This window comes from Streptomyces sp. NPDC054866 (assembly GCF_053610745.1).
This window is the reverse complement of the sequence record NZ_JBSGZA010000008.1, coordinates 171,486-228,060: the sequence shown is the minus strand read 5'-3', so window position 1 is coordinate 228,060 and position 56,575 is coordinate 171,486. Positions and strand designations below refer to the sequence as shown.

At 70.7% G+C, this 56,575-nt stretch carries 52 protein-coding genes (2 of these 52 only partly in view); 21 read left to right on the top strand and 31 right to left on the bottom strand.

The features are described from left to right. Positions 1 to 365: the 3' portion of an RNA 2',3'-cyclic phosphodiesterase gene (gene thpR / locus ACWGI2_RS34110; protein WP_453398418.1), read on the top strand. Its footprint begins 253 nt before the window's first position; the window shows 365 of its 618 coding nt (coding positions 254-618); the start codon falls outside the window, past its left edge; the stop codon is at positions 363 to 365. Positions 366 to 471: 106 nt separating this feature from the next. Here the strand turns inward: thpR and ACWGI2_RS34105 are convergent, their stop codons facing one another. The 3 genes from ACWGI2_RS34105 to ACWGI2_RS34095 form a co-directional block, all read right to left on the bottom strand. Further along, a complete protein-coding gene (locus ACWGI2_RS34105) occupies positions 472 to 660 on the bottom strand; it encodes an antitoxin (RefSeq protein ID WP_453398419.1) in 189 nt (62 codons plus the stop codon). 105 nt (positions 661 to 765) lie between these two features. Next, the gene (locus ACWGI2_RS34100) at positions 766 to 1,119 is read right to left on the bottom strand and encodes a hypothetical protein (protein ID WP_453398420.1); all 354 of its coding nucleotides are present in this window, start codon (positions 1,117 to 1,119) and stop codon (positions 766 to 768) included. Positions 1,120 to 1,266: 147 nt separating this feature from the next. Beyond that, positions 1,267 to 1,515, bottom strand: coding sequence for a hypothetical protein (locus ACWGI2_RS34095; protein ID WP_453398421.1), 249 nt, complete (start codon positions 1,513 to 1,515; stop codon positions 1,267 to 1,269). 114 nt (positions 1,516 to 1,629) lie between these two features. On the opposite strand from ACWGI2_RS34095, the gene ACWGI2_RS34090 reads away from it, so the two are divergent. Then, positions 1,630 to 2,646, top strand: a complete 1,017-nt coding sequence (locus ACWGI2_RS34090) for a YdcF family protein (RefSeq protein ID WP_453699664.1) — start codon at positions 1,630 to 1,632, stop codon at positions 2,644 to 2,646. A gap of 45 nt (positions 2,647 to 2,691) precedes the next feature. Here ACWGI2_RS34090 and ACWGI2_RS34085 read toward each other — a convergent pair whose 3' ends face one another. After that, complete coding sequence (locus tag ACWGI2_RS34085) at positions 2,692 to 3,522, bottom strand: LysR family substrate-binding domain-containing protein (protein WP_453699662.1); 831 nt, start codon at positions 3,520 to 3,522, stop codon at positions 2,692 to 2,694. 58 nt (positions 3,523 to 3,580) lie between these two features. Between ACWGI2_RS34085 and ACWGI2_RS34080 the strand changes: the two genes are divergently transcribed. Next, positions 3,581 to 3,979: a DUF5997 family protein gene (locus ACWGI2_RS34080; protein ID WP_453398424.1), complete on the top strand. Its 399-nt coding sequence runs from the start codon at positions 3,581 to 3,583 to the stop codon at positions 3,977 to 3,979. A 135-nt stretch (positions 3,980 to 4,114) separates the two neighbouring features. Beyond that, on the top strand, positions 4,115 to 4,879 hold the full coding sequence (locus ACWGI2_RS34075) for a YqjF family protein (RefSeq protein WP_453699660.1): 765 nt from the start codon (positions 4,115 to 4,117) through the stop codon (positions 4,877 to 4,879). A gap of 40 nt (positions 4,880 to 4,919) precedes the next feature. On the opposite strand, the gene ACWGI2_RS34070 is transcribed toward ACWGI2_RS34075, so the two are convergent. After that, complete coding sequence (locus tag ACWGI2_RS34070) at positions 4,920 to 6,308, bottom strand: SLC13 family permease (RefSeq protein ID WP_453699658.1); 1,389 nt, start codon at positions 6,306 to 6,308, stop codon at positions 4,920 to 4,922. Between the two features lie 249 nt (positions 6,309 to 6,557). Next, positions 6,558 to 7,337 carry an IclR family transcriptional regulator gene (locus tag ACWGI2_RS34065; protein WP_453699656.1) on the bottom strand — a complete coding sequence of 260 codons (780 nt, stop codon included), beginning with the start codon at positions 7,335 to 7,337 and terminating at the stop codon, positions 6,558 to 6,560. Between the two features lie 96 nt (positions 7,338 to 7,433). Here ACWGI2_RS34065 and ACWGI2_RS34060 point away from each other — a divergent pair, with 96 nt between their 5' ends. Continuing rightward, positions 7,434 to 8,600 carry a pyridoxal-phosphate-dependent aminotransferase family protein gene (locus ACWGI2_RS34060; RefSeq protein WP_453699655.1) on the top strand — a complete coding sequence of 389 codons (1,167 nt, stop codon included), beginning with the start codon at positions 7,434 to 7,436 and terminating at the stop codon, positions 8,598 to 8,600. 52 nt (positions 8,601 to 8,652) lie between these two features. After that, positions 8,653 to 11,613 carry an FAD-binding and (Fe-S)-binding domain-containing protein gene (locus tag ACWGI2_RS34055; protein WP_453699654.1) on the top strand — a complete coding sequence of 987 codons (2,961 nt, stop codon included), beginning with the start codon at positions 8,653 to 8,655 and terminating at the stop codon, positions 11,611 to 11,613. An 84-nt stretch (positions 11,614 to 11,697) separates the two neighbouring features. Here ACWGI2_RS34055 and ACWGI2_RS34050 read toward each other — a convergent pair whose 3' ends face one another. From ACWGI2_RS34050 to ACWGI2_RS34035, 4 genes are read right to left on the bottom strand one after another with little or no spacing between them, the layout of a single operon-like run. Continuing rightward, entirely contained in the window at positions 11,698 to 12,849 is a 1,152-nt protein-coding gene (locus tag ACWGI2_RS34050) for an XdhC family protein (RefSeq protein WP_453699653.1), read from the bottom strand. Further along, positions 12,842 to 14,977, bottom strand: a complete 2,136-nt coding sequence (locus ACWGI2_RS34045) for a xanthine dehydrogenase family protein molybdopterin-binding subunit (RefSeq protein ID WP_453699651.1) — start codon at positions 14,975 to 14,977, stop codon at positions 12,842 to 12,844. Before ACWGI2_RS34045 ends, ACWGI2_RS34050 begins: the two co-directional genes overlap by 8 nt. Then, positions 14,974 to 15,966: an FAD binding domain-containing protein gene (locus tag ACWGI2_RS34040; RefSeq protein WP_453699650.1), complete on the bottom strand. Its 993-nt coding sequence runs from the start codon at positions 15,964 to 15,966 to the stop codon at positions 14,974 to 14,976. The genes ACWGI2_RS34045 and ACWGI2_RS34040 overlap by 4 nt, the downstream gene beginning before the upstream one ends. Beyond that, positions 15,963 to 16,517, bottom strand: coding sequence for a 2Fe-2S iron-sulfur cluster-binding protein (locus tag ACWGI2_RS34035; protein ID WP_160502651.1), 555 nt, complete (start codon positions 16,515 to 16,517; stop codon positions 15,963 to 15,965). The genes ACWGI2_RS34040 and ACWGI2_RS34035 overlap by 4 nt, the downstream gene beginning before the upstream one ends. 241 nt (positions 16,518 to 16,758) lie before the next feature. On the opposite strand from ACWGI2_RS34035, the gene ACWGI2_RS34030 reads away from it, so the two are divergent. Next, positions 16,759 to 17,331, top strand: coding sequence for a TetR/AcrR family transcriptional regulator (locus ACWGI2_RS34030; RefSeq protein WP_453398434.1), 573 nt, complete (start codon positions 16,759 to 16,761; stop codon positions 17,329 to 17,331). On the opposite strand, the gene ACWGI2_RS34025 is transcribed toward ACWGI2_RS34030, so the two are convergent. Next, the gene (locus tag ACWGI2_RS34025; RefSeq protein ID WP_453699649.1) at positions 17,297 to 18,802 is read right to left on the bottom strand and encodes an MFS transporter; all 1,506 of its coding nucleotides are present in this window, start codon (positions 18,800 to 18,802) and stop codon (positions 17,297 to 17,299) included. The genes ACWGI2_RS34030 and ACWGI2_RS34025 overlap by 35 nt on opposite strands. A gap of 220 nt (positions 18,803 to 19,022) precedes the next feature. Here ACWGI2_RS34025 and ACWGI2_RS34020 point away from each other — a divergent pair, with 220 nt between their 5' ends. Beyond that, positions 19,023 to 21,245, top strand: a complete 2,223-nt coding sequence (locus ACWGI2_RS34020; protein ID WP_453699813.1) for an FUSC family protein — start codon at positions 19,023 to 19,025, stop codon at positions 21,243 to 21,245. 30 nt (positions 21,246 to 21,275) lie between these two features. Here ACWGI2_RS34020 and ACWGI2_RS34015 read toward each other — a convergent pair whose 3' ends face one another. From ACWGI2_RS34015 to ACWGI2_RS33965, 11 genes are all read right to left on the bottom strand, one after another. Beyond that, positions 21,276 to 22,001: a tyrosine-protein phosphatase gene (locus tag ACWGI2_RS34015; protein WP_453699647.1), complete on the bottom strand. Its 726-nt coding sequence runs from the start codon at positions 21,999 to 22,001 to the stop codon at positions 21,276 to 21,278. Continuing rightward, positions 21,998 to 22,912 (bottom strand): DNA-binding protein, encoded by a 915-nt coding sequence (locus ACWGI2_RS34010; protein ID WP_453699645.1) that lies wholly within the window; start codon positions 22,910 to 22,912, stop codon positions 21,998 to 22,000. Before ACWGI2_RS34010 ends, ACWGI2_RS34015 begins: the two co-directional genes overlap by 4 nt. 79 nt (positions 22,913 to 22,991) lie before the next feature. Then, the gene (locus ACWGI2_RS34005; protein ID WP_453699644.1) at positions 22,992 to 23,723 is read right to left on the bottom strand and encodes a response regulator transcription factor; all 732 of its coding nucleotides are present in this window, start codon (positions 23,721 to 23,723) and stop codon (positions 22,992 to 22,994) included. 12 nt (positions 23,724 to 23,735) lie between these two features. Then, positions 23,736 to 24,653: a phosphate ABC transporter ATP-binding protein PstB gene (pstB, locus tag ACWGI2_RS34000; protein WP_453699643.1), complete on the bottom strand. Its 918-nt coding sequence runs from the start codon at positions 24,651 to 24,653 to the stop codon at positions 23,736 to 23,738. A gap of 4 nt (positions 24,654 to 24,657) precedes the next feature. Then, on the bottom strand, positions 24,658 to 25,563 hold the full coding sequence (gene pstA, locus ACWGI2_RS33995; RefSeq protein ID WP_453398441.1) for a phosphate ABC transporter permease PstA: 906 nt from the start codon (positions 25,561 to 25,563) through the stop codon (positions 24,658 to 24,660). Continuing rightward, entirely contained in the window at positions 25,560 to 26,510 is a 951-nt protein-coding gene (gene pstC, locus ACWGI2_RS33990) for a phosphate ABC transporter permease subunit PstC (RefSeq protein ID WP_453398442.1), read from the bottom strand. The genes pstA and pstC overlap by 4 nt, the downstream gene beginning before the upstream one ends. Continuing rightward, positions 26,507 to 27,481, bottom strand: a complete 975-nt coding sequence (locus tag ACWGI2_RS33985) for a PstS family phosphate ABC transporter substrate-binding protein (protein ID WP_453699642.1) — start codon at positions 27,479 to 27,481, stop codon at positions 26,507 to 26,509. The genes pstC and ACWGI2_RS33985 overlap by 4 nt, the downstream gene beginning before the upstream one ends. 282 nt (positions 27,482 to 27,763) lie before the next feature. Then, a complete protein-coding gene (locus ACWGI2_RS33980; protein ID WP_453699641.1) occupies positions 27,764 to 28,513 on the bottom strand; it encodes a hypothetical protein in 750 nt (249 codons plus the stop codon). A gap of 100 nt (positions 28,514 to 28,613) precedes the next feature. Next, positions 28,614 to 29,282 (bottom strand): DUF3105 domain-containing protein, encoded by a 669-nt coding sequence (locus ACWGI2_RS33975; RefSeq protein ID WP_453699640.1) that lies wholly within the window; start codon positions 29,280 to 29,282, stop codon positions 28,614 to 28,616. 92 nt (positions 29,283 to 29,374) lie between these two features. Beyond that, the gene (locus ACWGI2_RS33970) at positions 29,375 to 29,773 is read right to left on the bottom strand and encodes a hypothetical protein (protein ID WP_453699639.1); all 399 of its coding nucleotides are present in this window, start codon (positions 29,771 to 29,773) and stop codon (positions 29,375 to 29,377) included. A gap of 694 nt (positions 29,774 to 30,467) precedes the next feature. Further along, positions 30,468 to 31,532: a cation diffusion facilitator family transporter gene (locus ACWGI2_RS33965; RefSeq protein WP_453699638.1), complete on the bottom strand. Its 1,065-nt coding sequence runs from the start codon at positions 31,530 to 31,532 to the stop codon at positions 30,468 to 30,470. 78 nt (positions 31,533 to 31,610) lie between these two features. Here ACWGI2_RS33965 and ACWGI2_RS33960 point away from each other — a divergent pair, with 78 nt between their 5' ends. Further along, positions 31,611 to 31,958 carry an ArsR/SmtB family transcription factor gene (locus tag ACWGI2_RS33960; RefSeq protein WP_453699636.1) on the top strand — a complete coding sequence of 116 codons (348 nt, stop codon included), beginning with the start codon at positions 31,611 to 31,613 and terminating at the stop codon, positions 31,956 to 31,958. 8 nt (positions 31,959 to 31,966) lie between these two features. Here ACWGI2_RS33960 and ACWGI2_RS33955 read toward each other — a convergent pair whose 3' ends face one another. Next, positions 31,967 to 33,373 (bottom strand): PepSY-associated TM helix domain-containing protein, encoded by a 1,407-nt coding sequence (locus ACWGI2_RS33955; RefSeq protein ID WP_453699635.1) that lies wholly within the window; start codon positions 33,371 to 33,373, stop codon positions 31,967 to 31,969. 321 nt (positions 33,374 to 33,694) lie between these two features. Here ACWGI2_RS33955 and ACWGI2_RS33950 point away from each other — a divergent pair, with 321 nt between their 5' ends. From ACWGI2_RS33950 to ACWGI2_RS33940, 3 genes are all read left to right on the top strand, one after another. After that, a complete protein-coding gene (locus ACWGI2_RS33950) occupies positions 33,695 to 34,105 on the top strand; it encodes a hypothetical protein (protein ID WP_453699634.1) in 411 nt (136 codons plus the stop codon). Positions 34,106 to 34,175: 70 nt separating this feature from the next. Then, on the top strand, positions 34,176 to 34,466 hold the full coding sequence (locus ACWGI2_RS33945) for a hypothetical protein (protein ID WP_453699632.1): 291 nt from the start codon (positions 34,176 to 34,178) through the stop codon (positions 34,464 to 34,466). Between the two features lie 237 nt (positions 34,467 to 34,703). Further along, positions 34,704 to 35,594 carry an SAM-dependent methyltransferase gene (locus ACWGI2_RS33940; RefSeq protein ID WP_453699631.1) on the top strand — a complete coding sequence of 297 codons (891 nt, stop codon included), beginning with the start codon at positions 34,704 to 34,706 and terminating at the stop codon, positions 35,592 to 35,594. Between the two features lie 64 nt (positions 35,595 to 35,658). On the opposite strand, the gene ACWGI2_RS33935 is transcribed toward ACWGI2_RS33940, so the two are convergent. From ACWGI2_RS33935 to ACWGI2_RS33920, 4 genes are all read right to left on the bottom strand, one after another. Further along, a complete protein-coding gene (locus tag ACWGI2_RS33935; RefSeq protein ID WP_453398452.1) occupies positions 35,659 to 36,081 on the bottom strand; it encodes a hypothetical protein in 423 nt (140 codons plus the stop codon). Positions 36,082 to 36,269: 188 nt separating this feature from the next. Next, positions 36,270 to 37,646 (bottom strand): magnesium transporter, encoded by a 1,377-nt coding sequence (mgtE, locus tag ACWGI2_RS33930; RefSeq protein WP_453398453.1) that lies wholly within the window; start codon positions 37,644 to 37,646, stop codon positions 36,270 to 36,272. Between the two features lie 122 nt (positions 37,647 to 37,768). Further along, positions 37,769 to 38,170 (bottom strand): DUF6010 family protein, encoded by a 402-nt coding sequence (locus ACWGI2_RS33925; RefSeq protein WP_453398454.1) that lies wholly within the window; start codon positions 38,168 to 38,170, stop codon positions 37,769 to 37,771. Between the two features lie 154 nt (positions 38,171 to 38,324). Further along, on the bottom strand, positions 38,325 to 39,434 hold the full coding sequence (locus tag ACWGI2_RS33920) for an NAD(P)/FAD-dependent oxidoreductase (RefSeq protein WP_453699812.1): 1,110 nt from the start codon (positions 39,432 to 39,434) through the stop codon (positions 38,325 to 38,327). Positions 39,435 to 39,662: 228 nt separating this feature from the next. On the opposite strand from ACWGI2_RS33920, the gene ACWGI2_RS33915 reads away from it, so the two are divergent. The 4 genes from ACWGI2_RS33915 to fxsT are packed head-to-tail and all read left to right on the top strand — an operon-like array spanning position 39,663 to position 47,226. Next, positions 39,663 to 40,010, top strand: a complete 348-nt coding sequence (locus tag ACWGI2_RS33915) for a trypco2 family protein (RefSeq protein WP_160502670.1) — start codon at positions 39,663 to 39,665, stop codon at positions 40,008 to 40,010. A gap of 3 nt (positions 40,011 to 40,013) precedes the next feature. Then, positions 40,014 to 42,308 (top strand): VMAP-C domain-containing protein, encoded by a 2,295-nt coding sequence (locus ACWGI2_RS33910; protein WP_453699629.1) that lies wholly within the window; start codon positions 40,014 to 40,016, stop codon positions 42,306 to 42,308. Then, positions 42,305 to 43,321 (top strand): MoxR family ATPase, encoded by a 1,017-nt coding sequence (locus ACWGI2_RS33905; RefSeq protein ID WP_453699627.1) that lies wholly within the window; start codon positions 42,305 to 42,307, stop codon positions 43,319 to 43,321. Before ACWGI2_RS33910 ends, ACWGI2_RS33905 begins: the two co-directional genes overlap by 4 nt. Beyond that, positions 43,318 to 47,226: an FxSxx-COOH system tetratricopeptide repeat protein gene (gene fxsT, locus ACWGI2_RS33900; RefSeq protein ID WP_453699625.1), complete on the top strand. Its 3,909-nt coding sequence runs from the start codon at positions 43,318 to 43,320 to the stop codon at positions 47,224 to 47,226. Before ACWGI2_RS33905 ends, fxsT begins: the two co-directional genes overlap by 4 nt. On the opposite strand, the gene ACWGI2_RS33895 is transcribed toward fxsT, so the two are convergent. Both ACWGI2_RS33895 and ACWGI2_RS33890 read right to left on the bottom strand, forming a co-directional pair. Then, positions 47,215 to 49,002, bottom strand: a complete 1,788-nt coding sequence (locus ACWGI2_RS33895) for an HEXXH motif domain-containing protein (RefSeq protein ID WP_453699624.1) — start codon at positions 49,000 to 49,002, stop codon at positions 47,215 to 47,217. The genes fxsT and ACWGI2_RS33895 overlap by 12 nt on opposite strands. 53 nt (positions 49,003 to 49,055) lie before the next feature. Further along, positions 49,056 to 49,229 (bottom strand): hypothetical protein, encoded by a 174-nt coding sequence (locus ACWGI2_RS33890; protein WP_160502675.1) that lies wholly within the window; start codon positions 49,227 to 49,229, stop codon positions 49,056 to 49,058. 357 nt (positions 49,230 to 49,586) lie between these two features. Here ACWGI2_RS33890 and ACWGI2_RS33885 point away from each other — a divergent pair, with 357 nt between their 5' ends. After that, entirely contained in the window at positions 49,587 to 50,594 is a 1,008-nt protein-coding gene (locus ACWGI2_RS33885; RefSeq protein WP_453699622.1) for a lytic polysaccharide monooxygenase auxiliary activity family 9 protein, read from the top strand. Positions 50,595 to 50,605: 11 nt separating this feature from the next. On the opposite strand, the gene ACWGI2_RS33880 is transcribed toward ACWGI2_RS33885, so the two are convergent. Beyond that, positions 50,606 to 51,136 carry a hypothetical protein gene (locus ACWGI2_RS33880; protein WP_453699621.1) on the bottom strand — a complete coding sequence of 177 codons (531 nt, stop codon included), beginning with the start codon at positions 51,134 to 51,136 and terminating at the stop codon, positions 50,606 to 50,608. 420 nt (positions 51,137 to 51,556) lie between these two features. On the opposite strand from ACWGI2_RS33880, the gene ACWGI2_RS33875 reads away from it, so the two are divergent. Beyond that, entirely contained in the window at positions 51,557 to 52,747 is a 1,191-nt protein-coding gene (locus ACWGI2_RS33875) for an alanine--tRNA ligase-related protein (RefSeq protein WP_453699620.1), read from the top strand. Here the strand turns inward: ACWGI2_RS33875 and ACWGI2_RS33870 are convergent. Next, complete coding sequence (locus ACWGI2_RS33870) at positions 52,738 to 53,646, bottom strand: LysR substrate-binding domain-containing protein (protein WP_453699619.1); 909 nt, start codon at positions 53,644 to 53,646, stop codon at positions 52,738 to 52,740. The genes ACWGI2_RS33875 and ACWGI2_RS33870 overlap by 10 nt on opposite strands. A 223-nt stretch (positions 53,647 to 53,869) precedes the next feature. Here ACWGI2_RS33870 and ACWGI2_RS33865 point away from each other — a divergent pair, with 223 nt between their 5' ends. The 3 genes in view from ACWGI2_RS33865 to amaB are tightly spaced (at most 43 nt apart) and all read left to right on the top strand, a layout consistent with a single transcriptional unit that may run on beyond the window. Then, entirely contained in the window at positions 53,870 to 55,081 is a 1,212-nt protein-coding gene (locus ACWGI2_RS33865; protein ID WP_453699618.1) for an NAD(P)/FAD-dependent oxidoreductase, read from the top strand. Positions 55,082 to 55,118: 37 nt separating this feature from the next. Then, positions 55,119 to 56,516 carry a 2-oxoadipate dioxygenase/decarboxylase gene (hglS, locus tag ACWGI2_RS33860; protein WP_453699617.1) on the top strand — a complete coding sequence of 466 codons (1,398 nt, stop codon included), beginning with the start codon at positions 55,119 to 55,121 and terminating at the stop codon, positions 56,514 to 56,516. A 43-nt stretch (positions 56,517 to 56,559) separates the two neighbouring features. Then, positions 56,560 to 56,575, top strand: the 5' portion of a protein-coding gene (gene amaB, locus ACWGI2_RS33855; protein WP_453699615.1) for an L-piperidine-6-carboxylate dehydrogenase. The gene runs 1,517 nt beyond the window's last position; 16 of the gene's 1,533 nt are visible here — the first part of the coding sequence; its start codon is at positions 56,560 to 56,562; the stop codon falls past the right edge of the window.

Below are 56,575 nucleotides of genomic sequence, written 5' to 3'. Positions count from 1 at the left end.
CCCTGACACTGGCGCTGAGCGGTGGCGGGCACTTCGACGAGCGTGTGCTGTGGAGCGGGATCGCCGGAGACCTCGACGAGCTGCATCTGCTCGCCACCGAGGTGCGTGCCGTCGCCGACGACTGCGGGGTCGGGCATGTGGGCCGGCCGTTCCGCCCCCATCTGACGCTGGCCCGCGCCCGCCGGGACACGCCGTCGTGCGCGGTGGAGGCCGCTGCCGGGCTCGCCGGGTTCACCGGCCGACCCTGGCAGGCCGAGCGCCTGCACCTGGTCGCCAGCAACATCGGCCGCGGCCCGGGGCCCATCCACTACCGCGATGTCGGCGCCTGGGACTTCGACGGCTCGGCCTCGCCTTCCACGTTCTGAAACGCCGAGTGCCCCGCCCCTGCATCACGGGGGCGGGGCGGCAGCGCTGCAGCCACAGCGCGGATGGAAGCGACCAGCCTATCGGCGGGCACTGACAAACATGGGCCTACGGCTGCGGAGGCTTGTCCTGGTCCCTGCCGAGCTGGTCCCTGAGCTTGTCCTGGGCGGTGTCGACCTGGCCGGAGTACTTGCCCTGGGTCTTGTCGTCGACGAAGTCTCCCGCCTTGTCGACGCCCTTCCCGGCCTGGTCCTCGTGCCCCTTGAGCATCTGCTTGAGCTTGTCCATGACTGACATGGGCAACCGCCTCTCTTGTATCGCCCCCACATCCAGGCTCACACCACGAGGCTTGATCCGCATCTGGTGGCTCGGATCCGCACCTGTATCAGGGGCCCGCGTCTCTCAGCGGAACGTGTGGACCAGCTGGATATCGCCGACGATGTGGGCGTTGAACTCGTCGAGCTCCTCGGCCGGAACCCACAGTTCGAGGATCGTGCGACCGCCCGCCTGCTGGACGGGGTACCGGCGCAGGAACTCCGAGTCGACCTCGAAGCGCGTCACGTGACCGGCGCCGTCGTGCTTCACGTTCCAGTCCCTGGCGATCCTGATCGCGTAGTCCTCGTTGAGGACCGGGTAGAAGATCGGCTGCTCGGGCAGGCGGGGCGGCCAGGCGCGCCAGTTCAACTCACGGACCAGCTCGAGCTCCTTGGGGCCGGTCGGGCGCCACAGGGTCGTCGTCGCGGTCCGGCCGGTCATGAGAAGTCCACCTCTGGGTCGAAGGCCGCCGAAGCGGCTGGTCAGGAGGCGGACGATACCGGCAGGGCGAGGGGGCGGGCCACAGTATTCAGTTGGGCTGAGCGGCGGGCCCGGGGCGGCGGGCCCGCCGCTCAGCCGTGGTCAGCCTCAGAGCCGCTGGGTGCTGGAGATGTCAGGCGCGACCACGCCGACGCCGGCGCCGGGCGTCTGCGGGGCGCCCTGGCTCCCCTCGATCCCCTCGCTTCCCGGACCGGCGTCGCCGATCTCGTCCAGCATGCCCGCGGCGTGGGCGGGCGCCTTCGTGTCGGCCGTGTCCGCTCCCGGGGGCGGGCTGATCGCGGCGATGACAGCCCCGGCGGCGAGAGAGGCAACGGCCAGTACGCTTCGCTTCTTCATACCGGGGTCAACTCCCTGTCGCGCATAAGGGCACGGCCTGACCCCTGAGATCACCACAGCGGCCGACTTCGGTTCCGGCCCGAGGCGGGGGTTCGCGGCGCCTACGCTGTGCGGATGTTGGTCTACGCCCCGGCGGTGCTCCTCTTCCTCGTCTTCTGCGTGTGCGTGGCGCGCGAGCGCAGGAAGTTCAGCAATGCCGTGATCCTGGGGCTCGCAGCGCTCTGCGGTCTCGCGGCCTGGGTGTTCCAACTGGTCAGGTCCGGCTCGGCATCGGGTCAGGCCGTTGCGTGGGCGGCGCTGGTCCTCGGCGCTCTGAGCATCCTCGTACTGACGTGCTTCCTGTTCTCCAACGGCCTGCAGATGGTGCGCAAAGAGGGCAGGAGCCCCACCAACTTGCTTTCGCTGGTGGCCGCGTTGGCCATCCTGGCTGTCGTGGCGCTGGTGGTCATGGCGGTGGTCGTACGGACGCCGGTGTGGGTCGGCGTGGGAACGGCGGCCGGCGGGCTGGCCGCCTATCTCGCGTTCCTGTTCCTCTGTTTCGTCTGTTACGCGTTCCTGTACGGGCGGTTGCGCGTGCACCGCAAGGCCGACTTCGTGGTCGTCCTCGGTTCGGGACTCGTCGGTGGTTCCACCGTGCCGCCTCTGTTGGCCAGCCGCCTCAGGCGGGCGCAAGCGGTGCACGCGCGCCTCGCCGAGCGGGGCGATGCGCCGGTGGTCATCACCTCGGGCGGCCAGGGGCCGGACGAGGACGTGCCGGAGTCCCACGCGATGGCCGACGATCTGGTCGCCCACGGGTTTCCGGCAGGCCTGATCGAGCGGGAGGACCGCTCGACGACGACCGACGAGAATCTGCGGTTCAGCAAGGCGATCATGGAGAAGTCGAAGCCTGACTACCGGTGCGTCATCGTCACGAACAACTACCACGCCTTCCGTGCCGCTCTCACCGCCCGGCGGACCGGGATCAGGGGCCAGGTGGTGGGCTCGCCGACCGCCGCGTACTTCTGGCCCACCGCGACGATCCGTGAGTTCGCCGCGGTCCTCGTCGCCTACAAGCGGACCAACGTGGCCATCTGCCTGCTGCTCGTCCTCGGCGGGGTGCTCGCCTGGTGGGCACAGCGGAACGGCTCCTGAGGGCGCTTGCCGGTGGCTGTCCCCGCGCGGGCGCCGAGGCCGGGGCTACGACCGTCGGCCGGGCTTGCCCCGCTTGCCGCCCTTCGACGCCCCGCCGGAACCGCCGCGTGCGCTCTTGCCCGTCTTTCCGGCGGGCTTTCCCGACTTCCCGGTGGGCTTGCCCGCCGTCGGCTTGCGCCGGGCGGTCCCCTTGTCCGGGGTCTTGCGCTTCGACTGGTCCGGCGCCGCACCGGCCGCCGGAGTCTGGGAGCGGCCGCGTGAGCTGTTGACGGTGCGTCCTCGCACGATCCCGATGAAGTCCTCCACCAGGTCCGTGGTCGCGTCCTCCGGCCAGGACAGCGCGACCCGCGACTCGGGGGCTTCCGTGAGCGGGCGGTAGGTGAGGTCCTTGCGGTGGTGCAGGCGGGCGAGCGACTGGGGGACGACGAGGACGCCGATGCCCGCGGCCACCAGTTCGATGGCGTCCGCTGTCGTGGCGGGGCGCTCGTTCGCGGCCTTTCCGGGCAGGCCGGGCTCTCCGGGCAGGCTCTCCCACGGGAGGGTGTCGTCGAGGGGGTGCAGGACGGTCTCGTCGGCCAGGTCGTCGGCGGTCACTTCGTCGACCGCCGCGATGACGTGGTCCTTGGGGATCACCACGACTGTCGTCTCGGTGTAGAGGGGGATCGCGCTGAGGTCCGTACGGTCGACGGGCAGTCGTACGAAACCGGCGTCGGCGCCGCGGCCGCGCAGCAGCTCGAACGCCTCGCCGGGAGAGACCGGCACGAGGGTCAGCGGCACGTCCGGCAGCCGCTCGTTCCAGATCCGCACCCACTTGGTGGGTGTCACCCCCGGGACGTACGCGAGCCTGAAAGAAGGGGTTACTTGCGAGTCCGTCACTCCGCCAGGTTACCGGTCGTGGTCGGCGGTAGCTCACATGCTCGATACCCTGGGGACCATGACGTCGCACCAGACCACCCAGACCATGAAGCCCGCGACCGCGGCGAAGAAGCTGGGTGTGTACCTCGAGGCCACCCCCGCCGAGTTCCAGGAGGGTGTCGTCTCGCGCACCGAGCTGAACGCCCTGCAGACCGAGCCGCCCGAGTGGCTCCAGGAGCTGCGGCGCAACGGCCCGCACCCCCGGCCGGTCGTCGCGTCGAAGCTCGGCGTGTCCATCGCCGGTCTCGCGCGTGCCGGGCTCACGGAGGCCCTCACCACGGAGCAGATCGAAGCGATCAAGACCGACAACCCGGAGTGGCTGCAGAAGGAGCGCGCCACCCAGGCCGAGGTCCGCAAGGAAACGGTACGCATCAAGGAGAAGAACGCCGCGGAGCAGGAGCGCCGGTCGCGTTCCTGACCTCACTCGGAACTCCGACCCGAGCCCCCGGACACTGATTCGATCAGCCGGGGGCTCAGTCGTGCCGCCCGGCTCCCCGCCCCTCATGCGCGCCCCCGTGCCGGGCCCGGCCCGGGCCCCTGCGATGCTGATTGCGTGGTCCTCACTCCCGCCGTCCCGGAACCGATAACTGCCGATCCGCCCACCTCCACCGAGAACCCGCTGCTCACGCAGTCGTGGCTGGACCTTGCCTTTGTGCACTGGGCCGTGGATCCCGCGAATGTCGCGCCGCTCCTTCCGGCCGGGACGGTTCCCGATCTCCACGACGGGGCGACCTACGTGGGTCTGGTCGCGTTCCGCATGCACCGGGTCGGCTGGTTCCGGCTGCCCGGCATCCCCTATCTGGGTACGTTTCCCGAGACCAACGTGCGCCTCTACTCGGTGGACGCCCATGGCCGCCGCGGCGTCGTCTTCCGCTCCCTGGACGCCTCGCGCCTGATTCCGGTGGCGGTGGCGCGCGGGGCCTTCCGGCTGCCGTACCAGTGGTCGCGGATGAGCATCCGGCGCAGCGGCGACACCGTGACGTACACGAGTGCGAGGCGCTGGCCGGGGCCGCGGGGTGCGCACAGCCGTATAGCCGTCCGGGTGGGCGAACCGGTCGAGGAGCCCACCGATCTCGAGCACTTCCTGACGGCCCGGTGGGGCATGCACAACACGTTCTTCGGGCGGCAGATGTTCCTGCCGAACGCGCATCCGCGCTGGCCTCTGCACCGGGCCGATCTGATCGAGTGCGACGAGGACCTGATCGCGGCCGCTGGGCTGCCGCGGCCGGTCGGGGACCCGGTGAGCGTGCTGTATTCGCCGGGCGTTCCGGTTCGCTTCGGGCGCCCGGCTCGGCCGGGCGGCATTCCGACTCCCTGACGGCCGCGACGACGGCGTACGACAGCGGCTCGTACTGCCCTCACAGTGAGCTCGGCACGACGAACAGGCCCCAGGTGACGAGGGGGCCGATCAGGCTGATGCCGAGTCCCCAGACCATGAGGCGGCGGAAGACGAAGTCGCGTTGGTCTGCGGGGGTGTTGGCGGTCACCAGTGCTCCGCTGGTGGAGAACGGTGAGGCGTCCACCACGGACGCGGAGATGGCCAGCGCCGTGATGAGCCCGACGGCCCCCACCTCGCCGGCGAGCAGGAAGGGCACGGCCAGGGGAATGAGCGCGCCGAGCATTCCGGTGGTCGAGGCGAAGGCGGAGACCAGGGCGCCGATGAGGCAGATCAGGAGGGCGCCGACGAGGGGTGCCTCGATGGCGGCGACCTGTTTGCCGAGGTAGTCGATGGTGCCCATGCGCTCCATCTGGCTCACGTAGGTGACGATGCCGCAGACCAGCAGGACGGTTGACCACGCGCACCGGTCCACGGCGCCGGTGACCGACTTCGGTGAGACCAGGGAGAGGACGACGGTGATGGTGAGCGCCATCAGACCGACGTCGAGGTCGAAGAAGAGCGCTCCGGCGACGAGGCTGAGGAGCCCGATGAGGGTGAGCGCGCGCGGACCGTCGAGGGTGAGGGGTTCGTCCGGTGTCGTGGGTTGGGTGGTCGTGGCGACGGCGAGGGTGGGGCGGGGTGCCGTGCCCGCCTCGACGAGTTGGCCTCCGGGTCCGCCGGGCGGGGGTGCCTCGTCGTGTCGCTTACCGCCGGCGCCTCCGTCGCTACCGACTCCACTTGCCTTGTACGTCTCCGCGCGTTGCCCCAGCAACTGCCGTCCGCCGAAGGCGAAGAAGACGATGACGCACAGCGCCACGTTGAACAGGAACGAGGCGGTGAACAGGAGGGCGGGGTTGCCCGGCAGGTGGTTCCGCTCGACCACGTTGTTGGTGATGCTGCCGAACACGCCGATCGGCGAGAATCCGCCCGCACTGGCGCCGTTGGCGATGAGCAGGCCCATGAGTACGGGGTTGATGCCGTAGGCGGCGGCGAAGCCGAGGCCGATGGGGGCCACGATGCCGACCGCTGCCGGGGTGACCGCGCCGACCGCGGTGAGGAGTGCGGTGACGAGGAACATGACCCAGGGGATGAGGGCGATCCGGCCCCTCACCGCCTTCACGGCCGCGTTGACGAGCCAGTCCACTGTGCCGTTGTTCTTCGCTATGGCGAACAGAAGTGTGACGCCGACCAGCACGACGAACAGGTCACCGGGGAAGCCGGAGAACAGGTCGTCCGTCGACTCGTCCGCCACGGTGGAGCCGACGATGAACGCGGCCACGAGCGCGAGGGCGCCCAGGTGGACGGCGGAGAAGGTGGCGATGGCGAAGACAAGGACCAGGGCGATGATGGAGATGACTTGATCTGACACGAGGGCTCCCTTGCCGTCGGCCGATGGTCATGTCGCGGTGCGCCGGGCGCGTGACGAGGGGTGCGCGCGGCGTAGAGGAGTGCGCGGCGGATGACGGCACGCACGGACGTCCGCCCGTGGGCCGAAGGAGCCCAGGGGGGATGATTAATTCCGCCTGGCGGAATTGAGCTTTCGCAATGGGGAGTATTGGAGCGGGCTCCCCGGGGCGTCAAGGGGGACGCCCGAATGCGTTGCGCGGGACGGATCCTGCTAGAGGCCGACTGCCGGCCCACCCCCGGCAGCCTGTCGTGGATGCCCCAGCGCCGCACTGACCTGCCGCGCCGTCTCGCTCACCAGCGCGCCGTACGCGGCACTCGCCTCCTGGGTCATCCGGCTCGTCGGCATGTTCACGCTGATGCTCGCGACCGGCGTCCCTGACTCGCCCCACACGGCGGCCGCGACGGCGGACACGTCGTCGCGCCACTCCCCGCCGTTCGTGGCGTATCCCCGCTCCCTGGTCGCCGCGAGCTCGGCGAGCAGCAGCTCCTTGGCGGTGATGGTCGAGCTCGTGAACTCCTCGAGACCGGGGGCCAGGTGACGGTCAATCACTTCCCGGGGGCTCACCGCGAGGAGCGCCTTGCCGTTCGCGGAGGCGTGAAGGGGGAGTTGGGTGCCGAGCGCCAGGATGATGCGCACCGGCTTGGAGGTCTCCAGGCGTTCGATCAGGACCACCTTGTCGCCGTCAGGCACGGTCAGATGAACCGTCTCGTCGATGCGCCGCCGCAGCTCTTCCATGAGCGGCAGAGCGACGTCACGCAGGCTCAACTCCCCCGTCGCGCGGCGCCCCACCTGCAACGCCTTGGTGGTCACGACCCAGCGGGTGACCTCGCCCGCGGCCGGGCGGATCCAGCCCGCCTCATGCAGTGTGCGCAGGGCGCGCTGCGCCGAACTCTTGGGCAGCGCAAGGCTCCTGGCCAGGTCGGCGACCCCGATCGGCTGCCGCGCGGCGACCTCTTCCAGCACGCGAAGTGCGTTGAGAACGCTCTGCATCCGTTGACTCCCCACCGGCTCGGCCCTACGCTCCCCGTGCCACCTTACGATACACCGTGCCACAATGCGGCACGCTTCTCAAGGGAGTTGGCCACAGTGACCTCGCAAGCCGGGCGGCACTTCCTGCAGATACCAGGCCCCACCAACGTCCCCGATCAGGTGCTCCGCGCCATCTCGGCGCCGACCATCGACCACCGCGGACCCGAATTCGCCGCGCTCACCACGGAGTTGCTCGTCTCCCTGAAGCCAGTCTTCGGCACCTCAGGGCCCGTCGTGGTCTTCCCCGGCTCCGGCACAGGCGCCTGGGAGGCGGCCCTGGTCAACACGCTCAGCACCGGGGACCGGGTGCTGCATGTGGAGACCGGCCACTTCGCCACGCTCTGGCAGCAGATGGCAGCCGGTCTCGGCCTCTACGTCGATTTCCTCCCCGGCGACTGGCGCCACGGCGCATCACCCGAGGCCATCGCCGAACGCCTCGCGGCCGACAGCGCCCGTACGATCAAGGCCGTCTGCGTGGTGCACAACGAGACATCGACCGGCGTGACCAGTCGGGTGCCCGAGATCAGGCAGGCGATGGACGCCACAGGACACCCCGCACTGCTGCTCGTCGACACGATCTCCTCGCTGGGTTCGATCGACTACCGGCACGACGAGTGGGGCGTCGACGTCACCGTCGCCGGGTCCCAGAAAGGGCTGATGCTCCCGCCCGGGCTCGGCTTCAACGCGGTGAGCGAGAAGGCTCTCGCCGCGTCGCGCACCGCGCGGCTGCGCAAGTCCTACTGGGACTGGCAGCCGATCATCGAGGCGAACCGCCGCGGATTCTTCCCGTACACCCCGGCCACCAACCTCCTCTACGGTCTCGCCGAAGCGCTGCGGATGCTCCACGCCGAGGGGCTGCCCGCGGTCTTCGCACGGCACGACCGGCATGCGGCCGCCACCCGAACCGCCGTGCGCGGCTGGGGACTTGAGGTGCTGTGCGCCGACGACCGCGAGCACTCGTCCTCGCTGACCGCGGTGCTCATGCCCGAGGGCCAGGACGCCGACAAGGTGCGCGAGATCATCCTTGAGCGGTTCGACATGTCCCTGGGCGCGGGCCTCGGCAAGCTCGCCGGACGGATCTTCCGCATCGGCCACCTCGGCCACCTCAACGATCTGACGCTCGCGGGCACCCTCGCCGGCGTCCAGATGGGCCTTCAACTGGCCGGCGTACGCATCGATCCCGGCGGTCTCACCGCCGCCCTCGACGTCCTGCGCGCCGAGTGACGGCGGCCGCGCGCCCGCCGAAGTCACCGTCCCGCCGAGGAGGTTGCCGAGCATGACCGTCACCGAGGGCGAGAGCCCCACCCACGAGAGCGCCGAAAGCTCCGAGACCCAGGACCGGGCCCGCGGTCTCCAGAAGGACCTGGTCAGGGATCTCGAAGGCGAGGTCCAATTCGACGACTACACCCGGCACTTGTTCGCCCGGGACGCGAGCATGTACGCCATCACGCCGATGGGCGTGGTCTTCCCCCGGCACGCCGACGACGTCGCCGCGGCGGTCGCGGCGGCCGCCGCCCACCGGGTGCCCGTCGTGCCGCGCGGGGCCGGGACCAGCCTGGCGGGCCAGACCGTCGGGCCCGGCCTGGTGCTTGATCTGTCCCGGCACATGAACCGCATCGTCGAGCTCGACCCGGGCAGCGGTACGGCCCTGGTCGAGGCCGGCGTCGTACAGGACCAGCTCAATCGCGCGGCGAGCCCGTGGGGGCTGATGTTCGGCCCGGACACCTCGACCAGCAACCGCGCCACCATCGGCGGGATGATCGGCAACAACTCGGCCGGCAGTGGATCGGTGCGCTACGGCATGACCATCGACCACGTCCGCGAACTCGACGTGGTGCTCTCGGACGCAAGCCGGGTGCCCCTCGGCCGGATCGACGAAGCCGAACGCGCCTACAGAGCACAGCAGTTGACGCTGGAGGGCGCCCTGTACCGGGAGCTGCCCGAGATCGTGCGGGCCAATGCCGCGGCCATCGCCGAGGGGTTCCCGGAGCACTGGCGCCGCGCCTGCGGCTACCGCCTCGACCGCTTGGCCCGCGAGGGCGCTCCCTTCGACCTCGCGAAGTTCGTCGTCGGCTCCGAGGGGACGCTCGCCGTCGCGACGAGCGCCCTCGTCGGTCTGGTGCCCAAGCCGCGCCGCACAGTGATCGCCGTCGGGCACTTCACCTCCGTGGCGGGAGCCATCGCGGGGACCGAGGACGCGCTGGCCTGCGATCCGGCCGCCGTGGAGCTGATGGACCGTACGATCCTCGATCTGTCCCGGCGCAAGATCGAGTACGCGGCGCTCGGCGACCTTCTGGAAGGGCAGCCCGAGGCCTTGCTCTTCGTGTCGTTCACCGGCGACGAGGAGGGTGAACTCCTGGACCGGATGCGGCGGCTCACCAAGCTCTGGTCCCGGCACGGGCACGGCTATCACACCCTCCAGGCGGTCACCCCGGCCCAGCAGTCGTCGCTCCTGAAGGTCCGCAAGGCGGGGCTCGGCCTGCTGATGGCGGCCAGCGAGGGCACCCGGCGCCCGCTCGCCTTCGTCGAGGACACCGCGGTCGACCCGGTGCATCTGGCCGACTACACCCGCAGATTCAAGGACGTCCTGGACCGGCACGGCATGACGGCCGGTTTCTACGGCCACTGCTCGGTCGGCTGTCTGCACATCCGGCCCTATCTCGACCTCGCCGACCCGGCGGACATCGGCCGCATGCGCGCCGTCGCGGAGGAGGTCAAGGATCTGGTCGCCGAGTACGGCGGGGTGAACTCCAGCGAGCACGGCGACGGTCTCGCGCGCAGCGAGTTCAACCGGGAGATCTTCGGCGAGAAGCTGTACGAGGCGATGCGCCAGGTCAAGCGGCTCTTCGACCCCGACGGCATCCTCAACCCCGGCAAGATCGTGGACGCGGCGCCGATGACGGAGAACTTGCGCGACGCGGCACTGCCACCCGCCGAGCCGCTCCGCACCCGCCTCTCCTTCGAGGTCGTGGGCGGTGGCGGCATGCGCGCGGCGGCGGACCGCTGCATGAACATCGGCCTGTGCCGCAAGTCAGGCAGCGGCGCCATGTGCCCCTCGTACATGGCAACCCGCAAGGAGGAGGACTCCACCCGCGGCCGGGCGGGAGCCCTGGTCAAGGCCCTCTCCGAGCCCGACCCGAAGGCCGCGCTCGGGGACGAGCGGCTGCACGAGATCCTCGACCTGTGCTTGATGTGCAAGGCGTGCAAGAGCGAATGCCCTCTCGGCGTCGACATGGCTACCCTCAAGAGCGAGACCCTCGCGCACTACCACGACACTCACGGAGTGCCGCTCCGCACCCGCCTGTTCGGAGCGATCCGGCTCCTGAACCGCCTGGGGTCGGCGACGGCCCCGCTGTCCAACCTGCCGGGACGCGTCACACCGGTACGCCGGCTCATGGACCGCCTGGCCGGCATCGCTCCCCAGCGGCCCCTGCCGGTGTTCGTGCGGCGCAATCTGCTGCGGTGGTTCCGGCGGCGTACGCCCATCGCGCGCCCTGTCACGCAGGGCACGGTCACCTACCTCGCCGACTCCTTCACCACGTACACCGAGCCCGGCATCGGCCGTGCCGCCATCGAGCTGCTCGAACAGGCGGGGTGGCGGGTGCGGCTGGAGAGCGGCGGCTGCTGCGGAAGGTCCAGCCTCTCCAAAGGCCTGGTCGACGACGCGAAAAACAAAGCGCGCCAACTCGCCCATACCTTGCGGGAGTCGACGGACCCCGGCTCACCGATCGTGGGCTGCGAGCCCTCGTGTCTGATGACGCTGCGCGACGAACACCGGGCCCTGCTGCCGGACGACACCGCCGTCAAGGACATCGCAGGCAGGGTGCGCCAGGTCGAGGAGCTGCTGGTGGAGGCCATCGACGACGGGCGGCTGCGGCTGCGTGCCGACTCATGGCTCGCCGGACGCAAGCTGCTCTACCACGGGCACTGCCACCAGAAGGCGGAGGTGGGTACGGCCGCCACCGTGGCTCTCCTTGAGCGCATCCCGGGAGTGAAGGTGTCCGAACTGGACGCCGGGTGCTGCGGGATGGCGGGTTCCTTCGGCTTCGAGTCCGAGCATTACGAGGTGTCGATGACGGTCGGTGAGGACCGGCTGTTCCCAGCGATCGAGGCGGAGGACGCCGACACGGTCGTGGTCGCCACCGGTGTGTCCTGCCGTCAGCAGATCTTCCACGGGACCGAGCGGAACGCCTGGCATCCGGTGCAGTTGCTGTGGGAGGCGGTGGAGCAGGCGTGAGCGCGAGGGCGGTCACGGTGAATGAGCACCGCGACCGCCCCGCGCCCGGCCAGGCCAGCTCACGTCAGGTCAGCTCACGTCAGGTCACGCGGCAGCATGGGAGCCACCCGCCCCCGCACCGCCCCCTTCGTGGTGGATCGGCATCCCGGACCCGGTCAGCGGAACACCCGTCCCGCCCCTTCGCGCCGCGACGATCTCGGCCGCTATGGACAGGGCGGTCTCCTCCGGTGTGCGGGCCCCGAGGTCGAGCCCTATCGGGGAGTGCAGCCGCGCCAACTCCTCTTCGTTGATGCCTACTTCACGCAGGCGCTTGTTGCGGTCCTCGTGGGTGCGGCGTGAGCCCATCGCGCCCACGAACGCGACCGGAAGCCGCAGGGCCACCTCAAGGAGCGGGATGTCGAACTTGGCGTCATGGGTGAGGACGCACAAGACCGTGCGGCCGTCGGTCGCGGTGTCCCTGAGGTAGCGGTGCGGCCAGTCGACCACGATGTCGTCGGCCTCGGGGAAGCGGGCCCGCGTGGCGAAGACCGGACGGGCGTCGCACACGGTCACGTGGTAACCCAGGAACTTGCCCGTGCGCACCAGAGCCGCGGCGAAGTCGATCGCACCGAAGACGATCATGCGGGGCGGGGGCACGCTCGACTCGACGAACAGAGTCAGCGGCTCCCCGCAGCGCGAGCCGCTCTCCGAGACGTCGAACTCGCCGGTGCGGCCCGCGTCCAGCATCGCGCGGGTCTCCCCCACCACCGTCCGGTCGAGGTCAGGATGCCCCTCGAGGCCGCCTTCGTACGAGCCGTCGGGGTGGACGAGCACGACCCTGCCGAGGAGTTCGGCGGGGCCCTTGGCCACGCGGGCGATCGCCGCGGACTCCCCGCGGGCGGCGGCCGAGAGCGCCGCCGCGAAGACCTGCCTGCCCGGGGCGTCCGCGCCGAGCGGCGTGACCAGGACCTCGATGACTCCCCCGCAGGTCAGGCCGACCGCGAAGGCGTCCTCGTCGCTGTAGCCGAAACGCTCGCGCACGGCTGTGCCGTCCTGGAGGGCCTGGACGCACAGCTCGTACACCGCCCCCTCCACGCAGCCGCCGGAGACCGAACCGATGACCGTGCCCTCGCTGTCGACGGCGAGGGCGGCGCCGGGCGGGCGCGGCGCGCTGCCGCCCACCGTCACGACGGTGGCGACGGCGAAGTCCCGGCCCTCCTCGACCCAGCGGTTCAGCGCTTCGGCGATGTCAAGCACCCGTGGCTCCTCCCGCGTCCAGGACACGGTCGGGGCGGATGGGCAGGTGGCGGTGGCGTACGCCGGTCGCGTGCCAGACCGCGTTGGCGATGGCCGCGGCGGCCCCCACGATGCCGATCTCGCCGATGCCCTTGATGCCGACCGGGTCGTCCGCGTCCGTGTCCTCGACCCAGTCCGCCTCGATGACCGGCACGTCGGCGTTGGCGGCGAAGTGGTAGCCCGCGAAGTCGGCGCCGACGTGACCGCCCGTCGCCTGGTCGCGATGGGCCTCTTCGTGCAGGGCCATGGACAGGCCCCAGGTCATGCCGCCGACGAACTGGCTGCGCGCGGTGAGCGGGTTGATGATGCGGCCCGCAGCGAAGATGCCGAGCATGCGCCGCACGCGGACCTCGCCGGTGGTGACGTCGACGGCGACCTCGGCGAACTGCGCGCCGAAGGAGTGCCGTTCCTTCTGCGACAGGGCACCGACGGCCGCGCTGGTGTCGGAGCGCACGGTGATGCCCTGCGGCGGAATGTCACCGCCCAGGGCCAGTTGCTCCCGCAGGTCGGCCACCGCCGTCCGGACGGCCCAGCCCCAGGAGCGGGTGCCCATCGAACCGCCGGAGATCGCCGCCGGGCCGAAGTCGCTGTCGCCGATGCGCACATGGACGCGGTCCTGGGGCACCTCGAGCGCTTCAGCGGCGATCAGGGTCAGCGCGGTCCGTGCCCCCGTGCCGACGTCCGCCGCGGTGACCCGCACCGTGAAGGTGCCGTCGGCCTCCGCCGTCACGGCCGCCGTGGACGGCATGACGATCACCGGGAAGGAGGCCGCCGCCGTGCCGGTGCCGAGCAGCCAGCGCCCCTCACGCCGCAGCCCGGGACGCGGGTCCCGGTCCGCCCAGCCGAACCTGCGGGCGCCCTCCTGGAAGGCGGACAGCAGATTGCGGCTGGCGAACGGCAGCCCGGAGACGGGGCCGACGTCCGGTTCGTTGCGGGCGCGCAGCGCGATCGGATCCACGCCGCACCGCTCGGCGAGTTCGTCGAGCGCGGACTCCAGGGCGAAAGAGCCCGGAGCCTCGCCGGGCGCGCGCATGTAGGTCGGCGTCGGCACGTCGAGCCGTACGACGCGGTTGACGCTGCGGTGGGCGTCGGCGGCGTACATCGGACGCCCGAACCCGGCGCTCCCCTCGACGAATTCGTGGACCGTCGACGTGAGGCTGTGCGCCTGGTGGTCGACGGCGCGCAGCCGCCCGTCGGCGTCGGCGCCGAGCCTGACGCGCTGGGCGGTGGGGCTGCGGTAGCCGGTGAGCGAGAACAGCTGGCGACGGCTGAGGACGACCCTCACCGGGCGGTCGAGCTGGGTCGCCGCCATCACGGCGAGGATCTGGTGGACGCGTACGCCCTTGGATCCGAAGGCGCCGCCGACGTGTTCGGACCGTACCCGGACCGAGGCCGGGTCGAGCGAGAACAGCTTCGACAGCTCGTCCGCGACCCAGGTGCTGCCCTGGTTGGAGTCGACGACTTCGAGGCGGCCGTTGTCCCAGCGCGCCATCGCCGCGTGCGGTTCCATCGAGCCGTGGTGCTCTTCGGGCGTGGTGTACTCCTCGTCCACCAGGTGGGAGGACGCGGCGAGTTCGGCCTCCAGGTCGCCCTTCTCCATCAGATGGGCGTCACCGTCGGGCGTGTACGTGCCGGGGTGCGCGGCGGAGAACGCGACGTCGTGCGGCTCCTCCTCGTACCGCACCACCAGCGCCTCGGCGGCCTCTCTCGCCTGCTCGGAGGTCTCGGCGACGACCATCGCCACCGGCCAGCCGACGAAGGGCACCCGGTCGTGCTGGAAGACCTCGACGATCGGGTCGGGCGGGCCGAGCATGCTGATGTAGTCGCTGTCGACGCGCGGCGCGTTGCCGTGGTGCAGGACGGCCAGGACACCGGGCATCTTGCGGACGGGATCCGACTCGACCGAGAGGACCCGGCCGCGGGCGATCGTGGACAACACCAGCCAGCCGTGGGCGAGTTCGGCGAAGGGGATCTCTCCCGCGTACCTGGCGGCGCCGGTGACCTTGTCCAGGCCCTCCACACGGGTGAACGAAGCGCCGACGGCGCTCGACGCCGCGGTGGACGTGGTCGTCGCGGACTGCGTCGTCATCGGGCCACCTCCTCAGTGATCTCGGTCAGCAGGGCGACGACGAGGTTGCGCATCAGCGTCACCTTGTAGCCGTTGTGGGGCAGCGTCTTCGCGGCGGCCAGTTCGGCGTCCGCGGCGGCGGCGAACGCCTCGGCGGTCGCGGGACCTCCGGTCAGGACCCGCTCGGCCTCCCGGGCGCGCCACGGCCGGGACGCCACCGCGCCGAAGGCCAGGCGCACTTCGCGTACGACACCGTCCTGGACGTCGAGCGCCGCGGCGATCGATCCGATCGCGAAGGCGTACGACGCGCGCTCGCGCACCTTGCGGTAGCGGGAGTGGGCGGCGACCGGGGCGGGCGGCAGGGTGATGCCGGTGATGAGCGCGCCGGACGGCAGCGCGGTCTCCAGGTGCGGGGTGCTGCCCACCGACAAGTAGAAGTCGGCGAGCGGCAGTTCGCCGGTGCCCTCCGCCGTCTCGTACGAGATGACGGCGTCGAAGGCGGCGAGCGCCACCCCCATGTCGGAGGGGTGGATGGCCACGCAGTGCTCGGTGGCGCCGAGGATGGCGTGGTTGTGGTGCTCGCCCTCGACGGCGGGGCAACCAGTGCCGGGGGCGCGTTTGTTGCACGGTTTGGACAGGTCGGCGAAGTAGCCGCAGCGGGTGCGCTGGAGCAGGTTTCCGCCCACGGTGGCCATGTTGCGCAGCTGGCCTGACGCGCCGGCCAGGACGGCCTCCGTCAACGCCGGGTAGCGGCGCCGCACTTCGGGGTGGGCCGCGAGATCGCTGTTGGTGACGGTCGCGCCGATCCGCAGGCCGCCGTCGTCCGTGACCTCGATGCGGTCGAGGGGCAACTCGCGTACGTCGATGAGCAGTCCGGGCCGCTCCACGCCGCTCTTCATCAGGTCGACGAGATTCGTACCGCCGCCCAGGACGCGTGCGTCGGGGTCGGTGCCGAGGAGCGCGACCGCGCCGGGGACGTCGGACGCCCGCTGATAGCCGAATTCCCTCATGCCACGGCCTCCGCACCCTCGGTCTCGGCGGCTGCCGCCTGCGCGACCGCCTGGACGATCGACACATAGGCGCCGCAGCGGCAGAGGTTGCCGCTCATGCGCTCGCGGATCTCGTCGGCGCTCAGCTCTGGAACGCCCGCTTCGGGCCGTACGTCGGTGGTAGCGGCGCTCGGCCAGCCCGCCGCGTGTTCCTCGATGACCGCGATGGCCGAACAGACCTGCCCTGGCGTGCAGTAGCCGCACTGGTATCCGTCGAGGTCGAGGAACGCCTGCTGCACCGGGTGCAGTTGACCTCCCTGCGCCACACCTTCGATGGTGGTGATCTCGCGTCCCTCGGAGGCGACGGCAAGTTGCAGGCAGGAGACCGCGCGGCGTCCGTCGATCAGCACCGTGCAGGCGCCGCACTGCCCTTGGTCGCAGCCCTTCTTGGTGCCGGTCAGATCGAGGCGCTCGCGCAGTGCGTCGAGCAGGGTGGTGCGGTGGTCGACGGGCAGCGAGTGCTTTTCGCCGTTGATGTTCAGCGTGATGGCGCTGGACGTCGATAGGGCCACGATCAGCCTTCTTTCGCTTCTCTCAGCTCTTGTCAGCTTTTGTCAGCTTGTGTCACGTAAAAGCGGGAGCGTCGCGCGGGGCGGTCCCCACGGAGGCTCCGGGAGGTGGTGGCGCTGTGCGTAAGGGGGGTCTGCCGGTATGGTGACCCTAAGCGGACAGTTGTCCGTTAGCTTCAAAACTTAACGGACAGCTGTCCGCTTAGCAAGAGTGGCCCGGCCGTGATTCTCGGGAGGAGGACGAGTGCATCAGAAGAAGGACGCACTGCGCTCGGACGCGCAACGGAATCGCGAGCGCATCCTGGAAGTGGCCCTGGCCGAGTTGACACACTCGGCGGACGCCCCGCTCAGCACGATCGCCAAGAAGGCGTGCGTCGGGCAGGGAACGTTCTACCGCAACTTCCCCAACCGCGAGGCCCTCGTCCTCGAGGTCTACCGCTACGAGGTCCAGCAGGTCGCGGACACCGCCTGCCAGCTCCTCGAGACGCGCCCACCCGATCAGGCCCTGCGGGAGTGGATGGACCGCCTCGCGCAGTACGCCATGGCCAAGGCGGGCCTGGCCGACGCGATGCGCAAGGCCACCAGCGCGCTCGGCACGCTGGCCGGAGTGGGCCACGGGCCCGTGACCTCAGCGGTCACGCTCCTCCTCAAGGCGAACGAAGAGGCGGGCACCATCCGCCCCGGCGTCACCCCCGACGACTTCCTGCTCGCCATCGCGGGCCTCTGGCAGATCGACCCGCACGGCGACTGGCAGACCCGCGCCGGACGGCTCCTGGACCTGGTCATGGACGGACTGCGCGCAGGAGCGCCGCGCTGACGCAGGCCGCGGCCAGCAGGATACCGAAGGCGACCATCAGGGCCGTGGTGTAGCCGTGCACGGAGGCCGCCGGCATGGCGTCCGTGGTGGACGCCAGGTACGACGCGGTGGCGCTGGCCGCGACCGTGTTGAGCAAGGCCGTGCCGAGCGCGGCCCCCAGTTGCTGGGAGGCGTTGTAGGCCGCCGCCGCGGCTCCGATCTCGTGCGGTGGCATGTCCGCGGTGGCCAGGCTCGCGGTGGGAGGCAGCACGCAGCCGAGTCCGAGGCCGGTCAGGATCAGCGCCGGCACCAGGTACAGCGGAAGGACGTCCGTGCTCTGCGAGGTCAGGCGGGTCAGCAGGAACATCCCCGCCGCCGCGGCAAGCAGCCCCGGCACGATCAGCGCGGCGGGTGCGACGCGTCCGTGGAGCTTCCCGGCGATCAGTGTCGCGCCGACCAGGGCGGCCACGGCGTTGATGATCAGCGTCAGGCCCGCTTCCACGGGTGAGTAGCCGAGGACCGTCTGCGTGTAGTAGCTCATGAACAGGTAGAAGCCGAACATCGCGACGAACAGCAGAGTGATGGAGGCGAACGCGCCGGCGCGGGCGCGATGTACGAGTACGCGCATCGGAAGCAGCGGTCTCGGCGCGCGGACCTCGACGGCGGCGAACGCGGCGAGCAGCAGGACACCGCCCGCGAGCAGGGCGAGGACCTTCGGCGAACCCCAGCCGAGCGGCTCGGCCTCGTTGAAGGCGTACACGATCGCGGCGAAGCCCGTGGCGCTGAGCAGGGCGCCCGCCACGTCGAGCCGTCCCCCGTCCCGGACCGGCCGGTCACGTGGCACGAACGTCGCGCCGAGCACGGCGAGCAGGGCGATGGGGACATTCACGTAGAGGCACCAGCGCCAGCCGGCGTACTCGGTCAGTAGTCCCCCGGCGACCAGGCCGACCGCCGATCCTGCGGCGCCCACGGCGGCGAACACGCCGAAGGCCCGGCCGCGTTCACCGGGCTCGGTGAAGGTGATCGTCAGCAAGGAGAGACCCGCGGGAGCGAGGAGCGCGGCGAACACTCCTTGCAGGGCGCGCGCCCCGAAGAGCATCTCGGGGTTCACGGCGGCACCGCCGAGCGCGGACGCGGCGGCGAAGCCGATCAGACCGATGAGGAACGTACGCCGGTGGCCGAGCGCGCCGCTGACCCGGCCGCCGATCAGCAGGAGCCCGCCGAAAGCCAGGGCGTACGCGGTGATCGCCCACTGGCGGCTCGCGTCGGACATGCCGAGTGCGCTCTGCGCGGAGGGGAGCGCGATGTTCACGATGGTGCCGTCGAGGACCACGAGGAGCTGGGCCGCGCTCACCGCGAGGAGCGTCCACCAGCGCCGCCGGGCGAGGTGGAGGGTGGGGCGGCCTGGCGTCGTGCCGTGGGTTTCCGGGGCGTCGGCGCGCGGCTCTGCCCCGGACAGTTCGTTGTCTGCTGGATTCACTGCTGGATTCATGACTTCAAGTGTTTCGTTGAAGTCACCCCGGAGACTTTCGCCCGCATCTCGTCGACACCGCGGGCGTATCACGCTGTGAACCCTCAAGCCCCGGTTGCACCCTGACGTGACAGAATCCGGCCTGAACAGCGGCGATGAGGGTGTGAGCGCAGTGAGACGGCGGACCAGGACCGGCACATGGGACCGCTTCGTGGCATCGGACCCGGGGCTCCTGCGACTGATGGCGGGGCTGCGGACGGTCGGAGCGATCGCGCTCACGCTCGTCGTCCTCGCGCTGCTCGGCACCGACGTCACGCACATGGTCGCGGGCGCCATGACCGCGATGGTGTCCACCTTCGCCATCAAGGAGAAGGAGGTGCGCGGCCAGGCGGTCACGCTCGCGCTCGGCCTGCCCGTCGCGCTCACGGCGATCTCCCTGGGCGCGCTGCTGCACGACCAGGTCGTCGCGGGGGACATCTTCTTCATCGCGCTGATCTTCGGCGCCGTCTACAGCCGCAGATTCGGCGACCGGGGCACGGCCCTCGGTCTGATCGGCTTTCAGGTCTACTTCGTCTCGCTGTTCGTGGGCGCCACCACGTCCGCCCTGCCGCACCTCTATCTGGCGCTGGCCATCTCCTTCGTGTGCAGCGCTGTCGTACGGTTCGCCGTCGTGCCGGAGACTCCGGGGCGTGATCTGGGGCGGCTGCGCGTCGCCTTCCGAGCGCGTCTCGCGCAGCTGGTGGCCACGCAGATCGAGCTCCTGGACGCGGCGCCCGAGCAGTTGGAGAAGGTCCTCGCCGAGCTGCGGCGCGGCACGTCCCGGCTGCATGAGACCGCCCTGATGATCCAGGGCCGCCTGGAGGAGGGCACCCCCGACGCGGCCACGGCGACGCTGGTCCAACGCCGTGTGGCGGACGCGGAGATCGCGGCCGAACGCCTCGGCGTACTCCTCCTGAACGCGCGCAGCGCCGAACGCGCGGACACCCTCACCCTGCACCTGCCGCACGCGCCCGTACCGGCGACCGGGACGCGCATCCGTGCCGAGGACGACGCGACCGTCACCCTGCGCCGGGACCTGAACGCCCTGCACCTGCTGGTCGGCCGCCCGGTCGCCGACGACCGGGGCACGGGCCTCGCCCACGTACGCAACCGGCTGCTCGGCTACCGCGACGAGGACAATCTGCCGCGGGCTTCGATGGCCGTCCAGGACGTGTTCCGTGGCATCGGTGAGGCGGCCCGAGCCGTCCTCGGCCTGCGGATCGCCCTCGACGGACCCCAGGACGAGTCCGACGACTCACCGGCGACGACCCGCTCCCGCGAGGAGTTCGACGCCGAGGACATCGCGATCGCCGGCGCCGAGGAGACCGCCGAAGGCGATGAGGACGACCGCACCGGGCTTCGGCGCCCCACCACCAGGGCCGCGTTCCAGGTCTCTGTGGGCTCGACCCTGGCCATCATCGGCGGCGAGTTCCTCTCCACCCAGCGCTGGTACTGGGCGGTGCTCACCTGCTGGGTGGTGTTCCTCAACACCGCGTCCACGGGCGAGATCCTGGTCAAGGGCTACCGACGGCTCCTGGGCACGGTGCTCGGGGTGGTCGCCGGTGTGGCGCTCGCGGGCCTGGTCGGCAACCACACGTGGGTCGCGTTCGCGCTGGTCCTGCTCTTCATCTTCGCGATGTTCTTCACCGCTCCCCTGTCGTACGCGCTCATGTCCTTCTTCGTCACGGCGATGCTGGGTCTGCTCTACACGCTCCTGAACACCTACAGCCTCGCCGTGCTCTGGCTGCGCATCGAGGAGACGGCGCTCGGGGCCGCCTGCGGCATCATCGCGGCGGTCCTGGTGCTTCCGGTGCACACGGACCGCCGCACCGACGAGCTCCTGAACACGGTCCTGACTCGGCTCGCCGACGTCATCTCCGCTTCGGTCGAGCAGCTCAGCGGTGGCCCGGCGGCGGATCTCCTGGACAAGGCGCGGGACTTGGACACCGCGCTCGACGATCTGCGCGCCTCCATCCAGCCGTTGACACACCCGATCACTCCGCTGCGGGGCCGCCGCAGGACCGCCCGCTATCTGGTGGCGCTCCTTGAGACCTGCGCCTACCACGCCCGTTCCCTGGCGGCCACGGCCGAGCTCGTGCCGTTCAGCAAGAACGTCGCGGCCGATCCGCGCCTTGAGCGGGCAGGCCTGCGCATCGCCCACAACATCGAGGTCATCGCCGGGTACGTGGACGACGACAAGGCCACGGGCGAGGTCGAGTCGGGCGCGAGCATCGCCTCGATGCTGGAGGCCGAGGGATCCGGCGCCCCGCGCTCGGGCACCGTCACCTACCGCGTGCTGCGCCATCTGCAACGCCTGGACGAGGGGGTGGTGGGTCTCGCCCGGCCTCTCGATGTGCCGGTCGCGGGCCGCGGACGCCCGTCGAGCAAGGCCCCGGCTGCGGCTCGGCGTTGGGGACGGGGCTGAGCCGCCGCGCCGAGGTCCGTCGGTGGCCGTTCAGTCCAGCAGTCGCGTCCGCAGTCGGTCGATCAGCGGGTCGTCGACGCCCAGTTGCTTGACCGCGTAGCCGTGCACCGAGCCGTAGGTGGCGGTCAGGTCGGAGAGGAACAGGCGCATGATCTCCTCGGGCGCGCGACCGTAGCCGGGCCAGTTCAGGGGGCGGTTGGGGTGCGCCTCCTTCCAGTCCGCGATCAGCCGGTCCGTGGCGAGTTCGGTGAGGGCGAAGTCCGTGGCGATGTCGTCCTCGTCCACGCCGAGCAGCGAGAGGACGAGCGCCGCGAGCAGCCCGGTGCGGTCCTTGCCCGATGCGCAGTGGAAGACCTGCGGGTCGCTGCCGGAAGCGATGACCTCAAGGGCCTGGTGGAGTTCCTCCGCGCCGTCGAGGGCGACCTCCGCGTACCGGTCGGCGAGGAAGCGCCAGGGGTCGAGGCCGGGGTCGATCTCGGCCTGGTCGTAAGGGCGGTGCTCCACACTGAGGTTGGCGTACGCGAGCCCTTCCGCTTCGGGCACCCGGCCCTTGGCCTCGATCTCCCACGGATAGCGCAGATCGATCACCGTGCGGATTCCCAGCGAGAGGAAGCGGTCCCAGTCGGCGCCCCGCAGCTTGGCGAGCGAGTCGGAACGGTACAGACGGCCCCAGCGCACCGTGCGACCGTCAGAGGCCCGATAGCCGCCCAGATCACGGAAGTTGTGCAGGCGCTCGAAGTCTATGTGTCGTCTCACCCGCGGAACCCTACGTGGAGGCGGTCCGGGGGAACCGGCACCGGCAGGGACTCCAGCAGGAACGCTGCCGCCTCCCGCAGGGGCGCGGGGGTGTCCGGCCTCCCGAGCAGTCGCGACGCCGTCCGTCCGAGTGTCCGGGTCGTGCGTACGGACCCGATGTGGGCGGCGCCGGGCGCGAGTTCGGCGATGAGGTCCTCCGCGTCGCTCCATGCTCCGGCTCGTGCCAGGGCCGAGAGGAGCTGCGCGGTGAAGAGGTTCCGGTAGGAGGGGCCGGGCGCGGTGGCCGCCTCGTGCAGGAGGGGGATGGCCTGGTCCCATCGGCGCAGCCGGGCGAGGACCCAGCCCCGGTGGCCGAGCAGCTCGGTCCGGTCGATCCACCAGGCCCAGGGCGGATCGTGGCGCGAGATGCCGTCCAGGAACCGGCTCTGCGCGCGGGCCATCAGGTCCATGGGCTCACGGTGGCCGCCGAGCATGGCGATCGCGTGCGCCTGGCGGATCAGGACGAGGCTGCTGACCATGGCGGGGAGCGCTCGCGCCCCGTGCACGCGGGCCGCGGTCTCCAGGGCGGTGCGCGGCGCTCCCGTGTGGGCCTTGAGCATGCTGTCGTTCAGCAGGACGAAGCGGGCCGTCCAGCGGTCGCCGCCGAGCTCCGCAAGGGCCAGCGCCCGTGCGTTCATCCGGTGGGCCCCGCGGTAGAAGCCCGCGTCGAAGAGGATCCAGCCGATGACTTCGCACAGTTCGGCGAGGGCCGCGAGCGTGTCACCTTTCTGCGTACGAAGACTCCCGGGCGGGGCGGACAGCTGCGGAATGCGCCGCATGGCCTCGCGCACGGCGGGCATCGCGGAGGTGGCCCCGGACGTGGCGTCGAGGGTCACGAGGCGGTCGATGGTGCGCAGGGCCAAGGGGATCACCCTGCCAATGATCCGGTATCCGTCGACGCCGATGTAATGATCCGGTATCCGTCGACGCCGACGTGACGCGCGCTGACCGTCAGGGCGCCGAGCCGCGGCCCGGGCACTCCAGGCGGTACCCGAGCCCCCGGATCGTGTCGATGGTGCAGCCACTGCCCGGCACGGAACCGATCTTCTCGCGCAGTCGCTTGATGTGGACGGTCAGCGTGTTGGTGTCGGTGAGCTCGCCGCCCCACAGTTCGCGCAGGATCTGCTGGCGGCCCACGACCTGATGGGCGTGCTGCATCAGATAGCTCAGGACCTGGAACTCCCGCAGCGGCAGATGCAGCAGCCTGCCGCGTACGTGGACGTGCATGCCCGCCGGGTCCAGTTCGATGTCACCCACGGTCAGCCGCTCCCCCGGCCCGCCGCCCGATGCGGGCGCACGCCACAGCAGCGGCAGGATCTCGGCGATGCGGTAGGGGCGTGCGACGACGGCGACCGCTCCGGCGTTCAGGGCGGCCACCGCCTCATCGGCGACCTGCGGGCCGGCCCCCACGACCACCGTCAACGGGCAGAGGCGGCCGAGGAGTTCGGTGACCACGGCCGCGTCGACGACGGGCAGCGGGGCACCCAGGAGCACCATGGACGGCCGGTCGAGGCCCGCGCGCAGCAGCACTTCGGCGCCGTCACGGCACTCCGTGACCTTGATGCCTTCGGCGGTGAGCCCGGCGGCCACATCCGCGGCGACCGCCTCGTCGGCCTCGGCGAGCAGCAGCGCGGGTGCGTTGGGGAGATGGCTGGGAAGCCGTCGCGCTCCGGGCTGCGGCATCGGGCCACCTCCTTATCCGAAGCGGCCGGTGATGTAGTCCTCGGTGCGTGGGTCGGCCGGGTTCTCGAAGATCTTCTCGGTGGTGTCGTACTCGACGAGGCGCCCGTGGCGTACGCCCTTGTCGTCCACGTCGGCGGTGAAGAAGGCGGTGTAGTCGGAGATCCGCGCCGCCTGCTGCATGTTGTGCGTGACGATGACGATGGTGAACTCGGACGCGAGTCCCGCCATCAGGTCCTCGATGCGCGCGGTGGCGATCGGGTCGAGTGCCGAGCAGGGTTCGTCCATCAGGATCACCTCGGGCCGCACGGCGATCGCCCGCGCGATGCACAGCCGCTGCTGCTGCCCGCCGGACAGCGCGAGGGCGCTGGCCTTGAGCTTGTCCTTGACCTCGTCCCAGAGCGCGGCGTTGGTCAGCGCCTCCTCCACGAGGTCGTCGAGGTCGCCCTTCATGCCGTTCACGCGCGGGCCGTACGCGATGTTGTCGTAGATCGACTTGGGGAAGGGGTTGGGCTTCTGGAAGACCATGCCGATGCGCCGGCGGACCTCGATGGGGTCGACGTCGGCGTCGTACAGATTCTCCCCGTGGTAGACGACCTTGCCGGTCACGCGGGCGCCGGGGATGAGGTCGTTCATCCGGTTCAGGCAGCGGATGACGGTGGACTTGCCGCAGCCGGACGGGCCGATCATCGCGGTGATCTGGCGGCGGCCGATGGTCAGCGTGACATCGCGGACCGCCTGGTGGTCGGCGTACCAGACATCAAGGTCGGAGATGTGGAAGACCGGGTCGCCCAGGGAGGGCGTCGGCCTGCCGTGGCGGCGGTCGCCGATCGCGAGGGCCAGGGAGCGGCCCTCGGGCGCTTCCCGCTTGGTGAGGTCGGGCACCGGCTCTTGCCGATGCGTGGCGGGGACAGGTGCGGGGTCTTGGTTCATCGGGTCACCAGCGCTTGCTGAAGCGGTTGCGCAGCCAGATCGCGGCCGCGTTCATGAGGAGGAGGATGGCGAGCAGGATGACGATCGCGGCGGCGGCCAGGTGGTGGAACTCCTCGCGGGACTGGCTGATCCAGCCGAAGATCTGGATGGGAAGGACGGTGTACGCGCTCTCCAGGCCCTCGGGGTTGAAGGCCACGTAGGTGACCGCACCGAGGAGCAGCAGCGGCGCGGCCTCGCCGATGGCGCGGGACAGGGCGAGGATCGACCCCGTCGCGATGCCGGGCACGGCCGCGGGGAGCACCTGGCGGCGGATGGTCTGCCACTGGGTCGCACCCAGGGCAAGGGACGCTTGCCGAATCGACTGGGGCACGGCCCGGATCGCCTCCCGTGACGCGATGATGACGACCGGCAGGACGAGCAGGGACAGCGTGAGTGCGGCCGTCAATACCGTTGTACCAAGGGAGAGTTGGCGGGCAAGCAGGCCGAGGCCCAGGATGCCGTAGATGATGGAGGGCACGGCGGCCAGGTTCTGGATGTTCAGCTCGATCAGCCGGTTGTACCAGCGGTTCGGATCGGCGTACTCCTCCAGGTAGATGGCCGCCATGACGCCGGTCGGCAGGCAGAAGAGCGCGGTGAACGCGACCACCCAGATCGTGCCGAAGATCGCGGACTGGGCGCCCGCGCGCTCGGGCCTGCGGATGGAGGGGAAGTTGTTCCACAGCCGGGAGTCCAGGCGTGGCCAGGCCTCGACGAGCACGTAGGTGAGCAGGACGCCGAGGAAGATGATCCCCACGGCCAGGCAGCACAACAGCAGGGTGCGGAAGGCGGTTTCGCCGGGCCGGAAGCGCGGTCCCGCCAGCTTGCGGGGTGCCGCGCGCGCGGGTGGTTCGGTGACGCGGATGTCGGTCATTCGTACACCTCCCGGTACTTGCGCACCAGGCGGATGCTGATCATGTTCATCACGAAGGTGATGACGAAGAGCAGGGCGCCGACGGCGAAGATGGTCTTGTACTCGAAGGACTGGACGGGTATGTCACCCGACCCGGCCTGGGCGATGAACCCGGTCATGGTCTGCATCGCGTCCAGCGGGTTGAAGCTGAGAGTGGCGCGGTTGCCGGACGCGATCGCGACGATCATCGTCTCGCCGATGGCGCGGGAGATGCCGAGTACGCAGGCGGCGACGATGCCCGAGAGGGCCGCGGGCACCACGACGCGTACGGACACGATGCGTTTGCCGGAGCCGAGCGCGTAGGCACCGTCGCGCAGGGCGCCGGGCACGGCGGCCATGGCGTCCTCCGAGAGTGACGCGATGGTCGGGATGATCATGACGCCCATGACGATCCCGGCGGACAGGGCGTTGTTGAAATCGGGGCCTTCGCCGAACGGCCAGTGGTCCTGAAGGAGCGGGGTGACGAAGCTGAGGGCGAAGAAACCGTAGACGACGGTCGGTACTCCGGCGAGCACTTCGAGGGCGGGCTTGAGCACCTTGCGCACGCGCGGACTCGCGTACTCGCTGAGGTAGACGGCCGCACCGAGCCCGACGGGAATGGCGACGAGAAGCGCGATCACGGTGATGAGGAGGGTGGCGCCGAGCAGCGGCAGGACACCGTACTTGGGCTTGGTGAACAGCGCCGTCCACTCGGTGCCACTCAGGAACGCGCCGACGTCCACCCGGCCGAAGAACTCGGCGGTGGGCGGGATCAGCGAGACCACGATCCCTGCGGTCGTGGCGACGGAGACCAGGGCGGCGAGCAACAGCAGGGTCTGGATGGCCCGTTCGCCGTAGCGCGGACGGGTCCTGCGCAGGGACTGCCGCCCTGGGGGTGCCACGGAGGGCGGACGGGGCGGCGAACTCACTTCGCCGACGCCTTCAGCTTGTCGAGGTCGCCCTTGAGCTGCTCCTCCTGCTTCTGGTTGAGCGGGATGAACTTCGCGTCCTCGGCGATGGATTTGTTGTTCTCGACGTAGTACTCGACGAAGGACAACACCTCTTCCCGGTCGAGGGACTTGGCGTTGGGGTAGATGAACAGCGGCCGGGACAACGGCGCGTACTCGCCGCTCTGCGCGGTCTCGACGCCGGGCGCCACGCAGCCCTTGCCCCCGTCGACCTTCAGGGCCTTGAGCTTGCCGGTGTTCTCCTCGAAGTAGGAGTAGCCGAAGTAGCCGAGGCCGCCCTTGGAGCCCGCGACGCCCTGAACGGTGACGTTGTCGTCCTCGGTCGGCGAGTAGTCGGTGCGCGAGGCGCCCTCCTCGCCGTTGACCGCATCGGTGAAGTAGTCGAAGGTGCCGGAGTCGGTGCCCGCGCCGAACAGCTTCAGGGGCTGGTCGGGGAACTTCGGGTCGATCTGGTTCCAGTTGTTCACCTTGGACTTGGGTTCCCAGATCTTCTTCAACTGATCGACGGTCAGACAGTCCACCCAGTCGGCGTCCTTGTTCACGACCACCGTCAGCGCGTCGTTGGCGACCTGGAAGTCCTCGTAGGTGATGCTCTTCTTCTCGCAGGCGGCCTTCTCCTCGTCCTTGATGGGACGGGAGGCGTCGGAGATGTCGGTCTCGCCGTTGCAGAACTTCTCGAAGCCGCCGCCGGTGCCCGAAGTACCGACCGTGACACGGACCTTGGGCTGCTCCTCGGCGAAGATCTCGGCCGCCGCCGTGGTCAGCGGGGCTACCGTGCTGGAGCCGTCCACCTTGACCGTGCCCGAGAGCTGCTCGCCGTCACCGGAACCGCCGCCCGCGTCGCCGCCCCCGCAGGCACTCAACGAGAAGGCCGCGGCGCACACCAAGGCCGCTCCCCCGGCGAATTTTCTTGAACCACTGGTCGCGTTCATGTCTCACGATCCCTGGTGTCGGGCCGGTGAGTTGGGCCGGCCGCCGAGGAGGTCCGCGTGGAGCGGAGCTCCCTTCAGACACCTTGGATCGAACTTCGGTTATATGAACTCGGGGTGTACGAGAGGTGGCGCGGCGCCGAAGCATAGCTGAGCGTCTATATAGACGATCATCACTATATGAATGTCGGCCGCACGCATCGAACTCCCGTGAAAGCAGGGGGAGTTGACCGGCTCTGAAGCGACGCTTGGAGGGTCGTCATCGGCGTGCTCACCGAGGCAGACTCACCGATACACCTCGGTGGAATGTGAACGGCCCACATCGCGGACGACTTCCAGACCGAGTACGCGGTCGAGATGGGCGAACGTCTCGAACTTGGCGCCGCCCGGCACGTCTACAGCCGCCTCCAGATCACCGAGGAGCCGCAGCACGGCCGGGGTGTCGAGACCGTTCTCCAGGGAGGCTCGGGCCCGTTCCACGAAGCTCGCGGGCATCGCCTTGGACGGCTCATCGGCCCAAGCGGCCACGGCTTTACGCCAGTTGGCCAGCTTCTCACCGGCGGCGTCGAGGGCCGGGGCGGAGACGTCGACGGGTTCGTGGTGCGGATGACCGAGGAGGAGCAGCCGCAGGGCGAGCGCGTCCCGTTCCCTGTCCTGATCCGCGTCTTGAGTCGCGCCTCCCGTGGTGGCGGTCGCTTCGCCGACATGGAGCGACAGGCCACCCGCGCCTTCATACGTACGGCTGGTGAAGTGAACGGTCGGCGGGCCGCCGAGAGCTTCGGTGATCTCGTCGACGGTGCCATGGGCGTCGGCCGGACGGATACCGGTGGCGTCGGCCGACGCCACCGGCGGGCAGGTCCACCCGATGAGGACGGTCCGGCCGCGCAGCTCGACGACGCGGGCCAGCACGTCCGCGACGAGGAGCACGCGCAGACCGGTCAAGGCGTCCGGGTCGTCCGGGTCGTCGGCCGACGGCGCGTGGGCGCACATCCGCAGCGGTCCGAACCCGGCCAGATCATCAACGATGCTCAGCACACCACAGAGACTAGGCGTACCGCTCCGCGATGGCACCCGGCTAGAGCGGCCGGGCGGGCAGCGAACCGCCGCCCGGCCGCTCCCGCATGAGCGATGTCCCTCAGGCCGGTCCGACCCCGCCCGTGCAGGCCGCGCCGGGCTCGGGAGTCTGCTCCCCCTGGACGTACTTGCCCAGGAACTTCTCGACCCGCGGGTCGGATGCCTTGCCCACGGTGAGCTGGCGGCCCCACGCGGTGAGCGTGAGGGCAGCCTTCTGTTCCTTGACCGGGCTCATCAGCGTGTAGGGCGTCGTGCTGACCTTCTGACTCAGCTTCTTGATGTCGCCGGCCGCCGCCTTGTCGTTGTACGTGATCCAGACGGCGCCGTGCTCCAGCGAGTGGACGGCGTTCTCCTCGGCCAGCGGCTTGTCGTACACGTCGCCCTGGCAGTTGGCCCACGCCTGGCTGTGATCGCCGCCCGCTGCCGGGGTCATCGGGTAGTCGACCTTCTTCGTGACGTGATTGCGCCCGAGCTTCTTCGCGTCCCACGTCTTCTCCCCCTTGACGGGGGCCTGCGCGACGGCTTCTTCCTTGTCCTTCTTCTCCGACGCGTCGAGCAGGACGTACGAGCCGAATCCGGCGAGCCCGGCCAGTACGGCCACGCCGGCGGTGATGGCGATGACGCGGTTGCGGCGATCGCGCGCCTGCTCGGCGCGGCGCAGCTCTTGTATGCGGGCCTTGCGCGCGGCGGAGGTCGCGGCCTTGGATGTGCCTGTCTTGGATTTACCCATGTCCGGGGATGTCCTTGTCCCCGCCGTGCCCGGGGCGGGCGCGGCGGTGGTGATGGTGTGTGAGGTGATCAGCGGAGACGCGGGGCGTCGGCCTAGGTCCTCTGCACCTGAAGGACGTGGAGATCCGGGGCGTGACGGTGAAGGGGCGTCCGTGGCACTGGATGTACGGCGACGGGGGCCGCAGGCAGTCCCGCCTCCCCCAGCGTGGTCGGCACCGCCGGTTCGGGGGCCGGAAGCGCCACCGCCGCGGCATGCGTGGCGGAGGTGCAGCGGTCGCCGGGCGGGCAGCTGTGGCCGAGGGAGGCTGCTCCGGCGGTGGGCGCGGCGGAGGAGGAGGTCACGTCACGGGCGCCCGGCTCGTCGTGATGTGCCGCGGAGCCGAAGCACACGCACAGGACGGCCAGCAGAACGGCCAGGCCGACCCCCGACACGGCACAGCGAGCGGCGGCCCGCCGCTCTCCGCACACCGTGCCCCGCAGCCCAGACGCCATGGCCGCAGATAGTAGCCGCTGCCGGATGAGTGCCGGGGCTGAGGGGGACGACTCTGAAGCCACGGGGCACAACGCTGGACGCCGGTGACCCCGCGCGCTGGCGAGGGTGACCCACCGTGCCGCCACCCACGGCAACGACCGCAGGCGGGTGATCAGGGAGACGGGCGGGCGGTTGGCCGGTCACGCAGAAGGCCGAGCCCCACCTCAGGCTCTCGGTGAGCAGATCACCCAGCCCGATCAATGCCGGGGCTGAGAGCGGCCACGCTGAGGCCGGCGAAGGCGATCCACCGCAGGCCCCCTCCACCGGCCGCTGCCCACGGCAACGACCGTAGCGGGTAGTTGGCCGGTCGTGCAGAACGCCGAGCTCCACTTCGTGCTCTCGGTGGGCAGACCGCCCCGCCGGATCAGCACCGGGGCTGAGGCCGCGGAGTACAGCCCTTGACGCCGGATACCCCGCGCACCGGAGAGGGGGCCCCACCACAGGCGAGTGGTCAGGTAGACGGGCGGGCGGTTGGCCGGTCACGCAGAAGGCCGAGCCCCACCTCAGGCTCTCGGTGAGCAGACCGCCCCGCCGGATCAACACCGGGGCTGACGGCGGCCACGCTGAGGCCGCGGAGTGCAGCCCTCTCGCCCTGACGCCCCTGCGGTCCAGCGGTCTCGCAGAGCGTCGGCCGCTCCGCCTGCATCCCGCCCCTCACGTCCCGTGGTGCGCAAGGGCCTTGTGCGGGTCCGGGGCTCCGGGCGCGATCGCCGGGTCGGCGTGCACCAGGGCCGCGGTCAGCTTCGGCACCGCGTGGAGCAGGGCGTGTTCCGCGTCCACCGCGACCTCGTGCGCCTCCCGCACGGACAACTCCCCGTCCACCACGACCGCCACCTCGGCGCGCAGCCGGTGCCCGATCCAGCGAAGGCGCAGCTCGCCGACCCCCCGTACGCCGGGAACCGTCACGAGCGCCTCCTCCGCCGCGTCGACCAGGGCCGGGTCGACGGCGTCCATCACCCGGCGGAAGACCTCGCGCGCCGCGTCCCGCAGGACCAGGAGGATCGCCGCGGTGATCAGCAGCCCCACGATCGGGTCGGCGAGCCGCCAGCCCAGTGCGGCGCCGCCCGCGCTCAACAGGACGGCGAGCGAGGTGAACCCGTCCGTCCGGGCATGCAGACCGTCAGCCACGAGCGCGGCCGAGCCGATCTCGCGGCCGACGCGGATGCGGTAGCGGGCGACCCATTCGTTGCCGATGAAACCGATGACGGCAGCGGCGCCCACCACCCAAAGGTGCTCCAGGGTGCGGGGGTTGAGCAGCCGGTCGACCGCCGCCCAGGCCGCGAAGGCCGCCGACGCGGCGATCGTCAGGAGGATGACGATGCCCGCGAGATCCTCGGCGCGGCCGTAGCCGTAGGTGAAGCGGCGGGTGGCGGCCCGGCGGCCCAGGACGAAGGCGATGCCGAGGGGGATCGCGGTCAGCGCGTCCGCCGCGTTGTGCACGGTGTCGCCGAGGAGCGCGACGGAACCGGTGAGCACGACGATCACCGCCTGGACCACGGCCGTCACGCCCAGAACAGCCAGTGAGATCCACAGCGCTCGCATGCCGCGCGCGGACGATTCCAGCGCCGGGTCGACCTTGTCGGCAGCCTCGTGCGAGTGCGGCTTCAGCACGTGCCCCGCCTTGTGCCGCCAGCGGGCCGCGCGGCCCGCACCTCCGTGGTCATGGTCGTGGTCGTGGTGCTCGGGCGAAGGGTGACGGTGTCCGTGCTGCTCACTCACAAGTACGGCCTTCCGACGCGGGACGGAGAGTGGACACCACGAGGCGCCCGCACCCATTATGTGCGTATGAGCGCACGCATGCACCTATCACCTGCGCACGATGCGCACCCGCAAGATCCGGGCACCGAACACTTCGCCCACGCGGCCGAGGTCCTCGGCCTCCTCGCCGACCGCACCCGCCTCACCCTGCTGCACACCCTCGGCAAGGGCGAGGCCGACGTCATGACGCTGACCGCCGCGTGCGGCGCGGCCCGCCCGGCGGTCAGCCAGCACCTGGCCAAACTGCGCCTCGCCGGACTCGTCTCCGTACGCAAGGAAGGGCGACGGATGATCTACGGCCCGCCCGACGGGCACCTGCGGCGCGTGGTCGACGAAGTCCTGAACCTCGCCGACCACCACCTCAGCGGCGCGGACACCCACGCCTGAGCCGAGCCTCAGGCGTAATCGCGTCTGCCGCGCCGATAGTCGATCTCCCCCAGCACGATGTCCACGGCGATGAAGGCGGCCAGCGGGATGCCGAGCAGCGGCACGAAGTAGCCGAGCACGGCAATCGCCGCCATCAGCGGGACCAGGACGTACGCCGGCACGTGTCGCCACGCCCCGCGCGGCAGCGGACGGCCGAACGAACTGCCGCGCCCGCGCTGCCACCACATGCGGTAGCCCCACACGATCATCAGGATCAGGCAGAGGGCGAGCGCGACGAGGGCGATCTGGTTGACGAGCCCGAACAGGGTGCCGGTGTGCGCGTCGATGCCCCAGCGGGTCAGCTTGGCGAGCACGGGGTAGTCCGCGAACCGCAGCACTTCGGTCACCTCACCGCTCGCCGGATCGACGGCCACGGAGTCCTGCTTCTCGGGCCAGCTGCGCTGGATCTGCCGGACGACGTACACGGACGACGCGTCGGCGGGCGGCACGACCTCCACGGGATTGGAGAGCCCCTCGGCACGGGCCGCCTTCAGGACGGCGTCGAGCCCCACCCCATCCGCGGCGCCTCCCGAGCCCGAACCCCCGTGCCCCGCGTGCTCCCCGCCGCCCCCGGCGGTCGCCGCCAGCGCCGGTGTCGTCTGCCCGATGGCCTCGCGCAGGTCACTGACGCTCTGTCCCGCGTACGCCGACCAGGTAAGCCCCGTCGCCGACAGGAAGATCAGCCCCACGGCGGCCCACACGCCCACCGAGCCGTGCAGCGAGAGCGTGCGCCGACGCCCTGTGGCCCCGCGCAGCTTGCGCTGGGAGCGCCGGCGTCCGAACCACAGCACCAGGCCGCCGCCCGCGATCACCCACAGCCAGCTGGCGGCGAGCTCGCTGTAGAGGCGGCCGGTCTCGCCCAGGTGCAGATCGCGGTGGAGTTCGTCGATCCAGGTGCGCAGCGGCAGTGCGCCGGTGGAGCCGTACTGCTCCAGGGCGCCCCGCACTTCGCCGTTGTACGGGTTCACGAACACGGCGAGGGTGTGGTCGGCGTCCACGCCCGGGGCTCCGGACAGCAGCACGCGGGTTGTCGCGCCGTCCTCCGGCGAGGGCCGCACGGCGCTGACCGTGCCCTCGGGGTGCGCCTTGCGGGCGGCGGCCACCTGCTTCGAGATCGGCAGCTCGGTCTTGTTCTCGCCGACGGGGACGCGCAGTTCGTGGGAGTACACGATCTTCTCGGCCTGGTACGAACAGGCGTACAGGAGTCCCGTGGTGGCGGCGACGAGCAGGAAGGGCGCGATGAGCACCCCGGCGTAGAAGTGCAGTCGCATCACGAGCGGACGCAGCGACGCCCATCCGGACCGTCCTGCGGAGGGCGGCGCCTCCTGGGTCTCCTGCCCGTCGTCCGGGGCGAGGAGTGTGGGTTCGGCGGACATGAGCTGCTCTCCTGGATCAAGGGTGGTGCGGATCGGCCGTATTTCGGGCCGGTGCAGGAGTCGGCCCACAGGGCGGATGAGTTCCCGGCGATGCACAGGAGTTACGTGATGCGCGCCACATGCGCCGGTGTGGGGGGTACATGTACGGGCGTGGGAGGTACGGGCCCTCAGGGAGGATCCGGCGGTCAGCCGTGCGCCGCGATTGACGTACCCCGCGCCCTTCACCGGCGGCGGGGGCGGGACTAGCGTCGGCAGGACCGGGCGTCCTCAGGACCGGGAACCCCCGGGGCCGGGGCCCCTCAAGACTCCGTTGGAGATGTGATGCTCCAGACACGCGAGTTGTTCGACAGCCTTGCCTCTCGTGCCGACCACCTCGACAACCAGACCCTCGCCACCGCCACCGACGCACTCTCCGCGTGCGAACTGGCCGTTTCCGCCTGCGCGGTCGGCATGCTCGCCGAGAAGGAGGCCGATGAACTGCGGGTCGCCATCAACCGCGACCTGAACTGCGCCGACATCGCCGCCGCCACGCGGCGTGTCCTGACGCGCGGCACGGACGCCGATCCCGCGCTCCTCACGGCGCAGTTGGAGGCGTGCGCGATCGCCTGCGAGAAGAGCCACGAACTGTGCGCCCAGCACGCGCCGCAGCATGAGCACTGCCGCATCTGTTCCGAGGCCACCGACGGCGCGGCGTCCGCCTGCCGAGAGGTCATGCGGAGCCTGCGGGCCTAGCTCGTCGGGCCCGGAGCCCTGATCACCCGCGCCGTTCGCTCCGTGGCCCGCGATCCGGCAAACTGCCCGGATGGACTATGAGTTCTGGAACGACATCCACACCCGCGGCGGCATCCCCGCGGTCAAGAACGCATTGGAGGAGCTGGCCGAGCGCGGATCTCCCGAGGACGTCGACGCCGCGATGGATCTGGCCTGCCGGGTCATCGAGGACGACACCGCCCGCCTCCAGGCCCGCGCGGATCGGGCCGAGGCCAGACTGCGGATGCTGACCGACGAGGCGCGTGAGGTGGAGCGGCAGGTGGACGCGCACGCCGGGGCCGAGAAGGCCGACGAGACTTCGGGGCGCGCGGAACGGCAGTGACCTTCCCCGGGGGCCGGGCGGCCGACCGCAGGAGCTGGTGACGCTTGGCGCTTTCGGGGCTCCAACGCGAGCCCGTCCGGTGCTAGCGTCCCAGCGTCCGGCGCGTACCTCGTACGCGTTCTGACCGTCTTCTCGAGCACCGTTCACCCGAGCACCGTCTACTCGGGTTCCTCAGGATTCTCGAGGTTCCCGAGCGCGATTCCTTTGAACGACCACCGTCGCCGAAAGGGATGCACCATGACCGTGGAAGACCTCGGCGCAAGCGGCACGACGGCCCCCACCCCCGAAGAAGTCGGGGCGAAGTACGACCAGTTCGGCGACATGCTCGCCATGATGCTCGGATCGACCGCCCTTCACATCGGCATGTACGCGCCGCACGGGGAGAGTCCGTCCGCCACCACCTTGATCGCGATGGCCGACCTCGCCCAGGACCGGCAGACCGAATTCCTCGTCGACACCATCGATTTGGCGCCCCACGAGCACCTGCTCGACATCGGCTGCGGCACAGGCGGCCCGGCCGTCCGCCTTGCCGAGCGCACCGGCGCCCGCGTCACCGGGATCAACGTCAGCAAGAGCCAGCTCGCCCGCTGCCAGGACCGCCTCACCGCGCAGGGAGCGGCCCCAGGTCTCGCGGAGCGGGTGGACTTCGCCTACGGCAACGCCATGCAACTGGAGTACGCGGACGCGGCCTTCGACGCAGCGTGGTCCATCGACTGCATCCCCCATCTCTCCGACCGGCCCGCAGGGCTGCGTGAAGCGCTGCGGGTGCTGCGTCCTGGCGGGCGGTTCCTGTTCACGGAGTTCGCCCTGCGCGGCAGCCCCACCGACGAGGAGGTGGCTGCCTTCACCCGGATGTGGTCCTGTCCCCCGCTCACCCCGTTCGCCACACTCATCGGCGAGCTCCAGCAGGCCGGCTTCCGTGTGGAGTCCGTACGGGACATGACCGCGAACGCGGCGCTGTGCGGCGAGGTCATGTGCGTGCTCTACGAGGACCGGCGCGGCGAGATCGAGGAACGGTTCGGCAAGGAGCCGCTGGCCTACACCGATCCGCTGATGGCGCCCTACCGTTCCTTCTGCCGCAACCACATGGACTACTACCTGCTGGTCGTTCGCTCCCCCGAAGCCTGACGCGCGAGCCGTCAGGCGTGCCCCGGAGGCCCGCACGGGACCTCCGGGGCCGCAGCTCCGCGCGTCAGCTCACGGTCACCGTGACGACCGGCGAGACGGTGGCGCCGCTCGCGACACGCAGTTCGTTCTTGCCCTTGATCCCGAGCTTGACGCGCAGGCCGTAGCTGCCGGACGTGTTGGTGACCGTGCTCGCGGGCAGTGCCTTCCACGCCCCGCGCTGCTTCTGCTGCAGGATCACCTTGCTGCCTGCCTTCAGGCCTGTGACCTTGCCCGTGATGCGGAACTCCTGCCACGCGCGGACGTGGGAGACGGACGCCTTCGCCGTGAGCGTGGCCGCTGCGGGCTTGACCCCGGCCTGCGCGGGCAGGGGCTGGGGCTCGGGGCCGGATCCGGCGGCGAGCGCGGCGGTGGCGGGAATCAACAGGACCGATCCGACGAGCGCGGAGACGGCGGTGGTACGCAGAAGGCTGCGGCGGTTGTTTCGCATGACGGCAGTGATCCCCTTGGATGTCGGTCGGTACGCGGTCCTCGTCGTGCGACGAGTCGCACAATGAGGAACATAAACGTATGCACCCGACATTGCGATCACCCGAAGGGGGCGTAACAGAATCCGGTAAAACCGGTCACAGCGCCGCAACTGCCCGCACCGCCCCCTGCGTTGCCTCCACGCGAAGCTCAGATCCCCAGCACGGCCTTCGCCGTCATGAAGTAGATGATCAAACCGGTCGCGTCGACGAGCGTGGTGACCATCGGCGCCGACACCACCGCCGGGTCGATCCGCAGCCGCTTGGCAAGGAGCGGCATGGTGCCGCCGATGGTCGCCGCCCAGCCGCAGATGACCACCAGGGTGATCCCGACGACCAGGGCGATCTTCGCGCTGACGAACAGCGTGCCCACGACCACCCCGAGGATCGCGAGCAGCGAGCCCAGGACCAGGCCCACCCGGCACTCCCGCCATATGACCTTCAGCAGGTCCGATCCCCGCACTTCGCCGACGGCCAGGGCGCGTACGCACGCGGTGGCGGCCTGGGCGCCCGCGTTGCCGCCCGCGCCGATCAGCATCGGGATGAACATGGCGAGCTGCGCGGCCTTCTCCAAGGTGCCCTCGAAGGACTGCGTCACGCTGACCGTCAGCGTCGCCGCCACGAGCAACAGGCTCAGCCACAGCGCCCGGTAGCGTGCGAGCTGCCACACCGTCGCGGCCATGTAGTGCCCGGCCCAGGGCGCGGCGCCCGCCTGCCGCGCCACGTCCTCCGTGTCGGCGGCCTCGATGACTTCGAGCGCGTCATCGATGGTGAGCAGTCCGACGAGCCGGTTCTCGCTGTCGACGACGGGCAGGTTCAGGTCGTTGGTCTCGCGCATCAGCCGGGCCGCCTGCTCGGCCGAGTCGGTCGCGTACACGGACACCGGCTCGGTGACGACCAGCGCGGAGACCATGGTCTCCGGCGGGCTGAGCACCAGCTCGCGCAGCTCAGCGATCCCGGCGAGGCGCCGTCCCTCGTCCACGACGGGCAGGGTGTAGACCGTCTCGGCCTGGCTGCCCTTCTGCCGTACGACCTCCAACGCCTGCTGGACGGTGAGGTCCTGGCCGAGCGCCACGACTTCGGGGGTCATGTAGCGGCCGACGGAGCCCTCGGGGTAGCCAAGGAGCGCGGACGTCATCCGCCGTTCGTGCGCGCTCAGTCCGGCGAGCACCCGCTTGGCGACCTTGGCGGGGGCTTCGCGCAGCATCCTGGCCCGGTCGTCGGGGTCCATGCCCTCGACGAGCTCCAGGAAGGTGTGGTCGCGCAGCCCCTCCAGGATCTGCTGCTGGTCGACCGGCTCGAGCTCCTCGAAGACGGTCAGCGCCCGGTCCTTGTCGAGGAGCCGGAAGGCCATGCCCGCGTCGACCGCGTCCATCCGGCCCAGCTCATCGGCGATCACGTGGGGCGGGTTGGTCTCCAACCACTCCAGAGCGGCGTGCAGTTGATGAGTCTTGACTATGTCCTGCAACGACTCCGGGGGCTCCGGGTGCTCCGGACGCAGTTCTTCGGGCAGGTTCGTCTGAGGCATGGGGCAGGTCCTCGGCGCAGCGGTGAGACAAGACACGGGGCACCCAGGGGCAGAGCGCGCCGACGAAGGCTACACGGGCCCGGTGAACGCTCCGATTCCGCTCCTCGCGGCGCGGCGGCTGGTCACCGCGCCCGCGCGGTCCGGCGGCGGACGAGAGTGATGAGGGAGGGGCCGCCGCGCAGACACCAGAGTGCGATGACGGGGTCGCAGATGGCGCATCCCAGTGACGAGTCGTGGGCGAAGGGGATGATCGGGTTGCCCTTGACGTGGTGGACCAGGTCCCATCCGGTGTGGAGCAGCCAGCCGATGCCGATGAACGTCCAGGATTCCAGGCCTCGGTACGCGCAGTAGGTGACAGCGGCGGCGAAGAGGAACTCCCAGCCCCCGAGCCCGCCGCCGCTGAGGTAGGCCGCTCCCGCGCCGGCCACCATGATCGCGTTGAAGCGGCGTCGGTGCGGCTCGCGGAATAGAGACATCACGAGGGCGTAGACGACGCCGATCAGGACCGGTGCGACATACGTCATGACCTGCATGGAGTTCCTTCGGTGGTGGTGCGCGCCCGGTCGTCGCCGGGATCACCGCCGAAGTTATCCGGGCCCGCGGCCACCTCCCAGTGGCATTAATGCCATGCTTCAACGGGATAGCGCCACCGACGTGGGCGCTTGCTCGCGCGGCCTCTCAACTACTCCTTCGCTCGCCGTGGCGGACCTTCCCGGCCGCCAGGACGGACTCGATCCCGTGACGCCGTTCACCCAGAACCCGCTGGCAGTTGGCAGCCTCCGCGGCCGGTCCGAAGACCTCCAGGGCACGCCGCTTTGCCACCGCCGCCGCGGTGTCGGCGGTCACGAGATCGGCGTTGATCGCTGTCGCCGCCGTCATGCCGGAGGCTGCGGACACCATGACTCCGGCCATGAGATCAGTGACGTTTCCCGCGCCCCACACCCCTGGGACGCCCGTGAACCCGGTCGCGTCCGACTCGACGTAACTGCCCACACCTCTCGGGTGGTCGACGCTCGTCAGGCCGAGTCCCCCGAGCACCGCGCCGCGCGCCTCGAAGTGCGGCGCCACGGCGAGAGCCCGCACCGGGACGCGCCCGCCCGAGGCCAGACGGACACCGGAGAGCCGGTCGTCCTCCACGTCGAGACCGACCACCTCACCGTCGACCACCGCGATGCCACGGGCGGCAAGCTGCTCCCACTGCTCCTCGGTCAACTCGCCCGCGGTGTGCGGGAACAGGGTCACCTGCGGCGACCACTGACGGAACAGCAGCGCCTGATGCACCGCCATCGGACCGGTCGCCAGGACGCCGATCGGCTCGTCGCGCACCTCCCAGCCATGGCAGTAGGGACAGTGCAGGACGTCACGGCCCCACCTCTCGCGTACGCCGGGGACATCGGGAAGCTCATCGACGAGCCCCGTCGTCACCAGCAGACGCCGCGCGCCATGGCTCCGCCCACTGGCGGTGTCCACGACGAAGCGCTCACCGTCCCGCTGGACGCCCGTCACCAGGTCCGACACGATCCGCCCGCCGTACCCGACGACCTCCTCCCGGCCGATCCGCAGCAGTGCGCCCGGCGCGAGGCCCTCGCGGGAGAGGAACCCGTGCACGCCGTCGGCGGGAGCGTTGCGCGGCTCACCGGAATCCACCACAAGGACGGAACGCCTGGCCCGGGCCAGGGTCAGCGCCGCCGACAGACCGGCGGCACCGCCCCCGACCACCAGTACGTCCACGTCGGCGTCGGCTCCGGCTTCGGCGTCCAGGTCAACCACGTTGTCGCGCTCGTTCATCTCAGTCATGCCGACACCGTGCGCCCACTCTCACCACACCGGCAAGCGTCCTTGCCGTTTCAGCAAGTCGTTGGACGACGGCCCGTCCGCCGCCCACTTGGCGCACGTCCCTTGACCGGAAAGCGCGACCACGCACATTGACTCCAACTACCATGCTGTGTCGGGCAGTTGCCAACCGGGTAGGACAAAGGCGGGGCTGCGGACGGCGCGATGCATCGGGGGGACCGAGTGGCACGTGAACCACGGCGACTGACGCTGACCGAAGCGATCGAGTCACTGCGTCAGGACTTGACCGCCGCACAGCAGCAGGGCATCGGCAAGACCGTAGGGTTCTCCGTCGACGGCATCAGCGTCGAACTGGACGTACAGGCCGAACGGAGCGACACCGTCGAGGGCGGCGTCTCGTGGTACGTGACCGCGAAGCGCGCACGGACCCGTGTGAAACGCACCGGGACCCGGCTTGTCGTGACGCTCACACCACGCGGGGTCCTGAACGTCGGCGATCGGGTCGACCGCCCCCGGAACGCGCCCCCGCCTCGCGCTTCGGGACATACGGCAGCCGGCGCGGGAGAGTGATGCATGGTCGGCTCCGCGCGCCTCGTGCCGGACCGCCTTGTGGAGATCAGCGTGCGGGACGGCAGCGGGCGCCAGGTCGGGTACGGCTCGGGCTGGGTCATCGACGCGGATCTGATCGTGACCGCCGCTCATCTGCTGCTGCCCGAGGAGTCCTACGAGCCCGGCGGTCGGCCGACGGCTCCGGCGGCTCTCGTCGTCGAAGTCCGGCAGGGCATGCACGCGGCTCATCTGCCCTGGCACCCCTGCGAGATCATCTGGAGCGGACTGCCGTGCCTGTCCGGACCCCATGACACCGGCTCGGCGCACGCCCCCCAGTGGGGCCCCGACGCCGGGCCCGCTCCCCGACTGGACGCCGCGCTCCTGGTCGTGACCGGCTCCGGTTGGGTGCCGCCGGATCCGGACAGCAAACCCCACCTCGGCCTCGTCGAAGCCGACATCACCGAGTTCCAGGTCTTCGGGTTCCCCAGCTTCAACTACGAGGAGCAGCACGCCCACAATCCCTTTCAGGGCGGCGGCAGGATCAGACCCGTCAACCTCGCGCGCTCGGAGCTGATGCACCTGGACGTGGCGGAGGAGGACTGTCCCGCGTCGGGTTCCGACTGGGGCGGCATCTCGGGCGCCGCGATCCTCGTGGACCAGCGGCGCACCCTGGTCGGGCTCGTCCTGCAGAGTGATGTCAGCAGCCGCAGGAAGCTGACCGTCCTTCCGGTCGAAGCGCTCCTGGACAACGTCGACTGCGGCCTTCGCCTGTCCGAATACACCGGCGGCTTCAGCGAGCCGCAGAACCGGCGCAGGGTGCTGGCCGAAGTCCGCGCGCAGTTGGAGCGGTCGGAGTCCCTGCGCGGATACGCACCCCGGCTCGCGCTGCTGCGCAGGCTGTTCCCCGACGTGGCCGAGGACGCCGAGAGCGCCTTCCTGCCAAGGGATTTCCTGCTGCCCCTCCTCGTCGACCGGTGTGCCGGAACACCCACCGGAATGAGCGATCTCGTGGCGGCGTACGAAGAGTCGCATCCGAACGACCGGGCGGTCGCGGCAGGACTGCGTTTCCGGGCGGACGAGTTGGAGGCGCTGCGTCAGGTCGGAGCGGAGGGCTGGGTCCAACTGCGGTCCACCCTGGCCCGGTTGTACGAGTCGGACCTCAACGAAGTTCCGGTGTCCGCGCTCTACTCACGCGCCGCCAGGTCGCTGAGCGAGGGGATGCCCGCGCACTGCGACGGGCTGTGGAAGGCGTTCGTCAATCTCGCGGGCACCAACATGCCCTCCGAAGGTCTGCCCCCGGCCGTGCACTTCCTCGAACTCGTCGCCAGCGCCGTCGGCGGTGCGACCGCCGGGGAGATCCAGGCCTACAGCCGGGCCTGGGCGCTGCGGCTGGAGACCGCCAGGCAGGGTGGCGGCCCGTCCACGGACACCGGGTGGCCGTCCGGCGCCCTGAAGCCCCCCGCACCGCAGCGCACGAGCTACCAGGCGCAGGTCGACGCGCTGCGCAGCAGCCTCGTCAAAGCCCCGGTACAGCCTGCTACTTCCGCGAAACTCCTGGTCGAGCTGGAGCCCGATCCCGGCAACGACCCGGACGACTGGGCGGTGTCCTTCTACTTCCGCTGCCGGCCGCTCCCCGGCGACTGGCTGCGCCTGCCGCTGCCCCACACCGAACGGAGCATCCGCCTCGCCGATCTGCCGGCCCGTGTCGATCTGGCCAGGGAGCGGCTGAAGCGGGACTACGGCGTGCCCCGGGAGCGGATCGACGTCGAGTACGTGCTGCCCCTCGACCTCATCGACCACCCGGACACTCTGATACGCCGGGGCGCGCTGCCGGAGTTCGGGATCCCGTTCCCCGTGATCGTGCACAGCCGCGACCGTATGCGGCACCCCCCGTGGTGCCGGACGTGGCGGGAGCGCTGGCGGCCCCTGAGCGGCCAGCCGGAAGCGGGGCGCTTGCTCCAGCTGGCGCGGGCGCTCAGCGAGGACGGGCGGGAGTTCGGCGGCGAGGAGCCGGTGGCGGGCCTGGTCCTCGCCCACAAACCGAGTTCGGCCGAAGGGCGCAAGGACGTCACCACAGCGCTGCGGCACGGGGTGCCGTTGGTGATGTGGCGTCACGACGAGCGGGCGCAACCCGACTTCTCCCTGCTGTTCACGCGCATCCTGACCGAAGGAGGGCTCGACGCAGGGGGATACGGTCGGGATGATGGCGGGGACGACGGCGCCGCCCCGCCCTGGACCATCAGCTGGCACCGGCGGATCGTCATCATCTACGACACGCCGGACGGGTTACCCGAGCTCATTTACGGAGCGGCCTCGTGAACTCGCCACTCAGTGCCAGGCCCACGGCGCGCACCGTCGCCGGCCCGGGTCCGTACCGCGGCACGGGTCTGCCGCACCAGGCGTCGGCCGCTGCCCTGCCCCCTCCCCCGCCCTGGCGGACGTACTCGGGAGGCCCGGACCTGGAGCCGCCGCCCGACGACGTGGCGGAGACCGACCGCAGGCTCGGAGCGGCGGTGAGGGCCGCGCTGAACATGGAGACCGCCGCCGGCGAGACGGCCGCGGTGAACGCGGCCCTGTCGCTGCGCAAGCCGCTGCTGATCACCGGCCAACCCGGCGTCGGCCGCTCCGCGGTGGCCTTCCGGATCGCACGGGAGCTGGGCCTCGGCCGCGTCCTGCACTGGACGGTGACCGGCGCCTCGGTACTACAGGGCGCGTTGTACTCGGCGGGCCCCGCGGAGGGCGGGACGAGGGTACGGCTCGGGCCGCTGGGCACGGCGCTGCTCCCGTACGGGAGGCCTCGCGTCCTGCTCATCGAGGGTCTGGACCGCGGCGACTTCGATCTGCCCATCGAGCTCCGCGCGGTGCTGCGGCGTGGCGGCTTCGACATTCCGGAGCTGGCCGACAACAGCCGGGCCGCGGTCACGACCGACGACCCGGGCGTAACGGCACCGGTCCCGTACGGCACCGTCGCCTGCCATGAGCTTCCGGTCACCGTGATCACAGCGGTGCGGAACAGGATCTTCCCGGCCGAGTTCCTGGCGGACTGTCTGCACTGGGACCATCCGGCGCCCACGGTGGCGGAACTGACGGCGACGGTCAGGAGCCGGGCCGGGATCACCGACAGCGCCGACCCGCGCCTGCTCGCGCTCGTGACGGTGCTGGCAGAGGCCTGGTCCGCCGATCCCCACGCCCTGGGTCAACTGACCGTCGCCCAGGCCCTGGACGCCGTCACGCTCGCCGCCACCGGCCCCTGGCCGCCCGATGAGACCCCGGGCGATGTCGCGGCACGCCTGCTCGACCTGCTGCGGCGCCAGGTATCAGGAACACCATGAGCGGCCGCCGTCTCCTGGACCGGCTGGATGACGCTGTACTCGGCCACCCTCTGAGCGCCCCGGACCGGCCTACGGCGGGCCCGGCAGTTCCCGGAGAGGCCCCGGACTGGGTGGTCGTCGCACGGAGCCTGCACCGGCTGGGCCACGCGGACGGCGGCAGACACGTCGGTCTCGTCCTCGACACGGCAGCGGGTATGGCTCTGTGGGAGCCGGTGACGTCCCAGCTGCGCGCCCTGCTGCGCGGGCAACGGGGCCTGCGGGTGACGGAGTCACCCTGGGACGGCAAGCCCTTCCACGGCCGCGGGCCCGACCACTTTCCGGCCGGCAGCCGCAGCCGGCTGATCCTTGTCGTCACCGATGCCCTCGGCCCCGCGTGGCGGGACGGCACCGCCGCCGCCACCATCGCCCACTGGGCCGGGCGGCATCCAGTGGCCTGTATCCATCTGCTGCCGCAGAGGCTCTGGCCACGGTCCGGACTGCCCATGCGGCGGATCCGTCTCTCGGCTGCCGCCCCCGCCACCCCCGGCCGCGATCTGCGCGGCACCCTCGTCGGCGACAACGCCCTCGCCCCGCACGACACTCCGCTGCCCGACGGGACCGTCCCGCTCCCCCTGCTCCCCTTACGTGGCCGTTGGCTCGCTCGCTGGGCCCGATTGCTGACCGGCACCGCCGACGGCTCGACGGAGCTGCCGGCCTACGCGATCCCGGCCCTGGACGCGCCCGAACCGGCGCACGCCCACCACGCTCAAGGGCGCAGCACCGACCCCGCCGGCAAGATAGCCGCCTACCGGGCGAGTTGCTCGGCGGCCGGGTCGTCCCTCGCATCGCTGCTGGCCGCCGCGCCGTTGACGCCTCCGGTGATCCGAGCGCTGCGGGAACGGTTCGCGCCGGGCGCAGGACCCGCTGACCTGGCCGAGTTGAGGGCCTTCGGCTTGCTCGTGCCGATGCCGGGCGGGAGCGGGTTCGACATGGACGACGGGGTCAGGGAGCTGCTGCTCGGCGGGGCCCGCCGCACCGACACCCAGCGCGTCCTGATGTCACTCGACGAACTCGTCCCGGAGGCCGCCGCCCACACAGGGCCGGGCCCGAGGGGCGGATACTTCACCGCGGTGGTCACCTCGCCGACGACCGCGCCCATTCCCGCTGTGAGCGCGGACAACGCCCGCCTCCTGCGGATCGAACACATCGCTCTGCGCGCACTCGCCGGCCCGTTCCAGGAGCGCGCCCGACTCCTGGGACAGGCGCTGGCCCACCGGCAGAGCGAACGGGCGGCCACCATCGCGTCTGCCGACGCAGGCTCCCGAGCCCGAGGGGAAGAACCCATGACCAGCGAACCCGTCCCGACCGGAAACCCGCCACAGGATCCGCACGCCCCACCACGACACGCCGCCTCGTCACCGGCCGTATGGGAGAACGTGCCCCCGCGCAATCCCAACTTCACGGGCCGCGAACGCCTGCTCGGGGAGCTTGCGGAACGCCTGGACTCCGGTGGGACGGCAGCCGTGCTGCCGGAGGCCATGTACGGTCTCGGCGGCATCGGCAAGTCACAACTGGCCGTCGAGTACGTCTACGTACACCAGAGCGCCTACGACCTGATCTGCTGGATATCGAGCGAGCGCGCCTCCGGCGTCATCAACGGCCTGGCCCAGCTCGCCCCGCACCTCGGCATCAGCCACGGATCCGAGGCGGGCACCACCGTGCCTGCCGTCCTCGACGCCCTGCGCCGCGGGGACCCGTACAGCCGCTGGCTGCTGGTCTTCGACAACGCCGAGAACGCCGAGTCGTTGGCGCCCTACCTGCCCAACTCCCGTCTCGGCACCGTCCTCATCACCTCGCGCAACCCTCACTGGGACAACGTGGCGCGCTGCCTGGAGGTGGACGTCTTCGAGCGCGCCGAGAGCATCAAGCTGCTCAACAAACGCGGCCCGGAGCTCACCGAGGCGGACGCCGATCAGCTCGCCGACGCCCTGGGGGACCTGCCGCTGGCGATAGAGCAGGCCGCGGCATGGCGGGCCGAGACAGGCATGCCGGTCCAGGAATACCTGCGGCTGTTCAAGGAGAAGCGCAGCGAGCTGCTCTTCGAGTCCGCGCCCTACGCCTACCAGCAGTCGATCGCGACCGCGTGGAACGTCTCCCTCGACCACGTCGAGCAGACCAATCCCGAGGCCATTCAACTCCTCCAGGTCTGCGCCTACTTGGCGCCCGCGCCGATCCCCCGGGATCTGTTCTCCCACGTGCACCGGGGCTCCATCGCCCCTCAGCTGGACGCGGCCCTCGCCGATCCGCTGCGCCTCAGCCGGGCCGTACGCGAGATCAAGCGGTACTCACTGGCACGGGTGGACCTGCGGACCAATTCCCTCCAGATACACCGGCTCGTACAGGCCGTGCTGGTCAACCGCATGACGCCGCATCAGCAGGAGCAGATGAGGCGCGGCGCCCAACTGCTCCTCGCCTCGGCCGATCCCCGCACTCCGGAGTCCCCCGCGGCCTGGGCCCGCTACTCCATGCTGTATCCGCACGCCGTGGCCGCCGACGCCGTCCACTCGACGGACCCGTGGGTGCACACCCTGGTGGTCGACATCGCCACGTATCTCCAGCGCTGGGGCGATCACGAGAGCGCGCAGCGCTTCACCGAGGAGGCGTACGAAGCGGCCCGCGAGCTCTTCGGCCCTCAGGACGAGAAGACCCTCACCCTGGCGATATGGCTCGGCTGGACCCTCTTCAGCATCGGCCACTACAAGGAGGCGGCCGAGATCAACAGGGTGACGCTCGCCGCGTGCGAATCCGGGCAGCCGCCCTCTCCCGTCCCCGCGTCCGAGACCCGGGAGAGCCATCTGAACGCCATGGGCGCCGTCGCCGCCGACCTGCGCGTCACGGGTGACTTCGACGAAGCACTCGCCCTGACCCAGCGGGTGTACGACCAGGCGACGGCGGCCTTCGGTTCGGACGACCCGGTGACCATGAACGCCGCGCACAACCTGGGGGTCTGTCTGCGGCTCGTCGGCCGCTTCCAGGACGCGTACGAACTGGACCGCTCCACCTGGGAGATGAAGCAGGTGCTCTTGGGCACCGACCACGAACTGACGCTGCTCACCCGGGTCGGTCTGACCATCGACGAGCGCGAACTGGGCCGCTACGCCTACGCCAGGGACCGGCAGGAGGAGGCCGTGGCCCTGTACCAGCGGCAGACGCAGACGGACAGCCCGGCCGCCCTGCACGCCAAGCGCGTCCTGGCGGTGGCCCGGCGCAAGGCCGGTGACCACGCCGGGGCGCTCGAGATCTCGGAGGAAGTACTGGGGATCATCGTCGGCCGGTTCGGGTTCGGGCAGGAACATCCGGACACGATCGCCGCGACGCTCAGCCTGTCGGTGGACCTGCGGCACGACGGACAGCTGGAACGTGCCAGGGAACTGGCCGAGGCCTGCTGCCGCCGCTACCGGCGCATCTTCGGGTCCCAGCACCCCCACACGCTCTCGGCGGAGGCCAACCTCGCCATCACCCTGCGTCTGGACGGGCACACACAAGAGGCGTACGAGGTGGACCTGCGGGCCCACGCCGCGCTGGCCGAGAAGCTGGGCGAACAGCACCCGCTACCCCTGTTCGTGGCGACCAATCTGGCCAGTGATCTGGCGGCTCTCCAACGCTACGAGGAGGCTCTGGAGCTGGGTACGACGACGCTGGCACGCTGTACCGAGGTGCTGGGTCCCGTGCATCCTTCCACGCTGAGCACGGCCGCGAATCGCGCGTTGGACCTGCAAGCCGTGGGGCGGCACGAGGAAGGCGAAGAGCTGCTCGGCACGATTCTGGAGGAGCTGCGGACGCAGCTGGGTGCCACACATCCGGCGGCCACCAACCTGGCCGACCGCACCCGGGCCAACTGCTTCATCGACCCGCTACCGCTCTGAGGCCCGGAGCGGTCTCGTGCCAGGAGCGGTCTTGGGTCGGGAGCGGAAGCACGAGGCCAGCCGCACCGGATCGACGCCGCCACCCAGTTCGGCGTGCACCGCCATCACGAACTCGGGCCGGGTCAGCAGGACGTCCGCTGCCGGGTGGTGCTCGGCCCGCAGGGAGAGGCCGAGGCCGACCCATGCCTCGGGTGCCCCCTCCTCGATGATGCGGGCCTCGAACCGCTGCCGGGCCCAGCCGGTGTCGCCGGTGACGAGAGCAACGTCTTCCGGGCGAGCGCCTTCGACCACCTCACCCGGCGCGGCACGCAGGGCGTGCAGAGCCTCGGGGTCGTCGAGCAGCCGGCGCAGCAGGACGGCACCGGTGTCGAAGCCTCGCCGTGGGCTTCCCGGCACGACGACATCGGCTCCCTGCGGCAGCGTGACCGCACGGCCCGCTGCGTACGCCTCGACGGAGCGAGTGACCGCGTCCGCGTCGGCCTCGACATGGTGGGCCCTCCAGGACGCGTAGTGGTCGGCGGCGGCATGCCGGGCCGCGTCCAGCGCCCGCGAGCCGACCGGCTCGTCCTGCCAGGCATCGAGGCGTGCGGTCAGCCCGTCGACCAACTCCCGTCCCAGGTCCGTGAGTCGGTCCGCCTCACGGATGCCGTGCAGCGCGCGCAGAGTCTGGGTGCGCCACAGGGCGTACTCGAAGGCGCCCAGCGGAGTGCGCCGCCGCCGGTAGAAGCGGGTGACGCCGAAGAAGGCGTACACCCCTTGCAGGAGCCCTCCGAGCGGGCGCGGATCATCACGCCAGGGTGCGTAGAAGCGCTCGGTGCCGCCGTCGCGGTAGAGGGTGAACAGATGCATGAAGGCACCGAGTTTGTTGTGCTGGAACTCGTGCACCAGCGTTGCCGCGAACTGTTCCGCGTCATCGGGCTCCGACGCGACCACGGCGCCGAACGCGTCGCCCGACGAGGCGCTGTGCGGGCGGTAGGGCTCCGCACGTGGCCGGGGCACCACCGAACTCAGGCCCTTGGCCGCGGCACGGGCCGTGTCCGGGTCGTCCTGGACGAGCATGGCCCAGGCCTCCTTGAACAGCGCGGGGAAGCGGCTGTCCGTGTCCAGGGGCTGCGGGGGCTGGGGGGCGCGCAGCCCCCTGTAGGGGTCGAGGTCGTCGAGGACGACAGTGCAGCCGTCCCCGCTCAACTCCCGCAAGGGGGACCAGCCGGGCATGCCCCGCCGCACCTTGTCGACCCGCACTGTGTCGACCCGTACCGTGCCTGCTTCCGCGGACACTTGGGCGTCGGCCCACCGGCCCTCGGTCACCGGCACCCTGGCGCCGCCCAGCATGGGCAGCACCACCCACCCGTCACGTACCGGCACCGTGGTCCGGAAGTCCAGGCCGGCAAGCACCGCGGCGGATGCTCCCACCGCGTGCAACTGGCCGAGCTCCACCCACAGCGGGGTATCACCCGTCACGGTGCCGCGCACGCGCCGCAGTGCGTACGCCGCCCATGTGCCGACGGTGGGATACAGCAACAGACGCTCCACCGCCTCGGGGTTCGCCTCCCACGCGCGGGTCAGCAACTGCCAGCCGTCGTCCAGAGGAGGGAGCGAGGCGGTAGGGATGCCGTCGGCGGCATCGATGAGCGCGCGCAGAAGAAGAAGCCGCCAGCTCCGCTCGGCGGCACGCAGCGAATCCACCGCGTCCGGACCGCACTCCCCGGACAGCAGGTCGCGGTAGGGCGCGAGCCCTACGCGATGTTGTCCCAGTGGTTGTGCGTCGACATGCATGGCAGCTCCGGGGTCATGCCGCGATCGCGCTGCTCGTCGCGTTGCGGGTTGCGCTACTCGTCGCGCTGCGGGTTGTAGCCACCCATGCTGCTCGCCGGGTCGTCGATGCGACTCAGCAGCCGTTGCATCGATGCCTCGACGAGTGCGGCATCCAGGGTGCGGGCGTCGGCCGGGCTGACCGCGCTGAGGTCAACCAGTTCTGATTCGACACCGTACGGCTCGGTCACACCGGACTCACATCTCTGAATGGGCAGCGACGCTGCAGCGGCCGGACAGGAGTGGGCCCCTGCCTAGCGGGGCTCGACAGTCCAGGTGGACTGACGGGTCACGATAGCGCGCCACGATGGCAGATTCGAATGGATTTGACGTCAACCCGATCGTTTTCGCCCACCCCCTCACAAGCGTCCCTGAGCTGCGCTGCCGGTCACGAAGGCCGGAGACGGATGGCGATGACTGATTCGGACGTGAGGCCGGTGGGTGAACCGGCGGCAGGGGAGGTCGTCGAGGTCGCGGCAACCAATCCGCGCCCGGCGGCGACTACGAGGCGAGCCGCTCATCGGAAACTCCCCGAAGGAGACGTTCCCATGAACATTCCCCGCTCCCCCGCGCTCGTCCGAGCCCGGTCCCGCGTACGGAATTCGATGCGGGCCAGGCGCCTCGCCTCTCTCGCCGGCGCCACGGGCATCGCCGCCGCTGCCGTCCTCGCGGTCCCCGGCACGGCCGCCGCGCACGGCGTGGCCATGGTGCCCGGGTCGCGGACCTACCTGTGCTACAAGGACCTGCTCGCCAACTCCTCCACCCAGATGCCGACCAACCCTGCCTGTAGGGCGGCAGTTCAGGAGGCGGGCACCACGCCGCTCTACAACTGGTTCGCGGTACTCGACTCCAACGCGGGTGGCCGCGGCGAGGGCTATGTCGAGGACGGCACGCTGTGCAGCGCCGGCGACCGCAGCCCCTACGACTTCGCCCCGTACAACGCCGCCCGCACCGACTGGCCCGTCACCCATCTCACCGGCGGCGCCACCATCGAGCTGAACTACAGCAACTGGGCGCACCATCCGGGCAAGTTCAAGGTGTACGTCACCAAGGAGGGCTTCGACCCGGAACAGCCCCTGGGCTGGTCGGACCTGGAGAACGTACAGACCGTCCAGGACCCGCCGCAGGAGGGAGGTCCGGGCAGCGAGGCGGGCCACTACTACTGGGACCTGCAGCTGCCTGAACGCACCGGCCGGCACATCCTGTTCGTCCAGTGGATCCGCTCCGACAGCCAGGAGAACTTCTTCTCCTGCTCGGACGTGGTCTTCGACGGAGGCAACGGCGAGGTCACCGGACTGACCGGTGGCGAACGGTCCGGCGCCGCGGTGGCCGCGCTCGGCGCGGGCAAGGAGAACACCAAGGCCGATGCGGTGCACGGAGGCCACGGAGGCGGCGCCGCCACCCCGGACATCGAGAACGCCGCCTCCGAATCACCCACGGGCTCTCGTGGCGCCGGCCTGATCGGCGCCCTGGCAGGTGCCGGCGCGGTGGTCCTGGCCGGCGGTACCGTCCTGCACCTGCGCCACCGCAGGCCGAACAACGCCACTGATCAGTAAGGGGCAGCCCTTCAACGCTCCACCCCCCAACGTCGCGCGAGCGCCTCGAGGCGCTCGAGTTCGCGTCGCGCTGCGGCAAGGTGGACGAGGTCGAGCGCCATCTCGGCGCGGGCGGTGATGTAGAGGATGTCCTGGCGGGTGGCCGCGTCGAGGCCGGGGACGGCCTGGAGCCTGCGTCCCGTGACTCTGAGGGAGACCGCAACGTGGTCGAGACGGTCCTGCGTGTTCACGGGAAGCGCCCGCTTCAAGGTGTCCTTGGCGTAGTCGCGTGCCTGCCGGTCAGCCTCGCAGGGGCGAGGCGGCGAGGGAGCCCAGGGCAGGTCGGCGGCGGCCTCCCGGGCGACCTCATACATGTCCGCCACCACGGCGCGTGCGGTGGCCGGGTCGCCTGCCGCGCCGGCCGCACGGGCCGACCCCAACATGCAGCGCAGTTGCGCGCGAACCTCGGGGGCCTCCCCCGTGCGCGCGTCCAGATAGCCGGACCACACATCGAACGCCTTGCTCAACTCGGCGTCCAGCATGACCTCGTAAGCGTCCGGCACTCCGCCGCCTTCCCCACTTGGGCCTTCGAACCGTCGAGCCGCCCTGACGTGGGCGGCGGGGGTACACGATAGGACGGGCGGTGGTCGCGTTGCCCGTGAATTGTTTGGGGTTGCTCGGGCCCGCACTCCCACCGCGGTTCGCGCGAGAGGTGCTGCCGCTTTCCCTGGACGAAAATCGTGTGCGCCCCTGATCCGCGCGCGTTATCGTCGGCCTCATGAACGTCACCGGCCCACACACCACCGCGACCGCGCGAGCGCCCAGCTCGCCGGTTGCCGCCGCCTGACGTACTTCCCCTCTCCACCGGCGACCGGACACGGTCCGCCGGTGTTTTCGTGGTCTCCGTGGTGTTCCCGCCCCGGTTCCCATGCGCGGACCTGTCGTCCGGTGCCTCCCCGCTGTGATTGCGAAGGAGCCACCCCATGAACACCGGATTGAACTCCCAACTGAGCACCGAAGACGTCGTCCGCACGTTCGTCGAGTACTTCGAGGAGCGCGGACACCGCCGGATCACCGGTTCGACGCTGCTGCCCCCGCCCGGCGACCCGGTGCTGTTCACCACCTCGGGCATGCACCCGCTCACCCCGTACCTGGAGGGGCGGCCCCATCCGCTCGGCAGGCGTCTCGTCAACGTGCAGCGCTGTCTGCGGACCACGGACCTGGAGGAGGTGGGCGACTCCACCCATCTGACCGTCTTCGAGATGCTCGGCACCTGGTCACTCGGCGACTACGAGGGGCAGCAGAGCCTCCACTGGGGGTACGACCTGCTCACCGACGGGTTCGGCATCGACCCGCGGCTGCTGCATGTCACCGTCTTCGGCGGCGACGGCCAGGTCGGGCCCGACACCGCCTCCCTCGACCTGTGGCAGGACCGCGGAGTTCCGGTGGAGCTCACCGTCGAGGACAACTGGTGGCCCAATGGGTCCACCGGCCCGTGCGGACCCGACTCGGAGATCTTTCTGTGGACCGGCGACACCCCGCCCGAATCCACGCCGACAGGTGACGACCGCTGGGTGGAGATCTGGAACCACGTGATGATGCGCCACCGTCGGCTCGCCGACGGGACACTCGTGCCGCTCCCCCAGCGCAACATCGACACCGGGCTCGGTCTGGAACGGCTCTCCTCGCTGCTTCAGGGGCGGACCTCGGTGTTCGAGTGCGACCTCTTCGACCCTTGGCGGAGCCTCGTGCCGGGCCTGTGGCAGCTGGACCAGCCGAGCCTGCGACTGGTCTGCGACCACCTCCGCTCGGCCATGGTGGTGATCGGCGACGGAGTACGCCCCGCCAACACCGGCCGCGGCTACGTCCTGCGCCGACTCGTACGACGCGTCCTCACCGTGCTGTGGCGTGACGACCCCTCGCGACAACTGGCCGATCTGCCGGGCGAGTTGGTGCGGCACACCTCAGACCACTTCCGTCAGTATGTGGATCCGCACGACGTGCGGCGGGTGCTGATCGAGGAGGAGCGGCGGTTCAGGCTGCTCCTGGAGCGGGGGCGGCAGGTTCTTGCCCGGCCCCGATTCCAAGGCCCGCTCGACGAGGAGGACTTCCACTACCTCCATGACACCCACGGTCTGCCGCGCGATCTGGTCCTGACCCTGCGTCAGGGGTGAGGAAGCTGCCCGGCCACCGTCCGCAACACGTCCACCAGGGCGGCCACCGCCGGGCGCCGTTCGGCGGAGGCGCGGCACACCACGACGACGTGCCGCTCGATCCGCTCGCGCAGCCGCAGCACGTCGAAGCGTGAGGCGCGGAGGCCGAGCATCAGCTCGGTCACCGTGCTCACGCCGATGCCCGCCTCGACCAGGGCCAAAGTCGCCGCGGTGTCGGTGACTTCGTGCCGCACGTCCGGTTCGATGCCCGCGCGGCGGCACGCGGTGCGTACGGCGCGGCCGTAGTAGCTGTCGGCGGACGGCAGGATCCACGCCAGGTCCCGGGTGTCGGCCAGGGCGGTGCGGTCGCGGCCGTCCATCCAGCCGGTGGGCACCGCCAGGGCGAAGCGCTCGCGGTGGAGCCGGGTCACGCGCAGAGCGGCGTCGCGCGGGATGGGCACGTCCGGGTAGTCCAGGCCGAGCGCCAGGTCGACGCCTCCCGAGGCGACGGCGTCGTACACCTCGTCCACGTCCATGTCGCGGCTGTGCACGGCGAGTTCGGGGTGGGCCGCGTGCACCTGGCGCAGGGCCGGCGGCAGGATCTCGGCGGCGGCCGTGGCGAACAGGCCGACCAGCAGGGTGCCGGAGACCGTGCCGCGACCGCGCTCCAGCTCCTCGACGGCTTCGGCCTCCGTGGCCAGGATCCGCTCGGCGTGCCGGGCCAGCGCGATCCCTGCGTCGGTGAGCTCGACCCGGCGGCCCACCCGGCGCAGCAGCGGTGTGCCCGCGGCCTTCTCCAGCGCGGCGATCTGCTGGGAGACGCCGCCGGGGGTGTAGCCCAGGGACTTCGCCACGGCGGTGATGGTGCCGCGCCGGGTCAGCTCGACCAAGGACCGCAGCTGGGAGCTCGTCCAGTCCATGAGGCCACCATCATCAGTCGACCGTATAGAGATCGTCAATGATCAGGAGCAGGATCTGTTCATGGACGTCAACGGTTGGGTTGCGTCACGATGGCGGGCAGCCAGCTGATCAGCGCCCCGCGAGTTACTGAGCAAGTTACTGACGGCCATGCCCTGCCCGCGAACTGACGCCTATTCAGGTCCGTTGTTCCGGACGTCGGCCTCTGGAAAGGATCGGCCTCTCTTGTCCTCGTCACCGCGTCCGCCCACAGCTCCCGCCTCCGCCTCCGCCTCCGCCTTCCGCACCCTCCCGCCGACCGCCGATGTCGTGATCGTCGGCGGGGGCGTGATGGGCGCCTCCATCGCCTTCCACCTCGCCGAGGCGGGGGTGTGCGACATCGTCGTCGTCGAACGCGGCGAACTCGCCTGCGCCAGTTCCGGCAAACCGATCGGCGGCGTACGCGCCCACTTCTCCGACCCGCTCAACATCGAGCTCGGCCGCCGCAGTCTGCGCGCCTTCCAGGACTTCCCCCACCGGCCCGGCGCCGACATCCGCCTGGACACCGTGGGCTACCTCTTCCTGCTCACCGGCGAGCGGCAGGTCGCGGAGTTCACCGAGAGCGTGCGGCTCCAGAACAGCCTGGGCGTGCCGAGCCGCATGATCGACGCCGACGAGGCCCGGCGTCTCTGCCCGTATCTGAGCACCGAGGGCCTGGTGGCCGCCGTCCACTCCCCCACCGACGGGCACGCCCGACCCGGCCTCGTCGTGCACGGCTACGCCGACGCGGCGGCCCGGGCGGGCGTCCGCTTCGCCACGCACACCCGCGTCACCGGCATGGACACCACCGGCGACCGGGTCAGTGCCGTGCACACCGACCGCGGCACCGTCGCCTGCTCCACCGTGATCTGCGCTGCGGGCGCCTGGTCCGGGCAGATCGGGGCGTTGGTCGGCGTCGGCCTTCCCGTCCGGCCGGTGCGCCGCCAACTGGCCTTCACCGAACGGCTTTCGCCGACGGCTCCGCGCATCCCCTTCACGATTGACTTCACCTCGTCCGCGTACTTCCACAACAGCGACGCCGGGCTGCTCTTCGGCCTCGCCGATCCCCGCCAGGCCGACGGTTTCGACACCACGTGGACCCCGGAGTGGCTCGACCTGTTCCAGGACGTCGTACGCCGTCGCGCCCCCGCCCTCGCCACCATGCCGATCGCCGACGGCTGGGCGGGCCTGTACGAGGTCACGCCCGACCACAACGCCCTGATCGGCCGCTCCGGCGAACTGCCCAACTTCCTTTACGCCACCGGGTTCTCGGGGCACGGCTTCCTCCAGGCCCCGGCGGTCGGCGAGGTCGTGCGCGATCTCCATCTGGAACGCGAGCCGTGCGTCGACATCGCGCCGATGAGCGCCGACCGCTTCCGGGCCGGCGCCGCGATCCGCCCCGAGGCGCACATCGTTTGACCCCTCCCCGTTCTCGACGTCGGAAAGGCAACCTTCCATGATCAGCCAGTGGCAGCTGCGAGCCGCCTTCGCCGCCCGGCTCTCGGAGATGTACGGACGGGAAGTCCCGGCCTACAACACCCTCGTGGACGTCTCGCACGAAGTGAACGAGGACGCCTTGCGCGCGCAGGGCGCCGATGCCGAACGGCTCGGTTCCATCAGCCGGGTCACGGCGGAGCGGCACGGCGCCATCCGCGTGGGCACTCCCACCGAACTGCGCCACGTCGCCCGGATCTTCGGCGCGCTCGGCATGCGCCCGGTCGGCTTCTACGACCTGCGGGAGGCGGCCGCCAGCGCGGTGCCTGTCGTGTCGACGGCGTTCCGCCCGGTGGACGCCGAAGAGTTGGCGCGCAACCCCTTCCGGGTCTTCACCTCACTCCTCACACCCGCGGACCCACGCTTCTTCGACGCCGAGCTGCGCTCCCGCCTTGAGACGTTCCTGGCCGGGCGCGAGCTGTTCCCTCCGGAGCTGCTCGCCCTGGCCGATCGTGCCGAGGCCGAGTGCGAACTGCCCGAGGCGGATGCCGAACGCTTCCTCCAACTCGCCGTCCAGGCCTTCGAGTTGTCCGCCGAGCCGATCGACAAGTCCTGGTACGAGGAGTTGGAAAGGGTATCGGCGGTCGCCGCGGACATCGGGGGCGTCCGCTCCACCCACATCAACCACCTCACCCCACGCGTCCTCGACATCGACGAGCTGTACCGGCGCATGACCGACCGGGGCATCGAGATGATCGACACCATCCAGGGCCCGCCCGGCTGGAAGGGGCCCGACCTGCTGCTGCGCCAGACGTCCTTCCGGGCCCTCGCCGAACCGCGCGCCCTGCGCCTGGCCGACGGCAGTGTGACCCGCGGCGCCCTGCGGGTGCGGTTCGGCGAGGTCGAGGCCCGCGGAATCGCCCTCACCCCGGCGGGCCGCGCGCTCTACGACCGCCTGCTCACCCTCGCCGACGCCGAGACCGCCCGGCGCCCCGCGGCCGACCGCACCGAAGTGGCCCGCGCCCTGTGGACCGCACACGTGCCCGCCACCGAGCGCGAGCTCGCCGCGCAGGAGCTGGCCTACTTCACCTACCGCGCCGCACCTGACCGTCCACACGACGGCACCCAACCCCCCTCCACCATCGGCGAGTTGGAGCGCCGAGGCTGGGTGCGGGCCGACCCCGTCGTCTACGAGGACTTCCTGCCGCGCTCAGCCGCCGGCATCTTCCAGTCCAACCTCAGCGGCGAGGGCTCCCGGAACACCGAGCAGGAAGGCACCGCGTACGACAGTGACTGGCTCTCCGGGGCCATCGGCCGCGAGGTCCTCGACCCGTACGCCCTGTACGGACACCAGCAGAGTCTCTCGATCACCCAGGTCGGCCGCGAACTGGGCCTCGACATCGAAGTCACCCACCACTGACCCCACCCCCGCCCCGCAGTCCTCGCCTCACCCAGGGAGCATCATGACCGGCACCACCG

Bases quoted from the DNA above. Each gene is read 5' to 3' on its own strand.
- ACWGI2_RS34105 (WP_453398419.1), bottom strand. From the start codon at position 660: ATGTCAGTCATGGACAAGCTCAAGCAGATGCTCAAGGGGCACGAGGAC.
- ACWGI2_RS34100 (WP_453398420.1), bottom strand. From the start codon at position 1,119: ATGACCGGCCGGACCGCGACGACGACCCTGTGGCGCCCGACCGGCCCC.
- ACWGI2_RS34095 (WP_453398421.1), bottom strand. From the start codon at position 1,515: ATGAAGAAGCGAAGCGTACTGGCCGTTGCCTCTCTCGCCGCCGGGGCT.
- ACWGI2_RS34090 (WP_453699664.1), top strand. From the start codon at position 1,630: ATGTTGGTCTACGCCCCGGCGGTGCTCCTCTTCCTCGTCTTCTGCGTG.
- ACWGI2_RS34080 (WP_453398424.1), top strand. From the start codon at position 3,581: ATGACGTCGCACCAGACCACCCAGACCATGAAGCCCGCGACCGCGGCG.
- ACWGI2_RS34065 (WP_453699656.1), bottom strand. From the start codon at position 7,337: ATGCAGAGCGTTCTCAACGCACTTCGCGTGCTGGAAGAGGTCGCCGCG.
- ACWGI2_RS34055 (WP_453699654.1), top strand. From the start codon at position 8,653: ATGACCGTCACCGAGGGCGAGAGCCCCACCCACGAGAGCGCCGAAAGC.
- ACWGI2_RS34045 (WP_453699651.1), bottom strand. From the start codon at position 14,977: ATGACGACGCAGTCCGCGACGACCACGTCCACCGCGGCGTCGAGCGCC.
- ACWGI2_RS34040 (WP_453699650.1), bottom strand. From the start codon at position 15,966: ATGAGGGAATTCGGCTATCAGCGGGCGTCCGACGTCCCCGGCGCGGTC.
- ACWGI2_RS34025 (WP_453699649.1), bottom strand. From the start codon at position 18,802: ATGAATCCAGCAGTGAATCCAGCAGACAACGAACTGTCCGGGGCAGAG.
- ACWGI2_RS34020 (WP_453699813.1), top strand. From the start codon at position 19,023: ATGGCGGGGCTGCGGACGGTCGGAGCGATCGCGCTCACGCTCGTCGTC.
- ACWGI2_RS34005 (WP_453699644.1), bottom strand. From the start codon at position 23,723: ATGCCGCAGCCCGGAGCGCGACGGCTTCCCAGCCATCTCCCCAACGCA.
- pstB (WP_453699643.1), bottom strand. From the start codon at position 24,653: ATGAACCAAGACCCCGCACCTGTCCCCGCCACGCATCGGCAAGAGCCG.
- pstA (WP_453398441.1), bottom strand. From the start codon at position 25,563: ATGACCGACATCCGCGTCACCGAACCACCCGCGCGCGCGGCACCCCGC.
- ACWGI2_RS33985 (WP_453699642.1), bottom strand. From the start codon at position 27,481: ATGAACGCGACCAGTGGTTCAAGAAAATTCGCCGGGGGAGCGGCCTTG.
- ACWGI2_RS33975 (WP_453699640.1), bottom strand. From the start codon at position 29,282: ATGGGTAAATCCAAGACAGGCACATCCAAGGCCGCGACCTCCGCCGCG.
- ACWGI2_RS33970 (WP_453699639.1), bottom strand. From the start codon at position 29,773: ATGGCGTCTGGGCTGCGGGGCACGGTGTGCGGAGAGCGGCGGGCCGCC.
- ACWGI2_RS33960 (WP_453699636.1), top strand. From the start codon at position 31,611: ATGCACCTATCACCTGCGCACGATGCGCACCCGCAAGATCCGGGCACC.
- ACWGI2_RS33955 (WP_453699635.1), bottom strand. From the start codon at position 33,373: ATGTCCGCCGAACCCACACTCCTCGCCCCGGACGACGGGCAGGAGACC.
- ACWGI2_RS33950 (WP_453699634.1), top strand. From the start codon at position 33,695: ATGCTCCAGACACGCGAGTTGTTCGACAGCCTTGCCTCTCGTGCCGAC.
- ACWGI2_RS33945 (WP_453699632.1), top strand. From the start codon at position 34,176: ATGGACTATGAGTTCTGGAACGACATCCACACCCGCGGCGGCATCCCC.
- ACWGI2_RS33940 (WP_453699631.1), top strand. From the start codon at position 34,704: ATGACCGTGGAAGACCTCGGCGCAAGCGGCACGACGGCCCCCACCCCC.
- ACWGI2_RS33935 (WP_453398452.1), bottom strand. From the start codon at position 36,081: ATGCGAAACAACCGCCGCAGCCTTCTGCGTACCACCGCCGTCTCCGCG.
- mgtE (WP_453398453.1), bottom strand. From the start codon at position 37,646: ATGCCTCAGACGAACCTGCCCGAAGAACTGCGTCCGGAGCACCCGGAG.
- ACWGI2_RS33925 (WP_453398454.1), bottom strand. From the start codon at position 38,170: ATGACGTATGTCGCACCGGTCCTGATCGGCGTCGTCTACGCCCTCGTG.
- ACWGI2_RS33920 (WP_453699812.1), bottom strand. From the start codon at position 39,434: ATGAACGAGCGCGACAACGTGGTTGACCTGGACGCCGAAGCCGGAGCC.
- ACWGI2_RS33910 (WP_453699629.1), top strand. From the start codon at position 40,014: ATGGTCGGCTCCGCGCGCCTCGTGCCGGACCGCCTTGTGGAGATCAGC.
- fxsT (WP_453699625.1), top strand. From the start codon at position 43,318: ATGAGCGGCCGCCGTCTCCTGGACCGGCTGGATGACGCTGTACTCGGC.
- ACWGI2_RS33895 (WP_453699624.1), bottom strand. From the start codon at position 49,002: ATGCATGTCGACGCACAACCACTGGGACAACATCGCGTAGGGCTCGCG.
- ACWGI2_RS33885 (WP_453699622.1), top strand. From the start codon at position 49,587: ATGAACATTCCCCGCTCCCCCGCGCTCGTCCGAGCCCGGTCCCGCGTA.
- ACWGI2_RS33875 (WP_453699620.1), top strand. From the start codon at position 51,557: ATGAACACCGGATTGAACTCCCAACTGAGCACCGAAGACGTCGTCCGC.
- ACWGI2_RS33870 (WP_453699619.1), bottom strand. From the start codon at position 53,646: ATGGACTGGACGAGCTCCCAGCTGCGGTCCTTGGTCGAGCTGACCCGG.
- hglS (WP_453699617.1), top strand. From the start codon at position 55,119: ATGATCAGCCAGTGGCAGCTGCGAGCCGCCTTCGCCGCCCGGCTCTCG.